The sequence below is a fragment of the Brevibacterium casei CIP 102111 genome (assembly GCF_900169275.1).
Lineage (GTDB): Bacteria > Actinomycetota > Actinomycetes > Actinomycetales > Brevibacteriaceae > Brevibacterium > Brevibacterium casei.
The window spans coordinates 1-57,671 of record NZ_FXZC01000008.1 but is presented as its reverse complement, the minus strand read 5'-3'; the positions used below and the strand labels follow the sequence as shown (position 1 = coordinate 57,671).

Here is a 57,671-nt window from a genome sequence, read left to right as displayed (position 1 = left end):
GAGGCTGAACATCGCACTCGCCTGCACGGCGGCACCGGGGACGTTCTCCTCGATGCGTCCGGCACGGACGAGGATGACGGGGTCGGCACCGCCGAAGTAGAGCGAACCGAGCTCGGCGATGCCGAGGCTGAGATCGGCAGGGGTCGACTCGGAGGCGGTCTCGACGACGGCGTTCTCCCCATCGGAGGTGATGCGGAACTTGCCGCCGGTGAGCTCCTGCGGGTCGTCGATCTCGAGCACGAGGGTGCCCGCGACGTACCAGGGGCGGGCCTCGAGGGCGGCCTTGACGTCGAGGATCCGGATCCAGATGTTGTCCTCGGTCGACGTCGTCCGCACCCGGCGGGAGTCGGTGAGCAGCCACGGCAGCGGTGAGTCCTCGGCCGATTCGCCGAAGGTCACCCGGCTCGAGAGATCGATCGCGGCGAGGAACGACCACAGCGAGGCGTAGGCGGCATCGGTGGCGGCGACGAAGTCGATGAGCTCGATCGTCGGCGGCTTGACCGACCAGCCCGCGAATTTGTAGGACACGTAGCCGTCTGGCTGCCCGTCCTCACCGAAGTGGAGCGCAGCACGGACCCCGCGGTCGGCCTCCCCCGTCTCGGTGTTGAGATCCCCCGTGGCCCGCTCGATGTAGGTCTGCTGCCTCTCCATCGCACCCGGTGAGGTGCGCATGAACTCGCCGTAGATCTTCGGGGCGAGTTCGCGCAGGACGCTCGGCAGGCACATCTCGACCCGCCGGTCGGGTTCGCGGATCATCTGGAAGCCCGGCGAGGTGTCGACCTCGATCGCGTGCGACCACGTCGCCACCCCGAAGCCGTAGCGGGAGTAGATGCCGCCCTCGGTCGCGGTGAGTGCGGCGAACGGGTAGCCGGCGGCCTTCGCCTCGGCGAGGTCGGTCGTCATCATCGACCGGAGCAGTCCGCGCCGCCGATGCGTCGGGCGCACGGTCACCCACGTGATGAGGTGGGCGGGCACGAGCCGGCCGCCGCCGACGTTGACGAGCTTCTCGAACCACGCGAAGGTCGCCACGGGGATGCCGGAGTCGAGCGCGTACTCGTATTCGCTCTCGGCATAGACGGCGGTGAGCCGACGGTCGTCGTCGATCGCGCGCTGGACGCGCTTCTTCAGCGCCTCATCGGTCGACCGGGAGTCGTGGAAGCCGACGCTCGTCGAGGCGAAGTAGCCCTTCGTCCTCTCATCCGGCTCTCCCGTCGACTCGTCGAAGGCGGGGGTGAAGCTCTCGAAGCGGTAGTTCGTCACAATGTCGCCTTCCTCGAGGATGGGCCGGGTGGTCCTCCCTGCGACTCTAACACCGGCTCTGTGACCTGGCCCTCGGCAGCGCGCGGCCACGCCCCGACTCACCTGCCGTCACCCGCGGTCACCGGCGGCGGCTGTCACGGAACTTCACGACTTTGCACAGGCGACGATCAGGCGCATAATTGTTGAGCAGTTCGGCGATCCCGGACGCGATTGGCCCAGCCGACCACGAATCGAAGGACCCCGATGCCCACTCCGACGCGCAGCCGCCGTCGCTCAGACACCGTCTGGTCGCGTCTGCGCCGGTCACGCCCCGCGATGATCGGCCTCGGACTCGTCGTCCTCTTCGTCCTCCTCGCCGTCCTTGCCCCGGTCTTCTCGTGGCTGACCGGCAACAGCCCGTACGCGTACAACCCCGATCTCCTCGGTCCGGACACGGCACCGGCGGGGCCGTTGGGCGGGATGAGTGCGGGGCACTGGTTCGGGGTCGAACCGCGCACGGGCCGGGACCTCTTCGCGATCGTCACCTACGGCGCCCAGGTCTCCCTCCTCATCGGGCTCGCCGCGACGGTCGTGTCCGTGGCCGTCGGGGTCGCGATCGGGCTCATCGCCGGCTTCTTCGGCGGAATCGCCGACCGTCTCCTCTCGCGCCTGACCGACATCGTCTTCGGCTTCCCGTTCCTCATCTTCGCGATCGCGCTCTCCGCCACCGTGCCCGCGAGCTTCCCGCGCCCGCTCCTCCTCATCCTCGTCATCGGCCTCTTCGGATGGCCGCAGGTCGCCCGCGTCGTCCGCAGCGAGACCCTGTCCCTGCGCGAACGCGGCTTCGTCCGTGCCGCCGCCGCACAGGGCACGGGATCGGCCCGCATCATCGTCCGCGAGATCGTGCCGAACATCGCGGCCACCGTCATCGTCTTCACGACCGTCTCGATACCCGGCAAGATCGGCGCCGAGGCGGCCCTGTCCTTCCTCGGGGTCGGCGTCAACCCGCCCACCCCGTCGTGGGGGCGCTCGATCTCCGATGCCATCTCGTGGGTCCAGGTCGACCCGATGTACCTCATCTTCCCCGGCATGGCGCTCTTCCTCGTCACGCTCGGCTTCAACATGTTCGGCGACGGTCTCCGCGACGCCCTCGACCCCGCCGAGGAGCGGGGCGGGGAGACGGCGAAGGCCGACCCGATGAGCGCAGGAGGTCAGCCGTGAGGCTCCGATTCATCGTCTCCCGGATCCTCGGCGCACTCGTCGTCCTCCTCCTCATCGCGGCCGCGTGCTTCGCGATCTTCTACCTCATGCCCACCAACCCGGCCCAGCTCTCGTGCGGCAAGCCCTGCTCCCCCGAGCGCCTCGCCGAGGTGGAGCGCTACCTCGGCGTCGACCAGGCGTGGTGGAAGCAGCTCGTCGACTTCCTCGCCGGCATCATCGGCGGACGCACCTTCGGCGAAGGCACGACGGCCATCCACTGCAATGCCCCGTGCTTCGGGTATTCGTTCCGCCTGCGCGACTCGGTCACCGCCCTCATCCTCGATCGTCTGCCGGTGACGCTCTCGCTCACCCTCGGCGCCGCGGTGCTCTGGGCGATCGGCGGCATCGCCGCGGGGCTGCTCGCCGCACTCAAGCGGGGCACGTTCACCGACTCCGCGGTGATGGGGGCGGCGATCACGGGGATCTCGGCACCCACGTATCTGCTCGGCCTCCTCGGCGTGCTCCTCTTCGGCTTCGTCCTCAACGTCCTGCCCATCGGCGGGTATGTCCCGCTGACGGAGAACCCCGCGCTGTGGGCGTTCCATCTCATCCTGCCCTGGGTCGTGCTCGCGATCGCCAATGGCGCGATCTACGCGAGGCTCACGCGCGGGCAGATGCTCGACGTGCTCAGCCAGGACTACATCCGCACAGCGCGGGCGAAGGGGCTGAGCGAGACCGTCGTCGTCGGCAAGCACGGCCTGCGCAACCTCGTCGTGCCCCTGACGACGCTGTTCGCCATCGACATCGGCGGCCTGCTCGGCGGGGCGGTGATCACGGAGAAGGTCTTCGCGCTCGGCGGGGTCGGCACCCTGCTCCTCGAATCGGTCGCCAGCCTCGACATCCAGGTCATCGTCGGCGTCACCCTCTTCGCCGCCGCCGTCGTCATCATCGCCAACCTCATCGCCGACCTCAGCTACTCCGTCCTCGACCCGCGGATCGGAGCCGCCCGATGACCCTGCCCTCCCGGCTCCCGCCGCACCGACTGACACAGCACCGGCGCCGATGTCGGCGGCAGCGATGTCGGCGCCTGCGGGCCCCGTACGCCCAGACCCCAGGCACCCAGACCAAAGCCGCTCAGACACTCGACTCCACTCCACCCACTCCACGCAAAGGACCATCATGAAGCGCATCGGCCTCGCCGCCGCCACCCTCGCCCTCGGCCTCGTGCTCACCGGCTGCAACGCCAACCCCGGCCTCAACGACGACTCGCGGGGCGACACCCTCGGTGAGACGCAGAGGGGCGGGACGCTCAACATCTTCACCGACGCTCCCGACATCGACTTCGACCCCGGCAAGAGCCAGGGACTCGCGATCACCTCGCTCTCGCTCGTCCACCGTCGGCTGACGACGTGGGACATCCAGCCCGACAAGCCCGGCAAGGTCGTCCCGGACCTCGCCACCGACACCGGCACGGTCAGCGACGACGGGAAGACGTGGACGTTCACCCTCAAGGACGGACTCAAGTACGAGAACGGCCAGCCGATCACGACGCAGGACATCAAGTACGGCATCGAACGCTCCTTCTCCACCGAGCTCTCCGGCGGCCTGAGCTACCACAAGGGTCTGCTCGAGGGCGGCGCCGAATACCAGGGCCCGTTCAAGGGCGAGGACCTCGCCTCGATCGAGACCCCGGATGAGAAGACCATCGTCTTCCGCCTCAACTCCTCCTTCGGCGACTTCCCCTGGATCGTCTCGATGCCGGCCTTCTCCCCCGTGCCCGAGGGCGAGGACGACCCGAGCCGGTACGGCATCGACCCCATCGCCTCGGGTCCCTACAAGGTCGAGTCGAACCAGTCCGGTGCCGAAGCGGTGCTCACCCGCAACGACCAGTGGCAGCAGGACACCGACCCGGTGCGCACGGCCGGACCCGACTCGGTCGTCTTCAAGCTCGGCCAGGACGCCTCGGTGACCTCCCAGGCGCTCATCTCCGACTCCGGGGATGCGAAGAACGGGTTCTCCGCGAGCTTCGTGCCCGCCTCCCAGCTCGCGCAGGTCCAGAACGATCCGAACGCGAAGTCCCGGCTTGTCACCTCCGGACCCGGCGCACTCGCCTACCTCGCAATGAACACCGAGCGCCCCGGCCTCGACGACGTCAAGGTCCGCCAGGCGATCAACTACGCCGTGGACAAGAACACGTTCCGCATCGCCGGCGGCGGGGAGATCTCCGGTGACTATGCGACGACGCTCATCACGCCGGGCATTCCCGGACGCGAGGAGTACGACCTCTACCCGGCCGAGCCCGGCGGCGACGTCGAGAAGGCGAAGTCCCTGCTCGCCGAGGCCGGCGCCGACCTCGGCACGCTCACCCTGCTCACGCAGAACTCCGCGACCTTCGTCGCGCAGGCCGAGGCGATCCAGCAGGCTCTCAGCAGAGCGGGCATCACCGTCGAGATCAAGTCCGTCGACGCGAACACGTACTCCGCCGATGCCACGGCCAACGACGCCGACTACGACCTCGTGCTCGGGTCGTGGCAGCCGGACTTCCCCTCCGCCAACGGCAACATCCAGCCGCTCTTCGACTCCTCGCAGATCGGCAACGGCAACTACAACCTCTCCCGCTACTCGAACAAGGAAGTCGACGCGCTCATCAGGAAGGCGACCGAGACCGTCGATCCGACCGAGGCGCAGAAGGTGTGGGCCGAAGCCGACCGCCGGATCATGGAGGACGCGCCCGTCGTGCCGCTGACGTACAACAAGAACTCCTTCCTCCACGGGTCGAACGTCGAGAACTTCGTCATCGGGGAGTTCCCGGCCTACCCCGTGTACTTCAAGGCCTCCCTCAAGGGCTGAGATGACGAGTCCGCATCCCGCGCTGCGCTACCGGGACTACTCGGTCTCCTTCGGCTCCCGCCAGGTCACCCGGGACGTGTCCTTCGACCTCGTCCCGGGCTCGATCCTCGCCCTCGTCGGCGAATCCGGGTCGGGCAAGTCCGTCACCGCACTCGCTCCCCTCGGCCTCGTGCCGGGGGCGAGCGAGTCCGGGTCGGTGCTCCTGTGCGCCGAGGAGGGCACCCCCGCCCCGGCGGGACCGGCCCCCGACTCGGCGGAATCGGCCCCCGCCCCGGCGGCTGATGGGGTCGACCTCGTCGGCCTCGACCAGGAACGGCTGCGGGCGATCCGCGGGGAGCGGGTCGGGGTCGTCTTCCAGGAGCCGATGAGCGCGTTCAACCCGATGTTCCGGGTCGGCCATCAGATCGCCGAGGCGGTCCGTGCCCATACCCGCCGTCCCGGGCCGGACCTCGGAGAGCGGGTGGTCCGGCAGCTGCGCACCGTCGGCCTGCGCGACCCCGAGCAGGTCGCCCGGGCCTTCCCGCACGAGCTCTCCGGCGGCCAGCTGCAGCGGGCGATGATCGCGCTCGCGACGATCAACTCACCGCAGGTCCTCATCGCCGACGAGCCGACCACGGCCCTCGACGTCACCGTGCAGACGGGCATCCTCGACCTCCTCCTCGCCCAGGCGCAGGCCGGCCAGGCCGTCCTCCTCATCACCCACGACATGGGCGTCGTCGCCGACATCGCCGACCGGGTGGCCGTGATGAAGGACGGCCGCATCGTCGAGACGGGTCCGGTCGCCCAGATCTTCTCCGACCCGACCTCGGCCTACACCCGGGAGCTGCTCGCCGCCGTGCCGCGGCTCTCCGCGGTCGTCGCGCGGAGGGACGACTCCCCCGCCGAGGCGGCTGCCGGGTCCCGGACGGATGCCGGGTCCCGCGCGGACGTCGGGCCCCGCGCGGGCGTCGAGTCCCGCGCAGCCGCCGGGTCCGCGACCGGCCCAGTGCCCGCAGCCGAGCTGCAGCACGCCACCGTCGTCCACCGCTCCTCGGGCCGCCGGGTCGTCGCCCTCGACGACGTCAGCCTCGTCGTTCCCGCAGGGCAGATCACCGGGCTCGTCGGCGAGTCGGGCTCGGGCAAGTCGACGATCGCCAACGTCCTCACCGGCGGGCAGGCGCTGACCTCAGGTGAGGCGTTCGTCGACGGCGAACTCGTGACCACCCGCCCGAACCGACGACAACGGCGGCACCGGGCAGAGGTCGGCGTCGTCTTCCAGGACCCGCGCGGCTCGCTCAATCCGCGCCGGTCGGTCGGCTCGCAGATCGCCGAGCCGCTGCGCGTCCACACCGACCTGCGAACCCGGCAGATCGAGGCACGGGTGAGCGAGCTGCTCACCGACGTCCAGCTGCCGGCCGACTTCGCCGAGCGCTACCCGCACGAGCTCTCCGGCGGCCAGCGGCAGCGTGTCGCGATCGCCCGCGCGCTCGCGCTGCGCCCGAAACTGCTCATCGCCGACGAACCGACCTCGGCCCTCGACGTCTCCGTCCAGCGCGGAGTGCTCCGGCTCCTCGCCGACCTCCACGAGGTCCGCGAGTTCGCGTGCCTGTTCATCAGCCACGACCTCGCCGTCGTCGAACAGCTCGCCTCGAGCGTCATCGTCCTCCGCGACGGGCGCATCGTCGAGGAGGGATCGAGCAGGCAGGTGCTCACCGACCCGCAGCAGCCCTACACCCGGGAGCTCATCGAGTCCGCACCGGTGCCCGATCCCGCGGTCCAGGCCGCCAGACGCGCGGCGCGGCTCGCGGCGTAGGCGATCCGGTTCGCGGCACAGGCGAGCCCGCGTTGCTCGGGCTTCCCGTGGAGCGCGCGCACCGGGCCCACGGCCGACGAGACGACGAAGGCGCCGAGGGAGGCGATTCCCTCGGCGCCTTCGATCTCCCGGTCCACCCGGGCAGACGATCAGCGAGCGGCAGTGCCCTCGGTGTAGTCGTCGTCGGTGTCCTTGAGCCACGCGAACATCTTCCGCAGCTCGCGACCGGTGGCCTCGATCGGGTGCTTCTCCTCCTTGGCGCGCAGCTCCTTGAACTCCGTGCCGCCGTTCTTCTGGTCGTTCATGAAGCGCTCGGCGAAGGTGCCGTTCTGGATGTCGACGAGGACGCTCTCCATGTTCTCCTTGACCTCGGGCGTGATGACCCGGGGACCGGAGACGTAGTCGCCGTACTCGGCGGTGTCGGAGATCGACCAGCGCTGCTTGGCGATGCCGCCCTCGACCATGAGGTCGACGATGAGCTTGAGCTCGTGGAGGACCTCGAAGTAGGCGATCTCCGGCTGGTAGCCGGCCTCGGTGAGGACCTCGAAGCCGTACTGGACGAGGTGGGAGACGCCGCCGCAGAGCACGGTCTGCTCGCCGAAGAGGTCGGTCTCGGTCTCCTCGGTGAAGGTCGTCTTGATGCCGCCGGCACGGAGGCCGCCGATCGCCTTCGCGTAGGAGAGCGCGAGCTCCCATGCGTGGCCGGTCGCGTCGACCTCGACAGCGACGAGGACGGGCACGCCGCGGCCGTCGACGTACTCACGGCGGACGACGTGGCCGGGGCCCTTCGGGGCGATCATGACGACGTCGACGCCCTCGGGGGCCTTGATGTAGCCGTAGCGGATGTTGAAGCCGTGGATGAAGACGAGGGCCTTGCCCGGGGTGAGCTGGTCCTTGACCTCGTTCTCGAAGATCTCAGCCTGCACCTGGTCGGGAGCGGCGATGGTGATGACATCGGCCCAGGCGGCCACCTCGGCGGGGGTGCCGACCTCAAGCCCTTCGGCGGCGGCCTTGTCCCGGCTCGACGAACCCTCCTTGAGTCCGATGCGCACTTCTGCTCCGGAGTCGCGCAGGCTCAGTGCGTGAGCGTGGCCCTGACTGCCGTAGCCGATGACGGCGACCTTCTTGCCCTGGATCAGCGACAGGTCGGCATCGTCGTCATAAAAGCGTTCTGCCATGGTTCTAGCTCCTTCGAGGTTTCGGGGTGATGGCCCCATTGTTTCACAGTTCGGTACGAATGTTCACTTGTTGAGACGACTGTCGTTCCACTCCGTGGAACGCGGTGTCGGTGCCGGTCGGTCACCGGCTCAGCCGCGCAGGGCCCGGTCGGTCGCCGGCTCAGCCGCGCAGGGCCCGGTCGGTGATCGACTTCGGTCCGCGCCCGATCGCGACGGTGCCGGACTGGACGATCTCCTTGATCCCGAAGGGCTCGAGGACGTCGCGCAGGGCCTCGACCTTGCCGAGCTCACCGGTCGCCTCGACGCACACGGAGTCCGTGGAGACGTCGACGATCGAGCCGCGGAACATCTCGACGGCGGCGGCGACCTGGGGTCGCGTGGCAGCGTTGGCCTTGACCTTGTAGATGACGTGGGCCCGGCGCACCGAGGAATCGGGTTCGAGCTCGACGATCTTGATGACGTTGACGAGCTTGTTCAGCTGCTTCGTCACCTGCTCGAGCGGGACGTCGCCGACGTCGACGACGACCGTGATCCGAGAGAGCTCGTCGTGTTCGGTGACGCCGACGGCGAGGCTGTGGATGTTGAACCCGCGGCGAGCGATGAGTCCGGTGAAGCGTGTGAGCACACCGGGCTTGTTCTCGACGAGGACGGAGAGCGTGTGCCTGCTCGTCATTCCAGGCCTCCTTCGATCTGAGCCACGGAGCGCAGCGTGTCGTTGTCCTCGGAATCGCCCTCTTCGATGACGGACTCGATCGGTCCGTCGCCGTCGCCGTCGAAGTCGGGGCGGATGCCGCGGGCGTACTCGATCTCGTCGTTCGAGACCCCGGCGGCGACCATCGGCCACACCATCGCATCGGGTGGGACCGTGAAGTCGAGGACCACGGGCCGGTCGTTGATCGCCAGCGCCTGCTCGATCGCCGAATCGACGTCGTCATTGCTGTCCACGCGCAGCGCGAAGCAGCCGTACGCCTCGGCGAGACCCACGAAGTCAGGGATCCGCATCGTCTCGTGCCCGGTGTTGAGGTCGGTGTTCGAGTAGCGGCCGTCGTAGAAGAGGGTCTGCCACTGGCGCACCATGCCCAGCGACGAGTTGTTGATGATGGCGACCTTGATCGGGATGCCGTCGAGCGCGCACGTCGCGAGCTCCTGATTGGTCATCTGGAAGCAGCCGTCGCCGTCGATGGCCCAGACCACGCGGTCGGGTTCGGCGACCTTCGCGCCCATCGCCGCGGGCACCGAGTAGCCCATCGTGCCGAGCCCGCCCGAGTTCAGCCACGAGCGGGGCCGTTCGAACTCGACGAACTGCGCCGCCCACATCTGGTGCTGGCCGACGCCTGCGGCATAGATCGCCTCGGGTCCGGTGAGCGCGGAGATCCGGGAGATGACGTACTGCGGGTCGCAGAGCTCGCCGTGCTTGGAGTAGCCGCGCGGGTAGGTCCGCTTGAGTCGGGTGAGGAAGCGCCACCACGGCTCCCGCTGGCGCTCGAGCGCCTCCGGGTGCTTGTTCCGCAGCTCGGTGAGGATCTCCGCGAGGACCTCACGGGCGTCGCCGACGATGGCGACCTCGGCCGCGCGGTTCTTCCCGATCTCCGCCGGGTCGATGTCGGCGTGGATGACCTGGGCGTTCGGGGCGAACGAATCGAGGTTGCCCGTCACCCGGTCATCGAAGCGGGCACCGATGGCGATGAGGAGGTCAGCCTTCTGGAACGACGTCACGGCCGGCACGCTGCCGTGCATGCCGGGCATCCCGAGGTGGAGCGGATGGGAGTCGGGGAACGCGCCGCGGGCCATGAGGGTGGTGACCACGGGGATGTTCGTCGCCTCGGCGAGCCGCAGGAGCTCCTTCTCCGCCTCCGAGCGGATGACGCCGCCGCCGATGTAGAAGACGGGACGGTGCGCCTCGGCGATGAGGCGGGCGGCCTCCCGGATCTGCTTCGCGTGCGGCTTGAGGATGGGGCGGTAGCCCGGCAGCTGGGCCTCCTCGGGCCAGACGAACGGGGCCGTGCCCGTCTGCGCATCCTTCGTGATGTCGACGAGGACCGGTCCGGGGCGCCCGGTCGTGGCGATGTGATGGGCGTTGACGATCGCTGATGGAATGTCCTCGGGCCGGGTGACGAGGAAGCTGTGCTTGGTCACCGGCATCGTCATCCCGACGATGTCGGCCTCCTGGAAGGCGTCGGTGCCGAGCAGCTTCGAACTCTGCTGACCGGTGATCGCGAGCACGGGCACCGAGTCCATGTGGGCGTCGGCGAGCGCGGTGATGAGGTTCGTCGCCCCAGGGCCCGAGGTCGCGATGCACACGCCCAGCTTGCCCGAGGCCGCCGCGTAGCCCTCGGCGGCATGGCCGGCGCCCTGCTCGTGGCGGACGAGGATGTGGCGGATCTTCTCGGTCTCGAAGAGCGGATCGTAGGTGGGGAGGATGGTGCCGCCGGGAAGTCCGAAGACGGTGTCGATGCCGAGGCGCTCGAGGCTGCGGACGATCGCCTGCGCGCCGGTGAGGACCTCGGGCGTCGAACTCCTCCGCACGCTGGACGGTGTCGGCTTCGCCGGCGCTGCGCTCTGCGCAGTCCCGGCGGCCGACTTCTGGGCCGGGGGCGTGGCTGCCATCTCTTCGTTCCCTTTCCTTGGTTGACCCGCTCGCATCCGTCCCCGCACTAAAAAAGCCCCTCCGGTGTCGGTAGGGGCGCGCGGAACGTGTCGTGGTGACAGGCTACGGATGATCCGCGCGCTGGCTAATGACGACAACGAGAAGGTGAGTCATGCCTCAATGGTTCACTGCCCCCTCGCGGGTGTCAAACCGCAGAAATGATCGTCTCGTATATCGGGATTCCTGCGGAGCGAGCGATGAGACCGGGAGCCGACGGCCGCCTCGGCGGGGAAATCCATCAGCTTCCGCGGTCGAACAAAACCCCACTTCAGGGGGCCCAGATTCCGCATCGCGAGACCATAGACGCGGGGAGTCCCCGGGACTAGGCTTGATGTTCGTGCGCCCCCTTCTACGCTTCTGGCCCGATCTGCGAACCCGGATCGGCATCTACGCGGTTGTTCTCGTCCTCACCCTCGTCGCGAACGGCATCCAGCTCATCGTCCCCGTCATCACCGGGTACATCATCGACGGTCCGATCGCCGAAGGCGACCTGCCGGGTCTCTGGCTGCCCGTGCTCGGGGTCCTTGCCATCGGGATCGCCGAGGCGGTGCTCATCTGGGCCCGCCGGATGATCGTCGCCCCCGTGGTCTCGGCCTGGGAGATCATCTGGAGGGCCCGGCTCTTCGACCGCCTCCAGTACACCTCGGTGGCCGTCCACGACTCGTGGGAGTCGGGACAGCTGCTCTCGCGGGCGACGACCGACCTCTCCCAGCTGCGGCGCTTCTTCGCCTTCGGCCTGCCGTTCCTGCTCGCGACCCCGATCGTCCTCGTCGTCGGCACGATCATGCTCACAGCGCTCCAGCCGATCTTCGGCCTCATCATGATCGCCATGGCCGTGCCGACGATCGTGTGCGCGGCGATCTTCGAACGCAAGTACCGTGAGGCCTCACGCCGATCGCAGGACACGGTCGGTGAGATCACGACCGACGTCGAGGAGTCGATCCAGGGCATCCGGATCCTCAAGTCCTTCGGCCGCTCCCCGTGGGCCGCCGAGCGCTTCTCCGTGCTCTCGCGCCGGTTCCAGAGCCTCGAGGTGCGCAAGGCGAAGCTCGACTCGTGGTTCTGGGCCCTCCTCATCCTCCTTCCCACGCTCGCCCAGGCCGCGATCGTCGGGGTGGGCACGTGGGGCGTCGTGCAGGGATGGACGACGATCGGCACGGTCGTGGCCGGAGTGACGATCTCGATGGTGCTGCGGATGCCCATCGAGATGCTCGGGTTCCTCCTCGCCGACGCCCTCATGTCGATCACGGCCGCCGGTCGCTACTGGGAGGTCGTCGACATCCGCCACGACATCACCGATGCCGACGGCGGGATCGCCGACGACCCGGACGTCGGGCGCTTCCGCGGGGAGCTCGACTTCGACGACGTCGACTTCCACTTCGCCGACACCGACAGGCTCACCCTGCGCGGACTCGACCTGCGCATCGCGCCGGGACAGACGCTCGCGCTGGTGGGCACCACCGGGTCGGGCAAGACGACGCTCGCCTCCCTCGTGCCGCGACTCCAGGACGTCACCGGGGGCGCGGTGCGCATCGACGGCATCGACATCCGGAACCTGCCGGTCAACGAGCTGCGCCACCTCGTCTCGGTCTCCTTCGAGGATCCGATCCTCTTCTCCGCGAGCGTCCGGGACAACGTCGTCATGGGCTCCCCCGGTGCCGATGACGACGCCGTGTGGCAGGCGCTGGAGATCACGGCGGCCGCCGACTTCGTCTCCCGCCTGCCCGAGGGCCTCGACACACAGGTCGGCGAGCAGGGTCTGTCGCTGTCCGGCGGGCAGCGGCAGCGGCTCGCGCTCGCTCGGGCCGTCATCGGCAGGCCGCGGATCCTCGTCCTCGACGATCCGCTCTCGGCCGTCGACGTCGACACCGAGGACCGGGTGCAGCTCGCCCTGCGCGAGATCCTGCCCGATTCGACGACGCTCATCATCGCCCACCGACCCTCGACAGCTGCCCTCGCCGACGTCGTCGCCGTCCTCGACGAGGGCCGCATCGTGGCCCGCGGCACCCACGAGGAGCTCCTCGAGACCTCCCCGCTCTACCGGGAGCTCATGGGGGCGGGGATGCAGGCGAGCGCCTCGGCGAGGGGAACCGGGGCGACCGCCTCGGCGGGGAACTGCCCGACCCCGGACGGCACTCCTGCCGGGACCAGCGGAACGATCACGGAAGGACGGGACGCATGAGTGCGCCGAAGCCGGCTCAGGACGACGAGGTCGAGTCGCTGCCGCCGGACATCGCGAGGAAGGCGCGGGCCCTGCTCTACTCGCTCGTCCGCCCGCACCTGCCGATGGCGGTGTTCCTCCTCGTCATCGTCGTGGCCACAGCGATCACGCTCGTCATCGGTCCCCTCTTCATCGCCGATGCCCTCGACACCGGCATCCCGCGGGCCGTCGACGGCGACCCCGGGCCGCTGACGAGGGCGATCACGCTGTTCGTTGCGGCGGCGGTGGGCTCGGCGGTGCTCTCGTTCACGGCGACGAGGCTCGTGGGCATCACAGCCCAGAAGATCGTCTTCACCCTGCGCGAGCGCGTGTTCACCCATGTCCAGCGCCTCGATCTCGGCTACCACGAGCGCTCGACCTCGGGGCGGCTCGTGTCCCGGCAGACCTCGGACATGGAGTCGGTGCAGCAGTTCCTCTCGTACTCGCTCTTCGAGACGGCGCTCGCGGTGCTCCAGATGGGGTTCATCGCCGTCACCCTCGTCGTCCTCGACGTGCCGCTGGCGATCGTCGTCTTCGCCGGGTTCGTGCCGCTGTTCTTCATCACGAAGTCCGCGCATTCGACGCAGCGCGCCGCCTACCGGCGCACACGGACGTCGATCGCGAAGGTCATCGTCCACTTCGTCGAGACGATGGGCGGCAGCCGCGCCGTCCAGGCCTATCGCCGGCAGCCGGATCGGCGGGGGACGCTGAGCGATCAGGACTCCGCCTATCGGGACGCCAACACCGATGCGCTGCGCGGGGTCGCGTGGTTCGCCGGGTGGACCCGCCTCATCGGCAACGTCACGCAGACGGTCATCATCGTCGTCGGCGCGTGGCTCGTCATCGAGGGGTGGACGCAGATCGGCGTGCTCGCCGCGTTCATCCTCTACCTGCGCCGGTTCTACGGCCCCCTCGACGAACTCGTCCAGTTCTTCAACCTCTACCAGTCGGCCTCGGCCGCGCTCGAGAAGATCGCCGCCGTCCTCGACACCGAGCCCGGAGTGCCCGCCCCGAAGACGCCCGTGCACCTGCCGGCGCGCGCGGGGACGACCGCCTCGGCGGGGGCCGGTGCGGGGGCGACTGCCTCGGCGGGGACTGCGGCAGCGACGACGGGACGGTCGATCGAGATCACCGACGTCCGCTTCGCCTACGCCGACGGACCCGACGTCCTCCCCCGCTTCGATCTCACGATCCCGGCGGGGCAGATCGTCGCGCTCGTCGGAGCGACGGGGGCGGGCAAGTCGACGCTCGTCAAGCTCGTCACCCGGTTCTACGATCCTTCCGAGGGCACGGTCAGCCTCGACGAGGTGGACCTGCGCGACCTCGACGATGCGGAGCTGCGCTCGAGCGTCGTCATGGTCACGCAGGAGTCGTTCCTCTTCGCGGGCACGATCGCCGACAACATCCGCATCGGCAATCCCGAGGCCACGGACGCCGAGGTCGTCGCCGCAGCCACCGCGGTCGGCCTCGACGCCTACATCCGCCGACTGCCCGACGGGTATGACACGGATGTCAAGAAGCGCGGCGGCCGGCTGAGCTCGGGGCAGCGGCAGCTCGTGTCGTTCGCCCGGGTGTTCCTCGCCGACCCGGATGTCGTCGTCCTCGACGAGGCGACCGCGCACCTCGACATCCCCTCCGAGCGGCTCGTGCAGAAGGCGCTCGCGACGGTCCTCGAGGGCAGGACCGCGATCATCATCGCCCACCGGCTCTCGACGGTCGAGATCGCCGACCGGGTGCTCGTCATGGACGCCGGGCGCATCGTCGAGGACGGCACGCCTGACGAGCTCATCGCCGGCACCGGTCGCTTCGCCGCGCTCCACCGCGCGTGGCGCGACACGCTCGTGTAGCGGGCGGCGGCGGCTCGGTGCCGCGCGGTGCGGCGCGGTGCGGCGCGGTGCGGCGCGGTGCGGCGCGGTGCGGCGACCTCGACTTCCGGCTTCGACGCGGTGATCCGACATATACGCGGTTAGCAGACCGCGTATATGTCGGATCACCGCGTCGATAGGAACGGGCACGGAGCGCGACCGCGTATGTGTCGGTTCACCGCGTCGAAGCAGCCGGTGTGCGCGCGGCGACGATCCGGGCGAGCTCGGTGAACGCCTGCCGCCTCCACAGGTCCTTCCAGAACACTCGGATGACGTGATAGCCCAGAGCTCGCAGCTGCCTCTCACGTTCGCGCTCCCAATCGAAGGCGTCCCGGGCGTCCTGCCCGTCGAGTGTGTACTTGATCCGCCCATCGAACTCGACGATCGTCTTCGACTTCGCGTGCAGGAAGTCGACGCGGGCGATGAAGAAGCCGCGATCGTCGACGATCTCGACCTGCGGTTCGAAGCCGTCCACGCCGATCTCATGGAACCGCACCGCGACGATCGACTCCCCGGGCGACTCACGGCGCGGGTCGGCGAGTCCGAGGGCGGTTCTCACTCGGGCGGCATCACGCACTTCGGGGCACTCGGTCAGATCCGTGAGCAGTCGGTCGCCCGCGACCAGACACTTCCGCAGAGCATCGTCGAGCATCGGCACGCTGAGGTCGAGAGGGTAATCACGGGCTACGTCGATGAGCGTGCGCTCTTTCGACGTCACCACGGTATCGCCGAGGCGAGCGATGTGCTCCGCCGGAACGGTTCGTCTGCGGATGATCAGGTGGGCGTGCCGAGTGTTCGTATTCGTCCTGATGACTTCGACCACAGGCTTCTCCATGCTCACGATGACGAATTCCCAAAGCAGGGCCGCGGAGAGGTGGGAGAAGATTTCGGCAGAGCTGATGCCGGAATCCGCGCAGCGTCGATTGATGAGGTCAGCCCGCGTTCTGATGAGGATCTTCGTCCGTTCGAGGCGGTCACGGACATCCCCTATCTTTCCGAGCACTTCGGCATCGCCTTGGCGAACTGCCTCCCAGATCCGAGCATGTCTGGGGTTGTCGCACTGATCTTTGACGGCGAACCTTCCTCGGGCGACGCGCTCGAGACAGCAGTCGACAGCAAGTCGGACGTCGCGATCCGAACAGCCGAGGTTCCTCAGCTCTCGGGTCGTGAACATCTGGTACATGACATCATAGTGCTCTATAGCCAAACAAACGTCAATAGACGCACACATTTCGCATCAAACCAATTCGAGCGAGAGTGCTGTGTTCGACATCGACGGCGCACCAGCGACGCGGTGATCCGACATATACGCGGTCTGCTAACCGCGTATATGTCGGATCACCGCGTCGGAGTACCGTCGAAGCACCTTGGTCGCGCCGGAGTACCGTCGGATCGCCTAAGTATCGCGCCGCTAGTCGCCCTCGAGCCTGGCTCACGACGAACCCTGCGTTCACGACGAACCCTGCGTTCACGACGAGCCGGTAAACGCTCACTCCTCGATGAGCGGGACGAACCGGTAGCGACCGTGGCGAGTGATCGACACGTCCTCGGCCGCCTTGCCGGTGCGCTCGACGCGGAGCATCTCGCCGGAGACGGGGATGACCATCACTCCCCCGACCCTCAGCTGCTCGACAAGACTGCTAGGCAGCTCAGCAGCTTCGGCAGAGACGAGGATCCGGTCGAAGGGCGCACGCTCGGGCAGGCCGAGGGTCCCGGCGACCGCCTCGGCGAACTCGATCGACTCGATCCCCAGCCCATCACAGGCGATGATCGCGCTGTCAAGGAGCTCCCGATGCCGCTCAACCCCGATGACGCGGCCGCGCCCACCGACGAGCATGCCGAGGAGTGCGGTCGTCCACCCCGAGCCTGACCCGAGATCGAGCACCGATTGACCGGGTTCGACGCCGAGGAGGCTGAGCATGTCGGCGACCGTGCTCGGCTGCGAGTTCGTTTGACCGCACCCGATCTCGAGCGGAATGTTGGACCCCGCCCACCCCTGCTGATGCTCGGGAAGGAAGCGTTGCCGGGGCACCCGAGCGAACGCCTCGGCGAGGGTGACTTCGTCATCGGACGTGCTCATCTTCTCCCCTCGCCGGTCTGCGCCCTGACGTCTTGGCGTCGACGATACGCTCTCGAGCACCAGCCGAAAAGGCTCCACCCCACCCGAGTACAGTTGACCCGTGACGAATGCAGAGCTCGACCGCGCGCAGACCCTCATCACCTCGATCCCCGACTACCCGGAACCCGGGGTGAACTTCCGCGACATCTCGCCCCTGCTCGCCGACGGTCCCGCGTTCACCGCCGTCACCGAGGCGCTCATCGCCCCATTCCTCGGCCGCTTCGACTTCGTCGGCGGACTCGAGGCCCGCGGCTTCCTCTTCGCCGGTGCCATCGCCGCGATGACCGGAGCCGGAATCCTCCCGATCCGCAAGGCCGGGAAACTGCCCCGGCCGGCCGCCGCCGTGTCCTACTCGCTCGAGTACGGCACCGCGACGATCGAAGCCCCCGCCGTCCTCTCCCCCGGCGACCGGGTCCTCCTCGTCGACGACATCCTCGCGACCGGGGGCACGCTCACCGCCGCGCAGGCACTCGTGCGCGAACTCGGCGCCGAGGTGGTCGGATCCGCCGTCGTCCTCGAACTCACCGACCTCGGCGGGCGCGCCCACACCGGCGACGTCCACACGGTCTTCGCCGATTGAGCGCGACCGCCGACTGAGCGCGACCGCCGACTGAGCGCGACCGCCGACTGAACGCGACCGGCGCGGCCCGGCCGTCACAGACGTACCGACCGACCGCCTCGGCGAGGTCCACAGACGCACCGACCGACCGCCTCGGCGAGGCCCTGATTCCCGTTCAACGGAAACTTTCGGACAACCGGGAATGATCCACGGACCTTGTGCCGTTGTACGCTCGGATCAGGTGCCGGAGACCGGCAGCTGAACCCGTCGAGGCGCCCCACCGGGCGCCGATCAGACTCCCATCCGTGACGAAAGGCGACATGATGTCGGTTCCCACTCTCACTCTCAACGACGGCAAGACCATCCCCCAGCTCGGCTTCGGCGTCTTCAAGGTCGACCCGGCCGAGACCGAGCGCATCGTCACCGACGCGCTCGAGGTCGGCTACCGTCACATCGACACCGCTGCCGTCTACGGCAACGAAGAGGGCGTCGGTCGCGCCCTGAAGAACTCCGGCATCGCCCGCGACGAGCTCTTCATCACGACCAAGCTGTGGAACGACCGCCAGGGTGCGGCCGAGTCGCGCCGCGCGCTCGAGGAGAGCCTCGGCAAGCTCGGCCTCGACTACGTCGACCTCTACCTCATCCACTGGCCGGCACCGGCCCAGAACAAGGCCGTCGAGACCTGGGAGGCCTTCCCCTCCTACCGCGACGAGGGCCTGACCCGGTCGATCGGCGTCTCGAACTTCGACTACCGGTACCTGCCGGCGATCCTTGAGACCGGCATCATCCCGGCCGTCGACCAGATCGAGCTCCACCCGCAGTTCCAGGAGATCGAGACCCGTCCCCTCCTCGCCGAGAACGACATCAAGATCGAGGCGTGGGGACCGCTCGGCCAGGGCAGCGTCGACTACGCGTCGACCGTCATCGGCGAGATCGCGGCCGCCCACGGCAAGTCGTGGGCCCAGGTCATCATCCGCTGGCACCTGCAGCGCGGCCACATCCTCTTCCCCAAGTCGAACAGCCGCGAGCGCATGGCCCAGAACTTCGACGTCTTCGACTTCGAACTCACCGACGTTCAGATGGCCTCGATCGATGCCCTCGAGAACGGCGGTCGGGTCTCGGCCGATCCCGCCGAGGTGAACTGACCCTCGCCGAGGTGATGCGGACTCCCGTGGTCCGCTGAGGAACAACCCGCAGGACGCGGGCGGAATCATTCCGCCCGCGTCCTGCGTCTTCTCACCCGAACTCCGGAGCGCTCCCGATGATGCGTTTGAGACCGGCCCCGTGGGAGAACGTGGAACCACGGGGCCGGAGATCAGGTGAGCGAACCTCTGGCCGCTCCGGTTGTATGGACAGTCATATCAGTCGCCTCAGTCCTTGAAGCCGATGGTCGTCCAATCAGGCGTCTCAAGCTGGCGGGGTCCGAGGCTGACGATGTCGTCCTTGACTCCCCACACGTACGGAGTCGGGTAGATCGGAATCACCGGCTTGAGCTTGAAGATCGCCGCATCGCCTTCGTTGGCCAGCTTACGGGCCTCTTCCTCATCGAGCGTCGCTGTCGCAGCCTTGAACTTCTCACCGATCTCGTCGCTCGAGATCTTCGAGTAGTTCTGCTCCGAGTCGGCGGGGTAGAACAGGTTCGAACCCGACGAGATCGGGAACGCCGTGCCTTCCCAGGTGAACGTCGCCATATCGAAATTGCCGTTGAGGATGTTGTCGGCGAAGTACGCGGCGACCGGGACGGTCTCCAGCTCGATCTTGAAGCCGACCTCGTTTAGATCTTTCATGATCTGCTCAGCCCGCTGCGCATTCGATGCGGTGTCTGCAGGGACGACGATCTTGAATTGGAGCTTCTCGCCGTCCTTCTCCCTGACTCCGCCGTCGCCGGGTGTCCATCCGGCGTCGTCAAGGATCTTCTTCGCCGCTTCGGGATCGAAATCCAGACTGCCGCCGGTGTTGTCCTGGTAGCCCTTCTGACCGGGCATGAAGGTGTAGTTGTTAACCAAGGTCACCGGAGCCTCGACCGGGCCGATGGCCGCCTGGGCGATCGCTTCGCGATTGACTGCCCTGCCGATGGCGTCACGGACTTCCTGGTTCTTCAATGCGCCCTTCTCGGCGTTCATCGTCAGGTGAGTCCATTGCATTCCCTGCGACTTGTAGATGGCGCCGTCTTCACGGTTGTTCGCCGTCTGATACGCGTCGCCGTCGGTGCCGACATCGACGACGTCGATCTCCTTGTTCGCGTAAGCCTGAGCCTGCTGCGCCTGCGACACGACCTTGAAGACGACCTTCTCGAGCTTCGGGGTCTGGCCCCACCACTTGTCGTTGCGCACCATGGTGATGACACCGGACTTGTTGTCGACGCTCTCGGCCTTGAACGGACCGTTGGAGGGCAGCACCTTCTTGGTGTACTCCTTGTTGAAGACCTCGGGGTCCTCACTGATCTCATTCGGCAGCGGAGCCGCAATGTAGTTCGGCCAATCGATGTTGGGCGTCTTGAAAGTCACTTTCACTTCGTACTTGTCCGCCCCGGGTTCGATCGACTCGATGTCTTCGTAGCCCTTCGTCGATGCGACCTGGTACTCGTCGGACTTTCCGTCGCGGGTCTTCCAGAAGGCTTTGTAGTCCTCGACGTCGATCGGGGTGCCGTCTTCCCACACGGCGTCTTTGTTGAGCTTGACGTCGATGACCAGTGGGTCCTCGCTGGCGACTTCAACGCTCTCTGCGTAGTTCTTGTCGACCTCCCACGTGCCGTCCGCTTTGATGGAGATCGGTCCGCCGAGCGAGGTTCCGTACAGATTATTGTTGTCGACGTGCGCGCCGTCGGCGTGATAGTAGTTCAGACTCGCCGGAATCTCCGTCATCGGGTAGGTCAGTGTACCGCCGTCGGCGACCTCGTCGTAGCTCGCCTTCTGGTAATCGGTGGTCGGCAGTGCCGAGATCTCCTTGTCCGCCTTGTCGCTGTCCACTCCGCCCGAGCCGTTGTTCTGCTGCTGGCAGCCGGAGAGAGCCAGCCCCAGAGCGGCGGTCGCGGCGACGACCACTGTCGCCCTTCTCATCCTGATCATCATTGTTCTTGCCTTTCCTTGAGCGGGTTGTGCTGGTTCAGTGGGGGTGATCGAGCTCGCCGATCAGCTCCGAATGGTGGCAGGCCACCAGGCTCTCGCCCGAGGGACTCGGCTGCGGATCGATCTGCGCGCACATCTGCTGCCGTTCGGGGTCGAGCAGGAGGTAGAGCGGGCAGCGAGTGCGGAAGTTGCAGCCGCTGATGTCGTCGGTCGGGCTGGGCAGGTCCCCGGAGAGAAGTACACGTTCGCGGGAGCGTTCGACGAGCGGATCGGGCACCGGGATCGCCGACATGAGTGCCCGGGTATAGGGGTGCTTCGGACTCGCATAGAGTTCGTCCGAACCCCCATATTCCACGATGCGTCCCAGGTACATCACCGCTACGAAATCAGAGATCTGCCGGACGACGGCGAGGTCGTGGGCGACGAACAGATAGGACAGTCCGAGTGAGTCGCGGAGGTCTTCGAGAAGGTTGATGACCCCGGCCTGAACTGAGACGTCGAGAGCCGATACCGGTTCGTCGAGGACGAGGAGGCTTGGATTCGTCACCAAGGCTCGGGCAATTCCGATCCTCTGACGTTGGCCGCCGGAGAACTCATGAGGATACCGATCGGCCATCGAGGGGTCGAGTCCGACCAGGTCAAGCATCTCCTCAACTCTGCGGTGCCGCTCGGCCGACCGGACTCCATGCACCGTGAGGGGTTCACCGATGACATCGGCGATGGGCAGTCTCGGATCGATCGCAGCCATCGGGTCCTGGAAGACGACCTGCACGTCCTTGCGCAGCGCCAGACGTTCCCGCTTCGACAGAGTCGACACGTCGACTCCGTTGATGACGATCGAACCCTTCTGCGGTGCGACCATCTCGAGGATCTCCCCGATCGTCGTCGACTTGCCGCAGCCAGATTCACCGACAAGGCCGAGTGTCTGTCCTGCCTTGATCTCGAAATCGATGCCGTCGACGGCCTTGACTGTACCGATCTGTCGTTTGAAGACGGCTCCCTTGAGCAGGGGATAGTGCTTCTGCAGATCCGTGACCTCGAGGATCTGCGCCGCCCCGAGGTCCCTGGCTTTCCTCTGCACCGGATCAGGGCGCGGGAAGATCTCCGCTGCGGTCAGCGTTCCCGACGCAATCTCGTCGGCGCGGTGGCATGCTGCGGATGTTCCGGCGATGCCATGGCCTTTCAGTTCCGGCTCGACTTCGCGGCAGATGTCGAGCGCGATGGGGCAACGCGGTGCGAAAGGACACCCGGTAGGAAGGTTCGACAGTGACGGGGGCCTGCCCTCGAGAGGCACCAACCGTTGAGTGCCCGCAGTCGCCAGATTGGGCACGGACCGCAGCAGACCGGATGTATACGGCATCTGCGGGCGGGAGAACACGCTCTCGACTGGCCCTGTCTCGACCAGTCGTCCCGCATACATGACGGCGATCCGGTCAGCGTTGCCGGCTACGACGCCGAGGTCGTGCGTGATGAGTACGACGGCGGCCCCGGTGATCTCCCGCGCCTTCTGCAGCACCTCGAGGATCTGTGCTTGGATGGTGACGTCGAGTGCGGTGGTCGGCTCGTCGGCGATGATGAGATCAGGATCGTTGGCGATCGCGATCGCGATCATGGCCCGTTGGCGCATTCCGCCGGAGAACTCATGAGGATAGGCGTTGACCCGGCGTTCAGGCACAGGAATGCCGACGATGCGCAGCAACTCGATCGCGCGGTCATGCGCGGCGTCCTTGCTCAATGACGCATCGTGAAGGAGCAGTCCCTCGGCGATCTGCTCTCCGATGGTGTAGACAGGAGTGAGTGCTGAGAGCGGATCCTGAAAGACCATCGCGATCTCGGAACCGCGCAGCCGAGACATCTGTTCATCGGGCATGCCCAAGAGTTCTCTGCCCCGGTAACTGATCGAGCCTTCCACCACCGCGTTCGACGGAAGGAGTCCCATCACGGCCATCGACGACACCGATTTCCCCGAACCCGATTCGCCGACGATGCCGAGGAACTCTCCCGGTCGGACGGAATAGTTGACCCCGCGCACTGCCTTCACATCGCCGTTCGAGTTGGGGAACGTGACCGTCAGATCTCTGACCTCGAGAATCGGTGAATCGGAGGTCGGCAGTGTGGGGACGGAGTTGAGGATGTCAGTCACGATTGGCTCCTGATGTCGGATCGATCGCGTCGCGCAGAGCGTCAGCCATCAGGCTGATGGCGAACAGCATGAGGACAAGGACGCCGGCAGGGAAGACGAAGAGCCACGGTCTGGTGACGGCGGCGCCGGATCCCTCGGCAAGAAGCGTGCCGATCGAGACGTCCGGCTTCTGAATACCCAGGTTGAAATAGCTCAGCGACGTCTCGGCGAGGATGGCCGAGACCACTCCGAGAGTGGCGTCGACTATGAGGATCGAAGCGACGTTGGGGATGATGTGGCGGCTGAGGATGCGCGGGGTCGAGACTCCCATGTACCGGGCTGCCTTGACGAAGTCACGGTCCTTGATCGCCTTGGTCTGGTTGCGGACGACCTGCGCCATGATCATCCACCCGAACAGAGCGAGGAAGACGACGATCGCCACCCACGACAGCTGCCGCAGCAGCGGCGAGAGCAGGACGAGGATGAAGAACGCAGGGAGGACGAGCAGCAGGTTGATGAACCAGACGATGACGACCTCGACGCGCCCACCGAAATAGCCGGCGGTGGAACCGATGATCGCCGCGAGGATGCTTGCGGCGGGCCCGGCGATGATGCCGATGAGCAGTGATTTCTGGAGCCCAGCCACAGTCTGCGCGTAGATGTCCTGACCGATCGCATTCGTGCCGAACCAATGCTGAGCGCTGGGAGGCTGGTTGAGCGCGAAGATGTCCTGGTCGGTCGGCGAGTAGATGTTGATGGTGTTGCCGAACACGGCGAAAAGGACGAAGAAGGCGAGCATGATCCCGCCTACCCAGAAGCGAGGGGTGGCTTTGAGCCGTCGCCAGATCAGCTTCGCCCGGGACGTAGGACGAGACCGCTGGGCGACGACCTCGGTGTCCGGAGTGGTTGAGATCGGAATATCAGTAGCCATGTCAGATCCTCACTCGCGGATCGAGTGCAGCGTAGAGCACCTCGGACAGCGTCGACGAGATGAGTGTCAGGACCGCGATGAACAGGACAGACCCGGCCGCTGCGTTGATATCGGATTGGAGAATGGAGTTGATGGTGAATTCGCCCATCCCCTTCCAGGAGAAGACGACTTCGAGCATCGCGGAACCGGCGACCAGAGTGCCGAATGCGTACGCGAAGTAGGTCGACATCGGGATGAGAGCGACCCTCACTCCGTGTCGGATGAGCGCGGATCTCCGTGTCCGCCCTTTGGATCGGGCTGTGCGTATGAAATCGGAGCTGAGCACATCGAGCATGACCGACCGCTGATAGCGCGAGTACGTGGCAGCGCTCATGAGGATCAGGGCGATCGTCGGCAGCAACATATGGGAGAACTGATCTGCCAGCCACGGAAAGAATCCAGGGTCGATATCGACCGTGTATTCACCGGTGAAGCGTATGAGGTTGTCGCCGACCGCATTGTTGAAATTGGTAGCGAGGATCATCAGCACGACACCGATGACGAACGTCGGCGTGGCGATTATCAGATAGGACGCATAAGTCACTAGCTGATCAGATCCCTTGTATTGCCTTACGGCTCCCCAAACACCGAGCACGACACCGAGAAGCGCACCGAGAAGCGTACCGATGAGCAGCAGTTTGAGACTCACTCCGGCGCGGGTCATGATCTCAGTGAGCACCGGACTACCGTTGACCGTGGTGCCGAAGTCTCCATGCAGGAAGATGTTCGTCAGCCACGCCCATGTGCGCTGGAGGATGGGGACGTCCGGATTGGTTCCATGACCGTTGAGGATCGACTGGATTGACGCCTCTGACAAGGGAGGATTCTATCCGCGGTACCGTGCCGCGGGGTCCATGAAAGCACTGGCCGCGATATAGGCCGTCACTGTGGCAATGAATGCCAGGATGAAGTAGTTGATGAACCGTCGAAGGATGTATTTCCCCATGGCGAGGCCTAGAGGGCAGTGGTCGACGCGGTCCTCTCATGGCAGATGCGATGGCGCATCGGGCAGGGAAGCAGAGTGTAGATCTCCCGACGAATCTCAAACGCACTGTCAATCATCAACGATCAGACTTCCTTCGCTCGCACGGCCAATCGAACAGTTCAGCTGAGCACAACCTGACTGGTTACTCACCGGAAACTGAAGATACAGCTCACTGTAGCCAACTGTGATCACTAACACAAAGAAGGCAATCGACTAGAGACGAAGTGGCATTGACGATCCGCGAGTTTACGGGCGACACGCCGATGACAGGACTGCTTGGCCGCCGCGGCTTCGCATTCTCAGCGAAACGGTGGCCGCGGGTGGGCCCGGGAGGTCAAGCCCTACGTGAACACCCTGATCGGCTCCCCCGCGGTCCATGCCGCGATGTCCTCGACGGCCTGCGGGTAGAAGACCCGATAGGTCTCCTCGGTGACGTAGCCGAGGTGCGGGGTGAGCACGGTGCGCGAGGCACGACGCATAGGATGATCGCCCGGCAGGGGTTCGGTGTCGAAGACGTCGAGGCCGGCACCGCGGATCCGCCCGTCCGCGAGGACGTCGAGCAGCGCCTCGGTGTCGACGAGACCGGCACGGGAGGTGTTGACGAGGATCGCGTTCGGCTTCATCAGCGCAAGCTCCGACGCCCCGATGAGACCGCGGCTGCGCTCTCCCAGCTTGTAGTGGATCGTCACGACATCGGAGGTGGTGAGCAGTTCGTCCTTGTCCACCGCCCGCACCCCGACCTCCGCCGCCCGCTCCGCGGTGAGGTTCTGACTCCACGCGACGACGTCCATCCCGAAGGCTTTGCCGACCGCGGCGACCCGCGATCCCAGCCTGCCCAGACCGATGACGCCGAGGCGGGACCCGGCGAGGTCTCCCCCGATCGTCTCCTGCCAGCCCCCGGCGCGCACCCGCGCATCCTCCGCGGGGATCTGCCGGAGCACGGAGAGGATGAGTCCCCACGTCAGCTCCGGAGTCGCCGTCCGCGGGGCCTCGGTGCCGCACACCGTGACCCCGTGTGCCCTCGCCGCCTCGAGGTCGATCGAGGCGTTCGCCGCCCCCGTGGTGACGAGGAGCCGCAGATCGGGCAGCCGGCTCAGACGGTCGGCGTCGAAGACGGTGCGTTCGCGCATGGCGACGACCACCTCGGCGCCGGCGAGGAGGGACTCGAGATCCGCGGTATCGGTGACCCGCCGGGTGACGACGTCGATGTCGGCGTCGAGGACTGACCAGTCCGCGAACTCCCGGGAGACGTCCTGGTAGTCATCGAGGATGACGATGCGCATGGTGCGGCTCCCGTCGACGGTCAGCGGCAGACGGCCCCGGTCGAGGCCGACTGGACGAGCTTCGCGTACTTGCCGAGCACGCCGGTGAGTCGGTGGTTCTCCGGCAGCGTCCACGACTTGCGACGCTCGGCCAGCACCTCCTCGTCGACGTGGAGTTCGATCGACCGGGCGGCGATGTCGACGGTGATCTTATCCCCGTCCTCGACGAGGGCGATCGGTCCGCCGTCGACGGCCTCGGGCGCGACGTGGCCGATGCACAGCCCGGTCGACCCTCCGGAGAAGCGGCCGTCGGTGATGAGGAGGACGTCCTTTCCGATGCCCGCGCCCTTGATCGCACCGGTGATCGCGAGCATCTCGCGCATGCCCGGCCCGCCCTTGGGGCCTTCGTAGCGGATGACGACGACGTCGCCCTTCTTCAGTTCGCCGTTCAGCACCGCGTCCATCGCCGGCTGCTCCTGGTCGAAGACCCGGGCCGTGCCTTCGAAGACGTCGGCGTCGAAGCCCGCGGATTTGACGACGGCGCCTTCGGGGGCGAGCGAGCCGCGGAGCACGGTGAGTCCGCCGGTTGCGTGGATCGGGTTGTTGAGCGCCCGGAGGATCTTGCCGTCGGGGTCGGGAGGGTTGATCTCGGCGAGGTTCTCGGCCACGGTCCGGCCCGTCACGGTGAGGCAGTCGCCGTTGAGGAGACCGGCGTCGAGGAGGGCCTTCATGATCACGGGCACGCCGCCGATCTTGAACACGTCGTTCATCACGTACTCGCCGAAGGGCTTGACGTTGCCGAGGTGGGGCACCTTGTCCCCGATCCGGTTGAAGTCGTCGAGTTCGAGGTCGACGCCGGCTTCGGCGGCGATCGCGAGGAGGTGGAGGACGGCGTTCGTCGACCCGCCGAAGGCCATGACGACGGCGATCGCGTTGTGCAGCGACTCCTTCGTGATGATGTCCTTCGCAGTGATGCCCTTGCGCAGGAGGTTGACGACGGCCTCACCGGACTGGCGGGCGTAGATCGTGCGGTTGCGGTGGATCGCCGGCGGGGCGGCGGAGCCGGGCAGGGACATGCCCATCGCCTCGGCGGCCGAGGCCATCGTGTTCGCCGTGTACATTCCGCCGCACGCGCCTTCACCGGGACACACGGCACGTTCGATGGCGTCGACGTCCTGGCGTGACATCGTTCCCGCCCGGCAGGCGCCGACGGCTTCGAACGCGTCGATGAGGGTGACTTCCTTCTCCGTGCCGTCGGAGAGCTTCGCTGTGCCCGGCATGATCGAGCCGTTGTAGAGGAAGACGCTCGAGAGTCCGAGGCGGGCGGCTGCCATGAGCATGCCGGGGATCGACTTGTCGCAGCCGGCCATGAGCACGGAGCCGTCGAGGCGTTCGGCGCTCATCACGGTCTCGACGGAGTCGGTGATGACCTCGCGGGAGACGAGCGAGTAGTGCATGCCCTCATGCCCCATGGAGATGCCGTCGGAGACGGAGATCGTGCCGAACTCGAGCGGGTACCCACCCGCCGCGTGCACGCCTTCCTTCGCGGCACCGGCGAGGCGCTGGAGCGAGAGGTTGCACGGCGTGATCTCGTTCCACGACGAGGCGACGGCGATCTGCGGCTTCGCCCAGTCGTCATCGCCCATGCCGACGGCCCGGAGCATGCCGCGCGAGGCGGTGCTCTCGAGTCCGTCCGTGACATCGCGGGAACGGGGTTTGATGTCCGGTGCTGAGGTGTCCGTATCGATGCTCATGGGGGCACTCTACGCCCCTGTCCGGCATCCGTCGGCCCCGTTCTCGCATCGTGGAACCAGGGTTTCGGGGTGCCGGTTTCGACCCGGCCGGTCGAGCCGGCACCCCTTCTCACGTGGGCTTTCAGGCGGGAATGCCTCGGCTGACCTCAGTCCTCGGCGACGACGTTGAGGAGCTTCTCCCCGTCGTTGATCCGGCGCACCTGTTCGGCGAGGATCTTGACGACCCGCGGTTCGAACGCCGAGGTGTCGCCGCCGACGTGCGGAGTGATGAGTGTGTTCGGGGTTCCCCACAGCGGGTGGTTCTCCGGCAGCGGCTCGGGGTCCATGACGTCGAGGGCCGCATGGAGGCGTCCGGTCGACAGCTCCGCGACGAGGGCATCGGTGTCGACGACCTTGCCGCGGGCGACGTTGACGATGAGCGCGTTGTCCGGCAGCTGCCGGAGGAATTCGGCGTCGACGAGGTGGTGGGTCGAGTCCGTGAGCGGGGTGATGAGGACGACGACGTCGGTGTGGGGAAGGAGGTCGGGCAGTTCGTCGACGCCGTCGACCCTGCCGCGGTCGTCCTCCCTGGCGGTCGTGCCCACCCGGGTGAGCTCGACCTCGAAGGGGGCGAACCGGTCCGCGATCGCCCGTCCGATCTCCCCGACGCCGACGACCATGACCCGCCGGTCCTGCAGGGACCGGTAGCGCCTGTGGTCCCAGGTCCGCGAGACCTGGTTGCGCACCGCGTCGTCGATTCCGCGCAGACTCGCCAGCGTGAGCGCCAGCGCGAGCTCCGCGGTGCCTCCGGTGTGCACGCCCGAGGCGGTGGCGACCTCGATGCCCTTCTCGGGCAGGTGCGCGACCGGGTCGTATCCCGTCGTCTGGGTGATGACGAGCCGGAGATTGGGCAGTTCCGGCAGAAGCTCGATCGTGCCGGCCGAATCCATGTAGGGCAGGACGACGACGTCGACGTCATCCTTGCTCAGCTTCGCCGACTTCTCCTTGTCCGAGTAGACGACTAAGTCGACGTTCGCGCGCTGGTGCGCGGGGATCCTGGCGATGACGCGATTGCGGAGGTCGGAGTCGGGGAAGGCGATGGTCGTGATCGTCATAGCCCCAATTGTGGCACGAGTCTCATCCGCTCACGGAAGGGCTTTCGCGATGCGGGCGAACACGGTGTCGATGACCTCGAGTTCCGCATCGTCGACGTGGGAGAGGAACACCTCGTCGATCGCCCTGCTGTGCAGCCTGGCGGCGTCGAGGAACCGGCGACCCCCCGCCTCGGTGAGGCGGATGTTGTGCGATCGCCGGTCCGCGGCGCACGCGAGCTTCTCGACGAGCCCGGCGTCCTCGAGCACCTTGATCCGGTAGTTGAGCCGTGACGGCGAGAACACGAGGCGCTTCGCCAGCGTCCCCATCGTCAGCGTCCGCTCGGGCGCCTCCCAGAGGAGCAGAAGGGTGTTGTAGTCGCTCACGCTCATCCCCGCCTGCTCCTTGAGGCGGTCGTCGAGGACCTGCCGGATGCGCTGTGAGGTCTCGAAGTACGTCCGCCATGCCTCCTGGGCGCGTTCCTCCCGGCCGCGCCCGAACCGGATGACCGGGGCTGCCGTGGTCTCGGACATCGTCAGCCCTCGAGCAGCTGCGCGAACGGGGTAATGCGCTCGGGGTCGAACTCGTCACTGACGCTGCGCTTCTCACTGCGCCCGATCGTCACCCGGTGCGGCGCGAGGCTGTCGGGCCCCTCATTGCCGGGTGAGTCGTCGGTCGCTGCCGCCTCGGTGCCCGTGAGTCCGCGCACCGCCGCGGTGAGCTCGATGAGCTCCTCCGCGGACTGGCGCACGCGGGAGGTCAGCGCACGCCCGCCCTCCGCGCTGCCCCAGTCGTCGGTCGCGGCGAACACCGTCGTGGGCACGACGATGCCCTTGAGGTAGCTGAGCATCGGGCGCATCGCGGTGTCCCCGGCCAGCGAATGGCGGGCCGTGCCGCCGGTCGTGGCGATGAGCACCGGGGTGCCCGCGAGGACCTGTTCGTCGATGAGCTGCCAGAAGAGCGTGTGCAGTCCCACCGGTGCCACCTTGTACACGGGGGTGACGGTGATGATCGCATCCGCCTCGGCGACCTTCCGGTACGCCTCCTCAAGCTCCTCGGACCGGAACCCGGTGAGCGCCATGTCCGTGAGCGAGGTCGAGAGCCGACGGACGTTGATGCTCTCCGTCGTCGGCTCGATTCCGGCAGACTCCGCCGCCGAGGCGGCCGCGGCCATGATCCTGTCCGCGAGCTTCTGCGTCGTCGAGTTCTCACTCAGCGAGGTGGTGACTGCGAGGATCTTCATTCGCTCTGCGCTCCTGATTCTGCTGCTTCGCGCTCTTCGGCTTCCTTGGCCTTCTTCGCTTCGGCCGCGCGGGCCTCACGGTCCTCGTACGCCTTCGAGCCGGGTCCGCCGCCGGGGATGGGGTCGCGTCCCTCGCGGTGGCGGATGACGAGCGATTCGTGGCTCGGGGCATCGGGCACGTCGGCCGGACGGCCCTTGGCGAACTCCTCGCGGAGGACCGGCACGACCTCCTCGCCGAGGATGTCGAGCTGTTCGAGCACCGTCTTCTGCGGGAGACCGGCGTGGTCGATGAGGAACATCTGGCGCTGGTAGTCGCCGGCCCAGTCGCGGAAGCTCAGGGTCCGTTCGATGACCTCCTGCGGCGATCCCACGGTCAGCGGGGTCTGCGTCGAGAAGTCCTCGAGGCTGGGACCGTGGCCGTAGACCGGGGCGTTGTCGAAGTAGGGACGGAACTCCTTGACCGCATCCTGCGAGTTCTTCCGCATGAACACCTGACCGCCGAGGCCGACGATCGCCTGCTCCGCCGTGCCGTGGCCGTAGTACTCGTAGCGCTGGCGGTAGAGCTGGACCATGCGCGCGGTGTGCGAGGTGGGCCAGAAGATGTTGTTGTGGAAGAAGCCGTCACCGTAGTAGGCGGCCTGCTCGGCGATCTCGGGGCTGCGGATCGACCCGTGCCAGACGAACGGCGGGACGTCGTCGAGCGGCCACGGGGTGACCGTGAAGCCGTTGAGCGGCGTGCGGAACTTGCCCTCCCAGTCGAGGTTCTTCTCCCGCCACAGACGGTAGAGGAGGTTGTAGTTCTCGACCGCGAGCGGGATGCCCGCGCGGATGTCCTTGCCGAACCACGGGTAGACCGGTCCGGTGTTGCCGCGCCCCATGATGAGGTCGAGGCGACCGTCGGCCAGATGCTGGGCGTACGAGTAGTCCTCGGCGATGCGCACCGGGTCGGTCGTCGTGATGAGGGTCGTCGCCGTCGACAGCTTGAGCTTCTCGGTCTGTGCGGCGATGTTCGCCAGCAGCACCGGCGGGTTGGCCGGTGCAACGAACGGCGGGTTGTGGTGCTGGCCGGTGGCGAACACGTCGAGGCCGACCTCTTCGGCCTTCTTCGCGAGCTCGACCGTGTTCTTGATCCGCTGGTGCTCCGACACCGTGGTGCCGTTCGTCGGGTCCGTGGTGACGTCGCCGATGGTGAAGATTCCGAATTCCATGACTGCTCCTCGTCTCTGTGGTCGGCCCGAAGCCAGCCTACAGCCGTTAAAACTTCAGTTTTGAAGTAACTTGTTGAAATCTTAACAGTCAGGTCCGCAGATGTATTCCCCGATTCGGAATTCCTTCGCCGAGGCGGTCCCGCGCCCTAGGGCCACCCGTGCGGCCGGGGCGTCCACCCACGATCCCGAGGAGGATCCAGTCCGATATTGGGCCCAGTTTCGGACCCGATCCTCCTCGGGGACGAGGCTGCGGACCGCGCAGCAGCCACCTCGGCGAGGGTCCACGTCAGTCGGACCATGTCTCTGCGGTCCGAGCGCGCCGCGCTCAGGGAACGTTCGCCACCCCATGCATGTCGAGGTCAGGCGCGACCGCCTCGGCGGACGACATGGGCGGACAGGGTCCGCGCGAACGCTGCCATGTCGGTGCGCTTGGTCACCCTGAGCACCACCCAGCCTTCCGCCTCGAGCAGCTCACGGCGGCGGATGTCGGCGGCGAACTGCTCGGGCGAGGAGCGATGCTGGTCGCCTTCGTACTCGATCGCGATCCGCAGTTCGGGGTATCCGAGGTCGGGGTGGAGGAGGCAGCGCCCGGCTTCGCTCGGCACCGCAGGGTGGACGACGGGCTCGCGAAAGCCGTGGTCGACCAGCCACAATCGCAGCCACGTCTCGCGGGAGGAGTCCACGGTCGGTCGGATGAGGGCGAGCGCTCGCTCGACCTTCCTGCGGCCGCTGATCCTCGGTCGGTCGAGGACACACTGCCGCAGTTCGTCGAGGGAGATGTACGGTCCGCCGGCCTGCCGTCCGATCGCGGCATCCCCGAGAGCGACGAGCTCGGCCAGCGTGAGCTCCGATGCGAGCTGGACGACGAGAAGCGGAATCGCCACGAGATCGACGTCGAGCAGTCCGACCGTCTGACGCTCATGGAACTTCGACCGGTGGAGAACCACCTCGGGCCGATCGATGCGCAGGTCCTTCGAACCGCTGGCCACGTGAAGTGGACCAGCGTCGAAGCGGGCCGGAAGCGGAAGCCCGTAGAGCCGGGCGGCGGTGGCATGACTGCCGGCGACGTCCGGGTGGAGGAGCCTCAGCCCTTTGAGCTTGGTCCATTCAGCAATCCAGCGGTCATCAGCCCACCGCGGCACCGGCAGCTCGGTCTCAGCGTCGACGTCGATCCAGACCCCGCGGAAGAGCTGGACGAACCGCTTCTCCGTCAGCAGTGCGTAACGGGTGACGTCGGGGCGGTCGGCGGACGTCATTGTGAAGGGGATCGACGCCGGTCGGAAGGTCACGGGTTCGTTCATCGAGTTCCACATACGGCCCAGGCTCAGCCCGAACACCCCGAGCACGGTAGACCTGCGATCGGCCCTGTGGAGAGTCGGGTCTGGTCCACAGGCAGAATGCACCCGAGTCGGTGTCGCCGTGCACAGGGTGGCACGCACGAGTGGCGTGGCCGCCGAGGTGCATCCAGTCCGATTCTCGAGCCGGATTCGCACTGGATCCACCTCGAGGACTCGGCGGACGAGGCAGCGCAGCGGCGGGACAGCGATAGTGCCACGGTCGGAGGGCAGGAGCACGAGGAGCGCTTCCCTCGAGTGCCCGTCCACACCCACGTGACCGCGAGTCGGCTGACAGCCCATGCAGGCGCGGGGCTCACGGCGAGGGGTTCGTGCGCACGATTCCGAGGCGCGCAGGTTTGACCGCACAGGGCTCAAGACCCCACGGGGTGCCGCGGCGGGCGGCCCCGAGGAGGATCCGATGCGAATTAGAGCCGAAGTTCGCACCGGATCCTCCTCGGAGAGGCGGTGGGTCGGCGAGCGGGGTGGGTCTGCGAGCGGGGTGGGCGCAAGCCCGGGAGCGAAGTGGGCGCCGGGTCGGGGCGCAGACTTGGTGCCGGCGTCAGCGCGGGAGACGGTGCCCGGGCGCCGGCGCCCGCTCAGATCCAGATGGCGGGGTCGAAGAGCTCGAAGTCCGCCTCATCGGCGGTGCGCTGGTCGGCGTCGGTGCGTCCCGCCTCGGCGTCGGGCTTCGCGGGCGTGGGCACGGAGGTCGGCACCGCACCGGTGCGCTTGGGGCGGACGGTGGCGGGGATGCCGACGGCGCTCGAGTCCGGCGCGACGTCCTTGACGACGACGGCGTTCGCCCCGACCGAGGAGTTGTCGCCGACGACGACGGGCCCGAGGATCTTCGCGCCGGAGCCGACGAGGACGTGGTTGCCGAGCGTGGGATGCCGCTTCGTCTTCTCCATCGACGTGCCGCCGAGCGTGACCTGGTGGTAGAGCATGACGTCGTCGCCGATCTCCGCGGTCTCCCCGATGACGACGCCGTTGGCGTGGTCGATGAAGAAGCGCCTGCCGATCGTCGCGCCGGGATGGATCTCGACGCCGGTGAGCGCCCGCACCGCCTGCGAGAGGAGGCGTGCCGGGACCTTGAGCTCATCGTGCTGCCACATCCGATGGAGGCCGCGGTGCGCCCAGATCGCGTGGAGTCCCGGATAGGAGAGGATCGAGACGAGGTCGTTCGACGCCGCCGGATCCCGGCGCTGCACCGTGTCGAGGTCCTCGCGCAGCGCCTCCCGGACGCCCTTGCGGCTGAGCCCGTATGCCGCCGCTCCCGCAGTCGCCGCCGCGATCGCCCACAGTGCCTTCATCAAGCCGCTCCCCTTCACGAGTCTTCCCGTCGTCGATGTCGACCCTACCGACGACCGAGGGGACGCCGCATGCCGACGTCCCCTCGTCTGTCTTTCGGCCCCGACGATTCCTCGCCGAGGTGGTTGCCGCCTCAGTCGTCGAGGTATTCCGAGAACAGCGGCGTCGAGAGATAGCGCTCGCCGAAGTCCGGGAGGATGACGACGACGCGCTTGCCGGCGTTCTCCGGACGCGAGGCGACCTCCTCGGCGGCGACGAGGGCGGCTCCCGAGGAGATGCCGACGAGCAACCCCTCCTCGTGCGCGACCGTCCGCGCCCGATCGAACGAGGCATCGGCGTCGACATCGAAAACCTCGTCGTAGATCTCGGTGTCGAGGATCGCCGGCACGAAGTTCGCACCGATGCCCTGGATCGTGTGCGGTCCGGCCTTGCCTTCGGTGAGCAGCGGCGAGGCGGCGGGTTCGACGGCGACGATCGTCACCTCGGGGTTCGCCTCCTTGAGCGCCGCACCGGCACCGGAGATCGTTCCACCCGTGCCGATGCCGGAGACGAAGATGTCGACCTTGCCGTCGGTGTCGGCGAGGATCTCAGGGCCGGTCGTCGCCTTGTGGATCGCGGCGTTGGCCTCGTTCTCGAACTGACGCACGAGGACGGCACCGTCGGCGGCGATCTCCTCGGCCTTCTCGACCGCGCCCTTCATACCCAGGGACTTGTCGGTGAGGACGAGCTCGGCACCGAAGGCGCGCAGCAGCGCACGGCGCTCCTTCGACATCGACTCGGGCATTGTGAGGACGACCTTGTACCCGCGCGAAGCGCCGACCATGGCCAGCGCGATGCCGGTGTTGCCCGAGGTCGCCTCGACGATGGTGCCGCCCGGCTGGAGCTGACCGGAGGCCTCGGCGGCATCGATCATCGCCACGCCGATGCGATCCTTGACCGAGTTCGCGGGGTTGTACGATTCGAGCTTCCCGATGATCTCCGCACCGGTGCGCTCGCTCGCCTTGTTGAGGCGGATCAGCGGTGTGCGGCCGACCAGTTCGGAGACGTTGCTGTAGATGGTCAAGTCGAGTCCTTCCAGGTGTGCGTGCCTTCTGGCTCGCCGGTCCGCGGCATCGGCCCCGGGTGCGGCTGTCATCTCGTGGAACGAGACGTCCAGTGCCCATCTTAACCACGCAGGCGACGGCCACGCCTCCTCAGAGGTTGCTCAACAATCTGTGTTCGCTGGAGGCGAAAAAGTTCGACGCATGACGACACATTCGCAGAATTGCCTGTCAGTGCGGTGAGATGGTGCAGTGTGGAATCGATTGAGGCCTCCAGTCGGTCGCGAACCGCTGAGCAATCGACGTCCCCGGATGGGTCGCTTGGAGGTCCGCCGAGGCGGACGCAGAGGTGCCCCGAGCACGCAGTGTGAGACAGGGCTGGGCACCCTGCGCACCCGCGTTCGTGCTCGCAGCGGGACGGCCCTGCGCCGGGCTGGATACGATGGAGTCCATGACCGTTCATCCCATCGTCATCTACGGCGAACCCGTCCTCCATCGTCCCGCCGAGACCGTCACGGAGTTCGACGACGCCCTGCGAACCCTTGTCGCCGATATGCACGAGACCCTCGACGCGAGCAACGGCGTCGGACTCGCCGCACCCCAGATCGGCGTGGGCAAGCGGATCTTCGTCTATCACGCCGACGACGACACCGGGGTGCGCCGTCGCGGCGTCTTCGTCAACCCCGTGCTCGTGTCCTCCCGGATCCCCGACACCCGCCCCGACCCGGCGGAGGAGACAGAGGGCTGCCTCTCGGTGCCGAGCCTCGACTTCCCGCTCAAGCGGGCCGAGCGGGTGACGATCAACGGCGTCGACGAGACCGGGGCGCCGGTCTCCCTGAGCGCAGAGGGCTGGTTCGCCCGGATCATGCAGCACGAGTACGACCACCTGCAGGGCACGCTCTACGTCGACCGCCTCGATAAGCGCTGGGCGAAGAAGTGGAAGAAGGAGCAGGCCGCCGCAGGCTTCGACGAACCCGGCCGGTCGTGGATGCCCGGGGTCGACCCGGATCCCTTCGGCCACTGAGGCACGGCCTACTGACTGCTGCTCGTCTCCCCCGCGTCGAGGGACTTCTGCGCCGCGGCGAGCCTCTCGTCGAAGTCGTCGAAGGTGTCGGCGGTCTGCTCGAGTTCGACGAGCAGACCCGAGATGACCTCCGACTGGGAGTCGGCGTCGATGCGCAGCTCCCGGAACTGCCAGTCGGCGTTGTCGTCGGCGGCGGTGCGGGAGAGGACGTCGAGGACCCGGTCCCCGAGCTCACGGGAGCGCTCCGAGTTGTGGAGGAGGATGAGCTGCTGGTCGAGCTCGAGGAGCCGGAGGTAGTACTCGTGCATCGAGACGACACGGTTGGCCATCGAGGTGAATGCGACGGCGAGCTTCGCCAGGTAGGCGTCGACGGTCTTCGCCGTGCCGGAGTCCTTGATGCTCTCGATCTCCTCGCGCAGCCGCACGAGTTCGGACAGCCGCACCCCGATTGAGGCGACCGCATGGTCGAGGTCGACACGGGAGACATGGTCGGTGAGTATCGGGTGCGTCCACGCCCGGGTGCGCACGATCTTCCGCGCGATCGTCACGGCGAGGTGGAAGAGGCGTTGCTCGTCGGTGTCGCGTCCCTCCTTGCGTCCGGGCAGGTACCCGAGGCTCGCGGGTGTCAGCCATTCGGCGCTCGCCGCCTTCTGTCGGTTGCGGCGGTTGAGGCGTTTGGGGTCACGGAGGTACTTCGGGGCCGTCACCGCGGCGAAGACGCCGGTGCCCACGGCGGTCGCCCCGCCGAGGACGCCGAAGGTCAGGGCCGCGTCGAGGAATCCGGTGAGGAGCGCGACGCCGCCGGGTGCCGCGAAGCCCGCGGTCACTGCGGTGCCGGCCGCGGTTCCGCCCTTGAACGTCGCCGAGGTTCGGAAGAAGTTCCGTCGCATCCCCGGGGTGACCATGATCGCGCTCGGCGATCCCGCGGTGTACCGGTATCCCCTCGCCTTCCAGGCCTCGAGGATCTCGTCGTTGACGCTCTCGGGCACGAGCACCCGATAGATCGGCACGGTCCGACCGCATTCGCTCTTCCACAACGACTTCCACGCATGTGCCACCGTGTCCACCTCCACGCACGCTGCGGTGCTGCCGGGCGATCGTCGTCGCGGCACCACCGGGGAGGATGCGAAAAGCCACACCCTCCGACTTCCCTGCCGGACTCCCGAGGCCAGTGACGGGCCCGGAGTCCTTTGGGGAGAGTCTAGAGGGTGTGGCTGGATCAACCCTGAGTTCGGCTCAGCCGCCCCCGCGGCTCAGCCGTTGATCTTCGCGAGGATGAGCTCCTTGGCCTTGCCCGCGTCGGCCTGTCCGCGGGTGGCCTTCATGATCGGACCCATGAGCGCGCCGATGGCCTGCATCTTCCCGCCCCGGATCTTCTCGACGACATCCGGATTGGCCGCGATCGCCTCGTCGACGGCGGCCTCGAGGGCCCCGGTGTCCTCGACGATCTCGAGTCCGCGGGCACTCATCACCTCGGCGGGTTCTCCCTCACCGTCGGCGACGCCTGCGAGGACCTCCTTGGCGAGGCGGTCGTTGAGCTTGCCGTCGGCGAGCAGCGCGACCAGCGCAGCGACCTGGGCGGGGGTGACGAGCTCGGTCGGGTGGATCTCGCGCTGGTTGGCGAGGCGAGCGACCTCCCCGGTCCACCATTTGCGGGCCGCGGGCGCCGGAGCGCCGGCAACGACGGTGTCCTCGATGGCCTCGAGGAGGCCGGCGTTGACGATGTCGCGCATCTCGAGGTCGCTGAAGCCCCATTCGCCGGTGAGCCGGCGGCGCTTCTGCGCGGGCAGCTCGGGCAGGGACTCCTTGATCTCGGCCACCCAGGTCCGCGAGGGGACGATGGGCACGAGGTCGGGTTCGGGGAAGTACCGGTAGTCGTCGGCGTCGGACTTCACGCGGCCCGAGGTCGTCTCCCCGGTGTCCTCGTGGAAGTGCCGGGTCTCCTGGACGACGCTCTCACCGGCTTCGAGGACGGTGGCCTGGCGGGCGATCTCGAAGCGCACGGCGCGTTCGATCGAGCGGAACGAGTTGACGTTCTTCGTCTCCGTGCGCGTGCCCAGCGGAGCGTCGGGGCTCTCCCGGAGGGAGACGTTGACGTCGGCGCGGACGTTGCCCTGCTCCATCTTCGCCTCGGAGACGCCGATGGCACGGAAGATGTCGCGCAGGGTGCGGACGTAGGCGGCGGCCACCTCGGCGGCGCGCTCCCCGGTGCCGGTGATCGGGTGGGTGACGATCTCGACGAGGGGGACGCCCGCACGGTTGTAGTCGACGAGGGAGTGGTCGGCGCCGTGGATGCGGCCGGTGGCACCGCCGACGTGGGTGTTCTTGCCCGCATCCTCCTCCATGTGCGCCCGCTCGATGGGGATCGTGAACGGGGTGCCGTCCTCGAGTTCGATCTCCACCGAACCCTCGGCGGCGATCGGCTCGTCGTACTGGCTGGTCTGGAAGTCCTTGGGCACGTCGGGGTAGAAGTAGTTCTTCCGCGCGAACCGGCAGGATTCGGCGATCTCGCAGCCGAGCGCGAGACCGATCCGGATCGCGTATTCCACGCCCTTGGCGTTGACGACGGGCAGGGAGCCGGGCAGTCCGAGCGAGGTCGGGGTGATGTTCGAGTTCGGGCCCCCGCCGAAGGTGTTGGGGGCGGCGTCGAACATCTTCGTCGCAGTGCCGAGCTCGACGTGGACCTCGATGCCGATGACCGGATCGTACTTCTTGATCGCGTCGTCGTATTTCACTTGGTCAGTCCTTCCGCGAGGGTGTCGAGCACGCGAGGTCCGGCGGCCTCGAGGGCGGCCTCCAACGGGCCGGCCACGGAGTACATCATGGCGTCCTGACGGGCCGGAGCGAGGATCTGGAAGCCCACGGGCAGGCCGTCGGCGAGGCCGGCGGGCAGGGAGAGTCCCGGGATGCCTGCGAGGTTCGCCGGCAGGGTGGCGACGTCGCCGAGGTAGAGCGCCATCGGATCGGACGCGGACTCCGCCCCGAACCTCAGGGCCGTCGTCGGGGCCGTCGGGGAGACGAGGACGTCGACGGCGTCGAAGGCCTTCGCGAAGTCCCGCTGCACGAGGGTGCGGATCTTCTGCGCCGACCCGTAGTACGCGTCGTAGTACCCGGCCGAGAGCGCGTAGGTGCCGAGGATGATGCGGCGTTTGACCTCAGCGCCGAAGCCGGCGGCCCGGGTCGCTGCCATGACGGTCTCGGCGGTCACCGGGCCCGTCTCGGGTTCGACGCGCAGACCGTAGCGCATGCCGTCGTAGCGGGCGAGGTTCGAGGACACCTCGGAGGGCATGATGAGGTAGTACGCGTCGAGGGCGTAGGAGATCGACGGGCAGTCGACCTCGACGATCTCGGCCCCAGCGGCAGCGGCGACGTCGAGGGCCGCGGTGAATGCCGCACTCACGCCGGCATCGTAGCCGTCACCGGTGAGCTGCTTGATGACGCCGAGGCGCTTGCCCTTGAGGGTGCCGTTCTCGGCGAGCGCGACGAAGTCGGAGACCGGGTCGGGCAGCGAGGTGGAGTCGAGCGGGTCGTGTCCGGCGAGCAGCTTGTGCAGCGCTGCGGCGTCGGCGACGCTGCGGCCCATCGGTCCGACCTGGTCGAGGCTCGAGGCCATCGCGATGATGCCGAAGCGCGAGATCGACCCGTAGGTGGGCTTGACGCCGACGGTGCCGGTGAACGCGGCGGGCTGGCGGACGGAGCCGCCGGTGTCGGTGCCGACCGACAGGGGTGCCTGGAAGCCGGCGAGCGCGGCGGCGGCACCGCCGGAGGAACCGCCGGGCACATGCTCGAGGTTCCACGGGTTGCGGGTGGTCCCGAACGCCGAGTGCTCGGTCGTCGATCCCATCGCGAACTCGTCGAGGTTGGTCTTGCCGAGGACGGGCAGACCCGCGTCCTTGACCTTGTTGTGGACGGTCGACTCGTAGGGCGGGACCCAGTTCTCGAGGATCTTCGAGGCAGCGGTCGTGCGCACACCCTCGGTGACGACGAGGTCCTTGAGCGCGACCGGCACGCCGGCGAGCGCGTGGAGCTCCTCGCCGCGGGCACGCTTCTCGTCGACGTCCTTGGCCGTGGCCAGCGCGAGCTCGTCGGTGACGGTGATGAACGAGCCGAAGTCGTCCTCGGTCGCTGCGATCCGGTCGAGGTGGGCCTGGGTGACCTCGACAGAGGAGAACTCGCCGGATGCCAGACCTGCGGCGAGTTCGAGGGCGCTCTTGGTAATGAGTTCGCTCATCTCACTCCTCCCCGAGGATCTGGGGGACGAGGAACTTGTCATCGGCGGAGGCCGGGGCGGCGGCGAGCGCCTGCTCGCTGCTCAGCGTCGGCCCCACCTCGTCGGAGCGCATGACGTTGGTCAGGGCGATCGGATGACTCGTGGCCGGAACGTCCTCTCCTGCCGCCTCGTTGACCCGGGCGACGTTGCTCAGGATCGTCGTGAGGTCGCCGGAGAGTGCTGCCAGTTCGTCTTCGCTCATGGCGATCCGAGCCAGTGACGCCAAGTGCGCGACCTGCTCGGGGGTGATTGCGGAGGACTCCGTCATTCCCTGCCTTTCATCGTCGTGATCACTGCCGACAAGTCTAGTCTGTCCCCTGTCGTCGACGGCACAGGCCGATGGTGACCTCCCCCTCGCCGAGGCGGTCCGACCCCGGGTGGCCGCCCGACTCGGCCCGGGCGCTCGGTCGGTGCCGCTCCCTCCGCTCGCGAAGGGCGGGGGTGTCGTCGTCACCGTCACCTCGGGCAGCTCGGGCCCACGGTAGGGTTCGACGCGCACGAGGGTCGACAGTGCTGCGGGACCCTGAGCGAGCCGGGAGGTGCCGTGGTCGCGGGTGAGCACGTTCGGGTTGCCATGGACCTCGAGGGAGTCCTCGATGCCCGGGTCGGCGGCCTGATACCAGGCTCCCGCGGAGAGCTGGATGACCCCGGGGCTGATGTCCTCGCTCAGGCGCACGCCGGCCAGGCAGGCGCCGCGGTCGTTGACCACACGGACGATGTCGCCGTCGGCGATGCCGCGGGCGGCGGCGTCGGCGGGATTGAGTCGGCAGGGTTCGCGGCCGCCGATCTTCGCTGCCCTGCTGCCGGCGGCCATGTCGAGCTGGCTGTGCAGACGGTGGGCGGGCTGGTTGGACACGAGGTGGAGAGAGCCTGCCGGGGCGTCGGCGGCGCCGAGCCATTCGGTCGGTTCGAGCCAGGCGGGGTGCCCCGGACAGTCGTCGTAGCCGAAGCCGTCGATCGTCGCCGAGAAGAGTTCGATGAGCCCGGACGGGGTCTCGAGCGGGTGCGCGACGGGGTCGGCGCGGAAGGCCTCGAGGAGCACGGTGCTGCCCTGCGGGATGTCGACGCCGCCTTCCTCCCAGAAGTCGGCGAACTCGGGCAGGTCGATGCCGTGCTCGGCTGCAGCGGATCGCGTGGAGGTGTACAGGTGGGCGATCCACTCCATCTCGTCTCGGCCGGCGGTGAAGTCCTCGGCGACGCCGAGGCGGCCTGCGAGGGCACGGAAGATGTCCCAGTCGGCGCGGGCCTCGTGGCGCGGCGTGATCGCCCGGTGCATCGCAATGATCCGTCGGTCCCCGGAGGCCGCGCCGAGGTCGTTGCGCTCGAGCGTCGTCGTCGCGGGCAGAACGAGGTCGGCGTGCCGGGCCGTCGCCGTCCAGAACGGCTCGTGGACGATGACCGTCTCCGGCCTGGCCCAGCCGCGTCGGAGCCGGTTGAGGTCCTGATGGTGGTGGAACGGGTTGCCGCCCGCCCAGTAGACGAGGCGGGTGTCCGGGTAGCGGCGGACCTCGCCGTTGAACTCGTACTTCTCCCCCGGGGCCAGCAGCATGTCGGCGATCCGAGCTGCGGGGATCGGGGCGCTCACGGCGTTGACCCCCACCGGCAGGCGCGGGGCGGGGAACGGGTACTGCCAGTTGCCCATCGTCCCGGTCGCCCCGTACCCGAAGCCGAAGCCGCCGCCGGGCAGTCCGATCTGCCCGAGCATCGCCGCGAGCGCCGGGGCCGCCCAGAACGGCTGCTCTCCGTGGTCGGCGCGCTGGAGCGACCAGGCCACGGAGATCATCGTCCGGTTCCCGGCCATGCTCCGGGCGAGCTCGCGGATCGTCTCCGCGGGGATGCGGGTGATCTCCGCCGCCCAGTCGGCGTCCTTGGCGGTCCCGTCCTCGCTGCCGTCGAGGTAGTCCCGGAACCGCTCCCAGCCCACGCAGCGGGTGGTGAGGAACTCCTCGTCGTGGAGGCTCTCGGTGAGCAGGGTGTGCCCGAGTCCGAGCATGAGCGCGGTGTCCGTGTTCGGTCGGATCGGCAGCCACTGCGGGTCGATGACGTCGGGAGCGTCGTCCCTGATCGGGGAGACGGAGACGAACGCGCAGCCGTTGTCCCGCGTCGCCCGCAGTCGGCCCGGGATCGTGTGGTCGGAGATCCCGCCGGATTCGAGCTGCGTGTTCTTCAGGGCGATTCCGCCGAACATCACCCACAGCTGCGTGTGCTCGGAGACGACGTCCCAGCTGCTCAGGCGGCCGTTGGCGAACTGGGCGGGCCCGAGCACATGGGGCAGGATCATCGCCGCGGCCCCGAAGCTGTAGTTGCCCACCTGCGAGGTGTGGCCGCCGAACGAGTTGTGGAAACGGTGGAGCTGGGTCCGTGCGTGGTGGAAGCGACCGGCGCTCGACCAGCCGTAGGAGCCACCGAAGATCGCGGCGTTCCCGTACTCGGTCCGCACCCGATCGAGTTCGGAGGCTGCGAAGTCGAGGGCTTCGTCCCAGTCGATCTCGACGAAGGGATCGGCTCCGCGGCGCTCACCGTGCCGGTGTGTGCGCAGGTCCTCCTCGCCGAGGCGGTCGCTCGGTCCCGCGGACCGCCGTTCGGCTCGGACGGCCTCGAGCCACGACCTCCTCGCCGCGGGACGGCGGACGCGCAGCCCAGAGTCGACGGACTCGCCGAGGTCGGCGATCATCGGGCTCGGGTGCGGGTCGCGCGGTTCGGGAACGAGGTCGACAAGGGTGTCGTCGGTGACGACGGCGGTGAAGGCTCCCCAGTGAGAACTGTGCGCGACCGAGCTCATGGTCCCCTTCGTATCACACGGTCGTGCGCTCGGGCCAGGTCCTCTCACCGCGGATGTAGGAGGACATGTCCCCGAGCACGCGGTCGGCGTCGGCCTGGGTGATCTCGCCGGCATCGACCCCGGTCTGGAGGTCCGCGGCGAGGTCGGTGATCCGCGCTTCGGGCGATTCCGCTCCGGAGCCCGCTGCCGTGCGGAACGTGACGTCGCTGCGGACCGGTGCCGTCGAATCGAGGCTGCGCGGACTGAGCGGGACGACGTCGGAGCCGTCGACACCGACGGGCGGGCTCGTCCCCTCCGGGGTGCCGCCGGACCACGGTTCGCCCGCCTCGGCGGCGGTCTTCTGTGCGGCCCCGGCGGTGAGCTGCTTCCCGTGATGATCGGGGCTGAGCACGAGGTCGGCGAGACCGGCTCCGATCGGTGCGGCGGTGAGGACGGCGGCGAGGACGACCGCGGTACCGGCGATCACACGGGGAATGGCCTTCATGACCGTCACTCTTCCAGACGAAGCTGTCCGACGACTTGGCCCCGCCTGTGACGTTCCTCCGTCGCAGCCTCCGCCGCCAGTCGGGATCGAGCCTCGCTGTCGGTCAGAATCCCGTCACTCGAGGTTCCCGGTCGTGAGCAGGGTGCGGAACCCGTCCTCGTCGAGGACGGGCACCCCGAGGGACTCGGCCTTCTCGAGCTTCGATCCGGCGTTCTCGCCGGCGACGACGTAGTCGGTCTTCTTCGACACCGAGCTCGCGGCCTTCCCGCCGGCGGCGACGATCGCCTCTTTGATGCCGTCGCGGGTGAAGGTTGAGAGGGACCCGGTGGCGACGATCGTCAGACCGGCGAGGGTCTGCGGGGCCTCCTCCCCCGGGGCGTCCTCCATGCGCACCCCGGCAGCCCGCCACCGGTCGACGATCTCCCGGTGCCAGTCGACGGCGAACCAGTCGCGGATCGAAGTCGCGATCGTCTCCCCGATGCCGTCGACTGCGGAGAGCTCCTCGAGACTCGCCTTCTCGATCGCGTCGAGCGAGTGGAAGTGGGCGGCGAGCGTCCGGGCGGCTGTGGGTCCGACGTGGCGGATGGAGAGTGCGACGAGGACCCGCCACAGGTCCTGATCCTTGGCCTTGTCGAGTTCGTCGAAGAGCTTCTGCGTGTTCTGGGTGGGAGCGCTCGGTTTCTTCGCAGTCCCCCGGGTGAAGAAGTAGGGGACGAGCTCGCGCTCGCCCGTCTCGACGCCTTTGACCCGCTTGTTCCGCCAGATCTTCACCTCCGCAAGGTCTTCGGGGGTGAGATCGAAGAGGAACGCCTCCGAGGTCAGCGGCGGGGTCTCCGGTTCGGCGGGGGCGGTGAGCGCGAGCGCCGCCTCCTCCCCGAGGGCTTCGATGTCGAAGGCCGCCCGGGAGGCGAGGTAGAACACGCGGTTGGCCAGCTGCGCCGGGCACGAGCGGGCGTTGGGGCAGCGGAGGTCCTTGTCGCCCTCCTTCTGCTCCCCGAGCAGCGTGCCGCACGAGGGGCAGTGGGTGGGCATGACGAATTCGCGTTCGGAGCCGTCGCGGGCGGCGACGACGGGGCCGAGCACCTCGGGGATGACGTCGCCGGCCTTGCGCAGGGTGACGGTGTCACCGATGAGCACGCCCTTGCGCTTGACCTCGTAGCCGTTGTGCAGGGTCGCGCGTTCGACGGTGGAGCCGGCGACGGTGACGGGCTCCATCACGGCGAACGGCGTCACCCGGCCGGTGCGTCCGACCTGGACCTGGATGTCGAGGAGCTTCGTCGTCACCTCTTCGGGCGGGTACTTGAACGCCGTCGCCCACCGGGGCGCGCGCGAGGTGTAGCCGAGCGCCTCCTGGACGGCGAAGTCGTCGATCTTGACGACGATGCCGTCGATCTCGTGGGTGACGTCGTGGCGGTGCTCGCCGTAGTAGGAGATGAACTCCTCGATCTCCTTCAGCGTCCCGAGGACCTTGTAGTACTCGCTGATCGGCAGACCCCACTGCCGGAACTGCTCGTAGACCTCGGACTGGCGGGCGGGTTCGGGGTGGGAGTCGTCGGCCGGGGTCCACGCGGCGATGCCGTGGACGAGCATGTGCAGGGGCCTCGTCGCGGTGACCGCAGGGTCTTTCTGCCGCAGGGAGCCGGCGGCGGAGTTGCGCGGATTGGCGAACGGGGGCTTGCCCTCGGCGACGAGCTGGGCGTTGAGTTCGGCGAACTTCTCGACGGGGAAGAAGACCTCGCCGCGGATCTCGACCTCGGCGGGTGGGAACTCCGTGTCGAGGCGCTGGGGGATGTCGGCGATCGTGCGGACGTTGGCGGTGATGTCCTCGCCGATGCGGCCGTCGCCGCGGGTCGCGGCGCGCACGAGTTCGCCGTTGCGGTAGAGGAGGTTGACGGCGAGCCCGTCGATCTTGAGCTCGCAGAGGAACTTCGACTTCACGGACACGGCGTCGCGGACCCGGTCGTACCAGGCGCGCAGCTCCTCGAAGTCGAAGACGTTGTCGAGACTGTACATCCGCCCGATGTGCTCGACGGGAGCGAACGTCGAGGTGTCGACGCTGCCGCCGACGGTCTGCGTCGGTGAGGAGTCGGTGACGAGCTCGGGGTACTTCTCCTCGAGCGCCTCGAGCCGCCGGGAGAGCTCATCGTATTCGGCGTCGGAGACGAGCGGTGAGTCGTCCTTGTAGTAGGCGGCGCGGTGCTCTTCGATCTGCTCGGCGAGCTCCGCGTGCGCTTTGGCCCTCGCCGCGGCGTCCTGCAGGTCCGTTGAGTCCATCCGTTCCTCTCCTGTCTCCGGAGACCGGTGCTCCGGGGTTCCTGACCCAGTCTCGCTCACTCCGCGTCCTCGAGGGCTCGGCGCAGCCCGGCGGCGATGCGCATCGCGCCCTCGTCGGCCGCCGCAGGCACGACGGCGGGGTCGAGCAGGGGCGGGTGCCCCAAGGGCAGCTCATCCCCGGCGAGGACACCGAAGCCTGAGAGGCTTCGCGCACTCATGCCGACCCGCATCCACGGCTGGCTGATCCGTTCGTACCAGGCCCGCACCTCCTCGGGCCTGGCCCCGGCCGTCGCGGGCAGGCGCAGCCAGGTGCCCACCCCCGCCTCGGCGAGGACGGCCAGCTGCTCCCAACCCTCTGCCCTGAGCGTACCCAAGGGCACGGACACGGCGGTCGCGCCGATGCCGGTGACCACCTCGGCGGCGGGGATGGCCTTGCCCCGCAGATGCAGCGGGGCGACGTCGGGGAGGCTGAGGAGGACCGGGGGCAGGTGGGCGAGCGTCGAGCGCAGGGCCGCGTAGACCTGGGTCTCGCTGATCGCGGGCAGGCTCGCGAAGCCCGAGACCGTCGGCCACGAGCCGGTGAGCACGGGGTCGAGCCGGGTCTCGGCGAAGCGGATGACGACGTCGGGTCCGAGACGGCGGATGCGCTCGGCGAGGTCGGAGATGCCGAAGGCGTAGGCCTGGACGACATCGCGACGGGCGCCGGAGTCGCCGAGGACGCGTGCGCCCGAGGGCAGACTGAGCGCGGTGACGAGCGTCCACGGTCCCGGCAGGGAGATCTGGACGGAGCCCTCGAAGCCCTGTCCGTACTCGGCGACGGCGTCGAGGGACTCGCCGAGGTCGGAGGCCTCGAGGCGCTCATCGCGGCCCGCGGCCGAGGTCAGGCGCCACCCGTACGAGGTGCGGTCGACGTGGAGGTCACGGAGCAGCCCGACCGCGCGCCCGACGGCGTCGGCGCCCCATCGGTCCCCCGCACGGTGGGCGATGAGGGGGACGGGAGGCAGTCCCGCGGCGAGGAGGTCGAACCCCGCCGAGGCGGCCCGCCGGGTCTCTTCCCCCGGCCGCTGCACCGCGTGTCCGGGCACCCAGATCCCCGTCGTCGTCGCCGACGGCGGCAGCGCACGGTCGTCAGCGGTGCCGGCGGGTGCGGGGGATTCCGAAGACGTCGACATAGAATCCGAACTCGCTTTCCAGGGAATCGATGATGGTCTCGGTGCGGACGAAGCCGTGGGATTCGCCCTTGTACAGACGGTAAATGTACTCCACTCCGGAGAGCCGGAGCATGTCGACGAACTGCTGCGCCTGGTTGGGTGGGACGATCGGGTCCCGATCGCCCTGCATGACGGCCACGGGCACGGAGATCTCGGTGGTCCGGTGGATGGGAGAGCGGGCGACGAGCTCCTCCGCCGCATCCGGCCACGGACCGACGAGGCCGTCGACGTAGTGCTTCTCGAAATCGTGGGTGTCGACGAGGAAGCGCATGAGGTCGGTGACCCCGAAGTACGAGGTCCCGCACGCGAAGACGTCGGAGGAGGCGAGCGCCGAGAGCGCCGTCCACCCGCCTGCCGAGCCGCCGGAGATCGCGATCCGCTTCGGGTCGGCGAGGCCCTCGGCGACGAGTGCGCGCACCGCGATGACGATGTCGTCGACGTCGACGATCCCCCACCGTCCGCGCAGGCGCTCCCGCCACGCCCGGCCGAACCCGGTCGACCCGCCGTAGTTGACCTCCATGACCCCGATGCCCCGGGAGGCGAAGTAGCTCATCCGCGCCGACATGTCCGCCGTCGCCTGACCGGTCGGTCCGCCGTGGGCGACGACGACGTAGGGTGGGCGCTCGCGGTCGAGGGCGACGAAGCGCGGATTGTGGGGCGGATGGATGACGACGGGCACTCCGCCGAGCCTGCGCGTGTGCGGGCGCGAGTAGTACTCGTCATGGGCGTCGAGGCGTTCGACGGCGATCTCGCGCAGCGCTCCGCTCACCCGGTCGACGGCGATCAGGGCGCCCGATGACTCGGGCGATTTGAGGGTGAGGAGGACGTGAGTGCGGCCGATGTCGTGGAGTTCGATGCTCCCGGCCGCGGCGATCGCCGTCAGCGGCGCCCCGGCATCGGCCGGCGCTTCCCCCTCCCCCGCCGCATCGGCAGCCGGCGTCCGCACCCGCACGAGCGCGGCCCGATCCGACTGCGAGTGCGCCCAGATCTCGTCGCCGTCGCCGAGGTGCCATTGCGCGCCGAGCTGCCACAGTGGTCCGCCGATCTCGGCTCCCGTGTCGAGGACGGGGACGAGGTCGGATGCGGCGAATTCCCTTTCCTGCCGGTGGCCGTCGGCGGGGGCGAGCGCCTCGGCGAGGTCGAGGGAATACAGGGACCAGTGCCCAGCGTGGTCGGAGCTCAGCCGCAGGGTCGTCGCCGAGGTGAACTCCGGCTGGAGGAGGGAGGCATCGGTGCCGTGGAGGACGGCGCACACGTGTCCCGGGTTCGCCCCGTGGAGATCGATGACCCACAGACTCGTGGCGTCCCACGGCATGTTCGGGTGCTCCCAGCCGATGAAGCTGAGCAGCCGACCGTCGGGTGAGAGCCTCGGCCAGGCCATGAAATGGGCCTGCCGGGAGAGCACACGCGTCGTCCCGTGCCGGGTGATGAGGACGATCGCGCGCTCGCGGGCCGTCGACCGGCAGTCCTCGCGCACGCACAGCAGTCCCCACGGTGTCATGTGGAGGTCCCCGTAGCGGACCAGGCCCGAGGTGTCCCGGGTGAGCGGGTGCGGGGCACGGCCGGGAACGATCTGCCAGACCCGCTGGTCAGCAGCATTGACGAAGCAGATGACCTCGCTGTCGGGGTCAAGGGCCCACGCCCCTCCCCCGTACTCGTGGACGGCGGAGCGGATGTTGAAGGGATCCGGGAGGATCCGTTCGCCGGGCCCGGGATGGGACAGTGAGGTGCGCACGAGACCGGTGCGGGAGTTCTCCTCGGGGATCTTCGTCGAGTAGTAGACGTGATCGCCGCGGAACTTCGCCTCGAAGATCGGTGCGGCCCCGGCGGCGACCTCGGCTGCGCTCAGCGGCGACGACCACGTGCCGTACGGCGCGGTGACGACGTCCTGAGGCGATTCCTTCATGCTCCCAGGCTACCGCCCGGCCCGGACACGTGACCCCTCATTCACACGCCGAGGCGGTCGGGAGCCGTGACGTCGATCGTCGCCTGGCCGAGCACTCGGGTTCCCCGGTAGATCACCATCGTCTGGCCCGGTGCGACTCCCGAGAGCTCCTCGCCGACATCGACGTGGAGGAGCTGACCGGCGGGCCGGGCAGCGGGCACGTCGGCTTCGTGGGCGGGCACCTCGGCGATGACCTCGCCCAGCCACGCCCGGGCGGGCACGGGATCGGCATGGGCGCGGATCTGGACCTCGCAGTCGATCGCCGACTCCGGCGTCGACCCGATGTCGGCGGGTGCCGGTCCGCACCACGAGGTGCGGATCCCGGTGAGGTGGCCCACGGCGAGGTCCTCACGGGAGCCGACGGTCACGGTGTTCGTCGCCGGGTCGAGACCGGTGACGAAGCGCGGCCGACCGTCGGCGGCGGGCTTGCCGATGCCGAGTCCCTTGCGCTGGCCGATCGTAAACGTCATCGCCCCGTCGTGTTCACCGAGCACCTCGCCGCCGGCGTCCTTGATCAGGCCCGGGCGCATGGGGATCTTGTCGGACAGCCAGGCCTTCGTGTCCCCGTCGGGGATGAAGCAGATGTCATAGGAGTCGGGTTTGTTCGCCACGGGGAAGCCGCGCTCGGCCGCCTCGGCGCGGACATCGGCCTTCGACGCACTCGCCCCGATCGGGAAGTAGCAGTGCTCGAGCTGGTCGCCGGTGAGGACGCCGAGGACATACGACTGGTCTTTGAGCAGATCCTCGCCCCGGTGGAGTTCGGGACGGCCCTCGGCGTCGCGGACCACCTCGGCGTAGTGGCCGGTCGCGATCCGGTCGAAGCCGAGCGCGAGGGCCCGGTCGAGGAGGGCGGCGAACTTGATCCGCTCGTTGCAGCGCATGCACGGGTTCGGGGTGCGGCCGGCGGCGTACTCGGCGATGAAGTCATCGACGATGTCCTCCTTGAACCGCTCGGAGAAGTCCCACACGTAGAAGGGGATGCCGAGCATGCCCGCCACCCGGTGGGCGTCGCGGGAGTCCTCGATTGTGCAGCAGCCCCTCGACCCGGTGCGCAGGGTGCCGGGCATCCGGGACAGCGCGAGGTGGACGCCGACGACCTCGTGGCCGGCATCGACGGCTCGGGCGGCGGCGACGGCGGAGTCGACTCCGCCGGACATGGCGACGAGCACCCTCATGCGCTCTCCTGCTTCCATCGTGGGGTGGCCGAGACCATTCCGGCCCGGCGAGCCTGCTCGACGACCTCGGGGAGGACGGCGAGCACGGCGTCGACGTCGTCCTCCGTCGATGCGTGGCCGAGGCTGAAGCGCTGCGCCGACCGGGCGACATCTTCGTCCATTCCGCACGCCATGAGCACGTGGGAGGGACGGGAGACGCCGGCCGAGCAGGCCGAACCGGTCGACGTCGCGATCCCACGGGCGTCGAGGCCGAAGAGCAGCGAGTCGCCTTCGCAGCCGGCGAACGTGAAGTGGGCGTTGGCGGGCAGCCGCCCATCCCCGCGGGGACCGGAGAGGCGGGCGCCGTCGATCGTCTCCTCGACGCCTGAGATGAGGCGGTCGCGCAGCCGCGCGAATCCCGCCGCCCGGGCCCCGAGGTCGGCCGTGGCGAGGTCGACCGCGGCGGCGAAGGCGATCGCGCCGGCGACGTCGAGCGTGCCCGAACGCACGCCCCGCTCCTGTCCGCCGCCGTGGAGGACGGGGGTCGGAGCGGCAGTGCGGTCAAGGAGGAGCGCACCGATGCCGACGGGGCCGCCGATCTTGTGCGCGGTGATCGTCATCGCGCTCGCCCCGAGGCCTGCGAAGTCGAGCGGGATCTGCCCGAGCGCCTGGACGGCGTCGATGTGGAAGGGGATGCCGAGTTCGCGGGCGATTGCTCCGATCTCGGCGATCGGCTGGATCGTGCCGATCTCGTTGTTCGCGGCCATGACCGTGACCAGTGCCGTGCGCTCGGGGTCGCGGCGCAGCTCCGCCTCGGCGGCGGCGAGGTCGAGTCGGCCCTCGGCGTCGACGGGAAGGACGACGACCTCGGCGCCGAGGGACTCCAGCCACTCGACCGAGTCGAGGATCGCATGGTGCTCGATCGCCGAGGTGAGCACGCGCGGGCGCGTGGGCGAGGCGAACGAGCCGTCGTTGCGGGAGAGGTAGAGGCCCTTGACGGCGAGGTTGTCGGCCTCCGTGCCGCCGGAGGTGAAGACGACCTCGGAGGAGCTCGTGGCCCCGAGTGCCCGGGCGATGTCGTCGCGGGCGGTCTCGAGCCGCATCCGCGCTGCTTGGCCGACGGCGTGCAGCGCCGAGGGGTTGGCCCGGCGGCTCAACTCGGTCGCGTAGACGTCGAGCACAGCCTGGGGCATCGGCGAAGTCGCTGCGTGGTCAAGGTAGATCGGCACGCGCACCATTTTAGGTCCACGCCCGCTCCCCGGGCCAGGATCCGTGCCCGATCTCACCCGTGAGCGCGGGCTGAGAGGGTGGGTGCCTGCCCGGTGCGGTGACTAGACTTGATCGGGTGTTCACCGTTCTCACCCTCGTGCTCTACGCCGTCGCGGCCGTGCTCACCGTGTGGTCGATCGTCGAGACGATCCGCAACCGCCCGGCTGGGAAGCTCCTGCTCGGGGTTGCGGCCCTCCTCCTGCTCCTCCTCATCGTCGAACTCGTCGTCTCCATCGTCACCTTCGGCGGCACGCACGACGTCGATCCGCTCCTCTACTTCGGCTACGTCATCACGGCGATCCTCGTCATGGCCCTCGCCGGGTTCTGGGCGTTCGCCGAACTCTCCCGGTGGGGTCCCGGCGTGCTCGCCGCGGCAGGACTGACGGTGATCGTCATGATCGAGAGAATGGACCAGATTTGGCTGTGAACAGAGGCACCATCCGCCGCCCCTCCCCGCGTTCCCCGTACTCGGCGATGCACTCGGGTCCAGGGCGCGCGCTCACCGCGGTGTACGGGATCTTCGCGCTCTCGGCGACCGCGCGGGCCGGTTACCAGGTCATCCGCGAGTTCGACGTCGCCCCGGTCGCGTATTCGCTCTCGGTCTTCGCAGCGCTGGTCTACATCGTCGCGACCGTCTGCTTCGTCATCGGCAGCCGTGTCACCCACCGCATCGCGATCGCCGCATGCCTCATCGAGTTCGCCGGCGTCATCGTCGTCGGCATCCTCAGCTTCACCCACCCCGAGGACTTCGCCAAGCCCTCGGTGTGGTCGAGCTTCGGCATCGGCTACGGCTTCATCCCCCTCGTCCTCCCCGTGATCGGCCTGTGGTGGCTCATCCGGGTGGGCAGACGCGTGCGCGGCGCAGAGGCCCCCGCAGTCCGCTGAGCGCGAGGGCCGCGAGGTCACGCCGCCCTACGGCTGCGGAGCCCCGCGACCTCACTCGATCCGGGAGGAGAGGATGTCCCAGTCGGAGGCGACGGCGGTGAGCTCCTCACCGTTCTGCATGATGACGTAGGGCTGTGCGGTGTCGACCTTGACGGTGTTGCCGTCCTTGTCGTTCGTCTTCACCGCTTCGATCGTGTCACCGAGGTCGAGCGAGTAGTCCTCGGGAACCTTGATCGTCAGCGTGCAGCGGACCTCGCCCATGCCGAGCGCCCCCTGTTCAGTCGTCAGCGTCATCGAAGCGAAGTCGAACTCGGTGTAGGGCTTGCACTCGGCATTCACCTCGTCGAAGCCGGAGTCCTTGTCGCGCAGCCCGCCGAGGTAGTCCCGGAAGGACTTGAAGCCGCCCTGGTCGAGCCCCTTGACCTTGTCCGCCTTGCCGTCGGCGAGGTAGGACGCGACCTCATCGGCGGAGGTGGTCATCGACTCCGAGAACGCCTTCGGGGCGACCTCGACAGCGCCGTTCGCGTCGGCGAGGAGGGTCGGCGCCTGATCGGCGGGGATGAAGACGGCGGAGCGGACGATCGGCTGTGTCGACGCGGATTCGCGGGTGGCGAGCTGGACCTGGGTGAGCTTCTCGTCCCCATCGGTGGTGCCGAGGGCATAGAACCACATCGGGTACTGCTCGAAGCTCGGTCCCCCGGCGACGACCTCGGTGAAGTTCGGCGCCCGCAGCTTCTGCTTCGTCTTCTCCGCGATCTGGATCTGCGCGCGGGTGCGGTCGATGAGCGGGGCACCCTGGATCGACTCGAGGCCTTCCCCCTTGTCGGCGAGGATCTTGTCGAGGGACTCCGTGTAGGCGGTCATGAAGTCCCCGGCCTCGCCCGGGCGGACCGCGGTGCGCTCGTAGGGGGTGACGTTCGGGGTGTGAGGCTGGGCGACGGGGAGCGCCGCGCATCCGCTCAGGGCCAGTCCCGTGGTCAGGGTCAGGGCCGTGGCGGCGCGGGTGCGTGCACCACGCCGGGAGCGTCGCCGAAGCGGTTCTCCCTCGGTCGGGGGTGCGACGTCGGTCGCCGGCTGCGTCTCCGGTTCGGCGTCCGCTTTCGATTCCGGCTTCGAGCGGCCCTTGACCGCGGCCTTCGCCCTGTCCGTCATCGTCGTCTTCGTCCTGCCCCGGGTCCCGTCGCCCGCCTCGTCGCTGGGCGTGCCGGGGCCCTTCTTCTTCCGCGGCCGGATGCGCGCGTTCCACCAGCGGAGGAAGAAGTACGCGGAGAAGCCTGCGAAGATGATCGCGACGGCGAGTCCGATGAGGCTGAGGGCGAGCACGCCCTCGACGCGCATCTTCAGCTGCACGGTCGTGCCGTCGAGGTTCTCCCCCTCGGCCGCCGGGGCGATGACGAGCATCTGCGGGTCGGCGTCGAGGTCGAAGGTCTTCGCCACCGACTGGCCGGTCTCCCGGCTCGTCCACCAGTCGCGTCCGGCGATGTCGGCTGCCGGGGCGGGATCGCCGGGCAGCGACCGGTGGGTCGCCTGGTCCGGGAAGTCGACGTCGCTGATCTGGACCTGCGAGACACCGTCGAGGAAGCTGTCGGTGTCGACGCCGTTGGCGGTGCCGAGGAACAGTTCCTTGCCCTGCGAGTTGCGGGCCTCGATGGTGACGTCGGTGCCCGAGTACGGCACGACCGCCTGGTCGAGGACGACGGCGTACGACCCGTCGGAGACCTCGAAGGCCTCGGTCTCCGTGACCTCGTCGGTGCCGACGACGGACAGCGCGGAGCCGACCAGCACTGCGAGGATCGCCGCGGCGATCGCGAACAGGATGGCTGTGGTGAGACGGACTATCTGGATCAGAACAATGCCCTCATCAGTGATGTGCGTGCTTTGGCCACTGCCGGGTCGTCGGGTCCGACGATCTCGAAGAGGTCGAGGACCCGCAGGCGCAGGGCTTCCTTCTGGTCTCCCGTCGACGTGCGGATGAGGGAGATGAGCCGGGAGAACGCACCGGCGGGATCGCCGGTGACGACCTGGGCGTCGGCGGCGGCCATCGCGGCATCGACGTCCTTCGGGTCGGCGTCGGCGGCGGCGATGAGCTCGGCCGGGTCGGCGTCGATGAGGCGACGGCCCAACCCTGCGCGGGCGAGGCCGAACTTCGCCTCGTCATCGGCCGGTGATTCCGCGAGCGCGGCCTTGAACAGGGACTCGGCGGTGTCGAAGTCACCCTCGGCCAGGGCGGCTTCGGCCTCCGGATGCTTCGGACCCGCAGGCTCCGGCTCGGCACCGCCGACGACGGCGCGGCCGTTCACCCCGTTCTCAGCGGCGAGTTTGAGGAGCTCCTCGAGGTACGCGGCGATCTGCGGCTCGGGCAGCGGTCCCTGGAACAGGGGAACCGGCTGGCCCTTGATGACGGCGACGACCGTCGGTGCCGCCTGGACTCCGAAGGCCTGCTGGAGGCGCGGGTTGGCGTCGATGTCGACCTTCGCGAGCACGAGGCGACCGCCGTAGGAGGAGATGAGGCGTTCGAGAACCGCGGTGAGCTGGGTGCTTTCCGGGGCGGCCGGGGATCCGAGGTCGATGACGACGGGCACGCGATCGGACAGTGCCACGACATCGTTGAAGACGGCTTCGTCGACGTCGAGGACGAGCGAGGGCAGCGGCACGGCGTTCGGATCGCCGGCGCCGCCCTGCTCGTCGGCAGGCAGATTCCTGCTACGGACCGCGGAGAGGTCGAGCCCCTCCTGGGGGCCGGCGTCCTGTGTGGGATCGAGTGACACGGGATCTCCTTCTGGTGGCTGGTCAGCCGAGCTTGGCTCCGCTGAGGGTTTCGAGTCCGCCGATGAGTCGGACCTTGCCGTCCTTCGGCACGAGGAACGTGAGCACCTGATACGTCGAGGTCGACACCGGCTTCTGGGTGCTCGACTCTCCGGTGAGCTCCTTCTGCGGGGTGCTCAGCGTCAGCGTACCGGTCCGTCCTCCTTCGGACTGGGGTGTGATCGTCGACGTCGCCTCGATGACGCCGGTGACGACTGCGGCGTCGCCGGCAGTGCCCTGTGCGACGATCTGGTTGCCCGGATCGTAGGAGAACTTCACGCTCGCCTTGCCCGCCTCGGCGCTCTTGCGCTGCTCTTTCTGGTTGGCCCAGATCGACTTCGCGAAGTCGTCGGCTTCGAAGCTCTTCGCCTCCTTCGAGTCGGCACCCGATCCGAGCGCCTTCGCGTAGTCGGCGATGGTCTGCTTCGGGGTCTTCGCATACCCGTCCGCCTCGGCGTCGAGCAGCGGCGAGCCCTGCCGGGCGTCGGCGATCTCCGGCAGCTCGGTGCCGGGGACGAGACGCGTCTGCGACCACAGCTTGTAGTCCGAGCGCGGATCCTCCTGGGTGAGGACGAGGAGCTGAGTGGCATCGCCGGCCGAAGTGATGAGGCTGGTGACCCGCGGCCAGGTGTCGGTGGCGGCGGTGTAGTTGACGACGATGTCGTCGGCGGCCACGGCCGGGGGAAGGTCGTGGTCCTTGACTTTCTTCTTCACCGCGTAGGCGGCCCCGCGCTGGTCGAGGGCGGGGCCGGTCGCCCGCTCCTCGAGCGCCTTCGCATCGAGGTCCTTGTCGGCGGCGGCGACACCGTCGGCGACGGCACCGAGGATGCGCTCGGCCTGCGTGCTGCTCACCCCGGCCATCGGGGTCGTCGGCGCGGCCGAGGGTTCGGGCTTCGGCAGCTCTTCAGGTCCGCACGCGCTGAGCGCGAGCACGGGGACGATGGCGAAGGCGGTGCCGTATTCGGCGAGTTTGCGACGACGGTCCTGGCGGGCCTGACGCCGGTCGGCTTCGCGCTTGGCGGTGCGGCGCCCGAGGAAGAGGAGGACGAGCCCGATGAGGAAGATCACGCCGCCGCCGATCATCAGCGGGATCGCCCACGGAGTCGCCGCATTGCTCGGCCATGACAGGGTCACCGAGCTCACCTCGCCCGGCTGTCCGGAGCCGGCGATGAGGAACCCGGTGCGGTTCGCCTCGGCGTCCCAGTCGAGGCTCACGGTGCCGCTGCCGGTCGTCTCCGCCTCCCACAGGTCGGCCCCGGCGGGGTTGGGCACCTCTTCGGCGCCGTCCTTGGGTTCGACGGTGAGGCCGCCCTCGGAGGCGAGGCCGGTGATGCGCGCGGCGGCCGAGTCACCGATCCACGCGTCGATGCTCTCGATCGGGGCCTGGGCGATCGTCAAGTCGCCGGTGCCCTCAGCGGTGAGCGTCGCCGGGGTCTCGTAGAGATTGAGCATCCCCGGGTCGACGACGACGGCGGGTGCCGAGCCGTCGATCTGCGTCGTGGCGGTGATCGTGTCGTCCGGGGCCCACAGGGTCTTCTGCAGCAGACCGAGGCCGGCGACGACGACACCCACCACCATGAGAATCACAGCCAGTGTGTAACGCACGCGGGAACCTTCTCCTCAACTCGCGAATATCCTTGTCCGCCCGTGTGGGCAGACGACAGCACAAGTTTAGGCCACTGAGCTGGGACGGGCTCTGCGGATGCACTCAGCGTGTGTCGTCGCCCACACCACCGCAGGGCTCTCGGGTGAGGGCGACGTATAAGCTTGCAGGGTGAGCAACGACAGAATTGTGTGGATCGACTGCGAAATGACCGGCCTCGACGAGGCGCGCGACGAACTGATCGAGATCGCCGCGATCGTCACCGACTTCGAACTGAGGCCCCTGGACGAGGGCGTCGACATCGTCATCCGGCCCTCGGCGCAGGCGCTGGAGAACATGAATGACTTCGTCACCCAGATGCACACCTCCTCGGGCCTCATCACCGAACTCGATGCGGGAACGACCGTCGCCGACGCCCAGGCCCAGGTCCTCGACTATGTGAAGTCGCATGTCAAGGAGGCCGGGAAGGCGCCGTTGGGCGGGAACTCGGTGGGCACGGACAAGGTGTTCCTCAGCAAGCAGATGCCCGAGCTCGTCGACTACCTCCACTACCGGATCATCGACGTCTCCTCGGTCAAGGAGCTCGCCAAGCAGTGGTTCCCGCGCGCGTACTTCCAGGCGCCGGAGAAGCGCGGCGGACATCGTGCGCTCGGAGACATCCGCGATTCGATCGTCGAACTCGCCTACTACCGTCGCGCCGTCTTCTCCTCCGCTGGTCCGACCTCGGATGAGGCGAAGGCGATCGCCGCCGAGGTGGTCGCCGCCTTCTCCGCCGACGATGAGTCCGATGCCTCGACGGCACCCGGTTCGGCGGCGGGGGCCTAGTGTCCTGCGCCTTAAATTCGGTCTGTAAGTTGTAGGATTGGAGTATGGCGCGAACTGGACGACCCAAGGCCGAACTGATCCTGACGGATGAGGAGCGGGAGCAGCTTGAGCGCTGGACTCGGC

44 protein-coding genes (1 of these 44 running past the window's edge) are annotated in these 57,671 nt (G+C 68.2%); 12 read left to right on the top strand and 32 right to left on the bottom strand.

The window, feature by feature from the left end; all coding sequences use genetic code 11:
• Nucleotides 1–1,260, bottom strand: partial view of a GNAT family N-acetyltransferase gene (locus tag BC102111_RS15690; RefSeq protein ID WP_063249080.1) — the 5' portion only. It extends 33 nt beyond the left edge of the window; the window shows 1,260 of its 1,293 coding nt (coding positions 1–1,260); it begins with the start codon at nucleotides 1,258–1,260; its stop codon lies off the left edge, out of view.
• 243 nt (nucleotides 1,261–1,503) lie between these two features.
• On the opposite strand from BC102111_RS15690, the gene BC102111_RS15685 reads away from it, so the two are divergent.
• From BC102111_RS15685 to BC102111_RS15670, 4 genes are all read left to right on the top strand, one after another.
• Nucleotides 1,504–2,460 (top strand): ABC transporter permease, encoded by a 957-nt coding sequence (locus BC102111_RS15685; RefSeq protein WP_009378165.1) that lies wholly within the window; start codon nucleotides 1,504–1,506, stop codon nucleotides 2,458–2,460.
• Nucleotides 2,457–3,452, top strand: coding sequence for an ABC transporter permease (locus BC102111_RS15680; protein ID WP_101624804.1), 996 nt, complete (start codon nucleotides 2,457–2,459; stop codon nucleotides 3,450–3,452). Before BC102111_RS15685 ends, BC102111_RS15680 begins: the two co-directional genes overlap by 4 nt.
• 166 nt (nucleotides 3,453–3,618) lie before the next feature.
• A complete protein-coding gene (locus BC102111_RS15675) occupies nucleotides 3,619–5,289 on the top strand; it encodes an ABC transporter substrate-binding protein (protein WP_063249082.1) in 1,671 nt (556 codons plus the stop codon).
• Nucleotide 5,290: 1 nt separating this feature from the next.
• Entirely contained in the window at nucleotides 5,291–7,081 is a 1,791-nt protein-coding gene (locus tag BC102111_RS15670) for a dipeptide ABC transporter ATP-binding protein (RefSeq protein WP_063249083.1), read from the top strand.
• Nucleotides 7,082–7,230: 149 nt separating this feature from the next.
• Here the strand turns inward: BC102111_RS15670 and ilvC are convergent, their stop codons facing one another.
• The 3 genes from ilvC to BC102111_RS15650 all read right to left on the bottom strand — a co-directional run bounded on the left by ilvC (nucleotide 7,231) and on the right by BC102111_RS15650 (nucleotide 10,866).
• On the bottom strand, nucleotides 7,231–8,259 hold the full coding sequence (gene ilvC / locus BC102111_RS15660; RefSeq protein WP_063249084.1) for a ketol-acid reductoisomerase: 1,029 nt from the start codon (nucleotides 8,257–8,259) through the stop codon (nucleotides 7,231–7,233).
• A 160-nt stretch (nucleotides 8,260–8,419) separates the two neighbouring features.
• On the bottom strand, nucleotides 8,420–8,932 hold the full coding sequence (gene ilvN / locus BC102111_RS15655) for an acetolactate synthase small subunit (protein ID WP_009378155.1): 513 nt from the start codon (nucleotides 8,930–8,932) through the stop codon (nucleotides 8,420–8,422).
• Nucleotides 8,929–10,866, bottom strand: a complete 1,938-nt coding sequence (locus tag BC102111_RS15650; RefSeq protein WP_101624802.1) for an acetolactate synthase large subunit — start codon at nucleotides 10,864–10,866, stop codon at nucleotides 8,929–8,931. The genes ilvN and BC102111_RS15650 overlap by 4 nt, the downstream gene beginning before the upstream one ends.
• Nucleotides 10,867–11,237: 371 nt before the next feature.
• On the opposite strand from BC102111_RS15650, the gene BC102111_RS15645 reads away from it, so the two are divergent.
• Complete coding sequence (locus BC102111_RS15645) at nucleotides 11,238–13,088, top strand: ABC transporter ATP-binding protein (RefSeq protein ID WP_095375961.1); 1,851 nt, start codon at nucleotides 11,238–11,240, stop codon at nucleotides 13,086–13,088.
• Entirely contained in the window at nucleotides 13,085–14,953 is a 1,869-nt protein-coding gene (locus tag BC102111_RS15640) for an ABC transporter ATP-binding protein (protein WP_101624801.1), read from the top strand. The genes BC102111_RS15645 and BC102111_RS15640 overlap by 4 nt, the downstream gene beginning before the upstream one ends.
• A 193-nt stretch (nucleotides 14,954–15,146) precedes the next feature.
• Here the strand turns inward: BC102111_RS15640 and BC102111_RS15635 are convergent, their stop codons facing one another.
• Both BC102111_RS15635 and BC102111_RS15630 read right to left on the bottom strand, forming a co-directional pair.
• Nucleotides 15,147–15,974: a DUF559 domain-containing protein gene (locus BC102111_RS15635; RefSeq protein WP_180960664.1), complete on the bottom strand. Its 828-nt coding sequence runs from the start codon at nucleotides 15,972–15,974 to the stop codon at nucleotides 15,147–15,149.
• 486 nt (nucleotides 15,975–16,460) lie between these two features.
• Complete coding sequence (locus tag BC102111_RS15630; RefSeq protein WP_063249089.1) at nucleotides 16,461–17,051, bottom strand: protein-L-isoaspartate O-methyltransferase family protein; 591 nt, start codon at nucleotides 17,049–17,051, stop codon at nucleotides 16,461–16,463.
• A 100-nt stretch (nucleotides 17,052–17,151) separates the two neighbouring features.
• Here BC102111_RS15630 and BC102111_RS15625 point away from each other — a divergent pair, with 100 nt between their 5' ends.
• Nucleotides 17,152–17,670, top strand: a complete 519-nt coding sequence (locus BC102111_RS15625; protein WP_063249090.1) for an adenine phosphoribosyltransferase — start codon at nucleotides 17,152–17,154, stop codon at nucleotides 17,668–17,670.
• 302 nt (nucleotides 17,671–17,972) lie between these two features.
• Nucleotides 17,973–18,794, top strand: coding sequence for an aldo/keto reductase (locus BC102111_RS15620; protein WP_101624823.1), 822 nt, complete (start codon nucleotides 17,973–17,975; stop codon nucleotides 18,792–18,794).
• A 225-nt stretch (nucleotides 18,795–19,019) separates the two neighbouring features.
• Here BC102111_RS15620 and BC102111_RS15615 read toward each other — a convergent pair whose 3' ends face one another.
• From BC102111_RS15615 to cysK, 13 genes are all read right to left on the bottom strand, one after another.
• Entirely contained in the window at nucleotides 19,020–20,708 is a 1,689-nt protein-coding gene (locus BC102111_RS15615) for an ABC transporter family substrate-binding protein (protein WP_223289960.1), read from the bottom strand.
• A gap of 46 nt (nucleotides 20,709–20,754) precedes the next feature.
• The gene (locus BC102111_RS15610) at nucleotides 20,755–22,860 is read right to left on the bottom strand and encodes an ABC transporter ATP-binding protein (protein ID WP_009379335.1); all 2,106 of its coding nucleotides are present in this window, start codon (nucleotides 22,858–22,860) and stop codon (nucleotides 20,755–20,757) included.
• Nucleotides 22,853–23,770, bottom strand: a complete 918-nt coding sequence (locus BC102111_RS15605; RefSeq protein ID WP_063249092.1) for an ABC transporter permease — start codon at nucleotides 23,768–23,770, stop codon at nucleotides 22,853–22,855. Before BC102111_RS15605 ends, BC102111_RS15610 begins: the two co-directional genes overlap by 8 nt.
• 1 nt (nucleotide 23,771) lies before the next feature.
• Entirely contained in the window at nucleotides 23,772–24,626 is an 855-nt protein-coding gene (locus BC102111_RS15600; protein WP_306460268.1) for an ABC transporter permease, read from the bottom strand.
• Nucleotides 24,627–25,135: 509 nt separating this feature from the next.
• Nucleotides 25,136–26,077 carry a D-2-hydroxyacid dehydrogenase family protein gene (locus BC102111_RS15595; RefSeq protein WP_095375965.1) on the bottom strand — a complete coding sequence of 314 codons (942 nt, stop codon included), beginning with the start codon at nucleotides 26,075–26,077 and terminating at the stop codon, nucleotides 25,136–25,138.
• A 20-nt stretch (nucleotides 26,078–26,097) separates the two neighbouring features.
• Nucleotides 26,098–27,810, bottom strand: a complete 1,713-nt coding sequence (ilvD, locus tag BC102111_RS15590) for a dihydroxy-acid dehydratase (RefSeq protein ID WP_063249094.1) — start codon at nucleotides 27,808–27,810, stop codon at nucleotides 26,098–26,100.
• 146 nt (nucleotides 27,811–27,956) lie between these two features.
• Entirely contained in the window at nucleotides 27,957–28,904 is a 948-nt protein-coding gene (locus BC102111_RS15585; RefSeq protein ID WP_101624799.1) for a 2-hydroxyacid dehydrogenase, read from the bottom strand.
• A gap of 30 nt (nucleotides 28,905–28,934) precedes the next feature.
• Nucleotides 28,935–29,414, bottom strand: coding sequence for a MarR family winged helix-turn-helix transcriptional regulator (locus BC102111_RS15580; protein ID WP_063249095.1), 480 nt, complete (start codon nucleotides 29,412–29,414; stop codon nucleotides 28,935–28,937).
• Between the two features lie 2 nt (nucleotides 29,415–29,416).
• Complete coding sequence (locus BC102111_RS15575) at nucleotides 29,417–30,124, bottom strand: CE1759 family FMN reductase (RefSeq protein ID WP_101624798.1); 708 nt, start codon at nucleotides 30,122–30,124, stop codon at nucleotides 29,417–29,419.
• On the bottom strand, nucleotides 30,121–31,332 hold the full coding sequence (locus BC102111_RS15570; protein ID WP_101624797.1) for an LLM class flavin-dependent oxidoreductase: 1,212 nt from the start codon (nucleotides 31,330–31,332) through the stop codon (nucleotides 30,121–30,123). Before BC102111_RS15570 ends, BC102111_RS15575 begins: the two co-directional genes overlap by 4 nt.
• 359 nt (nucleotides 31,333–31,691) lie before the next feature.
• Nucleotides 31,692–32,633 carry an endonuclease domain-containing protein gene (locus BC102111_RS15565; protein WP_131248127.1) on the bottom strand — a complete coding sequence of 314 codons (942 nt, stop codon included), beginning with the start codon at nucleotides 32,631–32,633 and terminating at the stop codon, nucleotides 31,692–31,694.
• Between the two features lie 632 nt (nucleotides 32,634–33,265).
• Nucleotides 33,266–33,979, bottom strand: a complete 714-nt coding sequence (gene epsC, locus BC102111_RS15560; RefSeq protein ID WP_063249097.1) for a serine O-acetyltransferase EpsC — start codon at nucleotides 33,977–33,979, stop codon at nucleotides 33,266–33,268.
• 131 nt (nucleotides 33,980–34,110) lie between these two features.
• The gene (gene cysK / locus BC102111_RS15555) at nucleotides 34,111–35,040 is read right to left on the bottom strand and encodes a cysteine synthase A (protein ID WP_095375970.1); all 930 of its coding nucleotides are present in this window, start codon (nucleotides 35,038–35,040) and stop codon (nucleotides 34,111–34,113) included.
• 428 nt (nucleotides 35,041–35,468) lie between these two features.
• Between cysK and def the strand changes: the two genes are divergently transcribed.
• Nucleotides 35,469–36,041 carry a peptide deformylase gene (gene def / locus BC102111_RS15550; protein ID WP_063249098.1) on the top strand — a complete coding sequence of 191 codons (573 nt, stop codon included), beginning with the start codon at nucleotides 35,469–35,471 and terminating at the stop codon, nucleotides 36,039–36,041.
• Between the two features lie 8 nt (nucleotides 36,042–36,049).
• Here def and BC102111_RS15545 read toward each other — a convergent pair whose 3' ends face one another.
• The 10 genes from BC102111_RS15545 to BC102111_RS15500 form a co-directional block, all read right to left on the bottom strand.
• Complete coding sequence (locus BC102111_RS15545) at nucleotides 36,050–37,099, bottom strand: hypothetical protein (RefSeq protein ID WP_223289959.1); 1,050 nt, start codon at nucleotides 37,097–37,099, stop codon at nucleotides 36,050–36,052.
• Between the two features lie 195 nt (nucleotides 37,100–37,294).
• Nucleotides 37,295–38,776 (bottom strand): Asp-tRNA(Asn)/Glu-tRNA(Gln) amidotransferase subunit GatB, encoded by a 1,482-nt coding sequence (gene gatB, locus BC102111_RS15540; protein ID WP_095375971.1) that lies wholly within the window; start codon nucleotides 38,774–38,776, stop codon nucleotides 37,295–37,297.
• A complete protein-coding gene (gatA, locus tag BC102111_RS15535) occupies nucleotides 38,773–40,272 on the bottom strand; it encodes an Asp-tRNA(Asn)/Glu-tRNA(Gln) amidotransferase subunit GatA (protein WP_009379362.1) in 1,500 nt (499 codons plus the stop codon). The genes gatB and gatA overlap by 4 nt, the downstream gene beginning before the upstream one ends.
• 1 nt (nucleotide 40,273) lies before the next feature.
• Nucleotides 40,274–43,093 carry an Asp-tRNA(Asn)/Glu-tRNA(Gln) amidotransferase subunit GatC gene (gene gatC, locus BC102111_RS15530; protein WP_101624795.1) on the bottom strand — a complete coding sequence of 940 codons (2,820 nt, stop codon included), beginning with the start codon at nucleotides 43,091–43,093 and terminating at the stop codon, nucleotides 40,274–40,276.
• Between the two features lie 13 nt (nucleotides 43,094–43,106).
• Nucleotides 43,107–43,577, bottom strand: coding sequence for a hypothetical protein (locus BC102111_RS15525; RefSeq protein WP_009379366.1), 471 nt, complete (start codon nucleotides 43,575–43,577; stop codon nucleotides 43,107–43,109).
• A 114-nt stretch (nucleotides 43,578–43,691) separates the two neighbouring features.
• The gene (ligA, locus tag BC102111_RS15520; protein WP_009379368.1) at nucleotides 43,692–45,851 is read right to left on the bottom strand and encodes an NAD-dependent DNA ligase LigA; all 2,160 of its coding nucleotides are present in this window, start codon (nucleotides 45,849–45,851) and stop codon (nucleotides 43,692–43,694) included.
• 56 nt (nucleotides 45,852–45,907) lie between these two features.
• Nucleotides 45,908–47,023 carry a uroporphyrinogen decarboxylase/cobalamine-independent methonine synthase family protein gene (locus BC102111_RS15515; RefSeq protein WP_101624794.1) on the bottom strand — a complete coding sequence of 372 codons (1,116 nt, stop codon included), beginning with the start codon at nucleotides 47,021–47,023 and terminating at the stop codon, nucleotides 45,908–45,910.
• On the bottom strand, nucleotides 46,980–48,968 hold the full coding sequence (locus BC102111_RS15510; RefSeq protein WP_101624793.1) for a S9 family peptidase: 1,989 nt from the start codon (nucleotides 48,966–48,968) through the stop codon (nucleotides 46,980–46,982). Before BC102111_RS15510 ends, BC102111_RS15515 begins: the two co-directional genes overlap by 44 nt.
• A 41-nt stretch (nucleotides 48,969–49,009) precedes the next feature.
• Nucleotides 49,010–50,182: a tRNA 2-thiouridine(34) synthase MnmA gene (mnmA, locus tag BC102111_RS15505; protein ID WP_009379371.1), complete on the bottom strand. Its 1,173-nt coding sequence runs from the start codon at nucleotides 50,180–50,182 to the stop codon at nucleotides 49,010–49,012.
• On the bottom strand, nucleotides 50,179–51,390 hold the full coding sequence (locus BC102111_RS15500) for a cysteine desulfurase family protein (RefSeq protein WP_232252475.1): 1,212 nt from the start codon (nucleotides 51,388–51,390) through the stop codon (nucleotides 50,179–50,181). The genes mnmA and BC102111_RS15500 overlap by 4 nt, the downstream gene beginning before the upstream one ends.
• A gap of 116 nt (nucleotides 51,391–51,506) precedes the next feature.
• Here BC102111_RS15500 and BC102111_RS15495 point away from each other — a divergent pair, with 116 nt between their 5' ends.
• Nucleotides 51,507–51,857 carry a hypothetical protein gene (locus BC102111_RS15495; RefSeq protein ID WP_009379374.1) on the top strand — a complete coding sequence of 117 codons (351 nt, stop codon included), beginning with the start codon at nucleotides 51,507–51,509 and terminating at the stop codon, nucleotides 51,855–51,857.
• Nucleotides 51,854–52,315 carry a hypothetical protein gene (locus tag BC102111_RS15490; RefSeq protein WP_009379376.1) on the top strand — a complete coding sequence of 154 codons (462 nt, stop codon included), beginning with the start codon at nucleotides 51,854–51,856 and terminating at the stop codon, nucleotides 52,313–52,315. The genes BC102111_RS15495 and BC102111_RS15490 overlap by 4 nt, the downstream gene beginning before the upstream one ends.
• A 51-nt stretch (nucleotides 52,316–52,366) precedes the next feature.
• Here BC102111_RS15490 and BC102111_RS15485 read toward each other — a convergent pair whose 3' ends face one another.
• Genes BC102111_RS15485 through BC102111_RS15475 form a run of 3 tightly spaced genes read right to left on the bottom strand, consistent with a single transcriptional unit; the run spans nucleotide 52,367 to nucleotide 56,725 of the window.
• The gene (locus BC102111_RS15485) at nucleotides 52,367–54,100 is read right to left on the bottom strand and encodes a hypothetical protein (protein WP_101624791.1); all 1,734 of its coding nucleotides are present in this window, start codon (nucleotides 54,098–54,100) and stop codon (nucleotides 52,367–52,369) included.
• Nucleotides 54,101–54,159: 59 nt separating this feature from the next.
• Complete coding sequence (locus BC102111_RS15480) at nucleotides 54,160–55,083, bottom strand: tetratricopeptide repeat protein (protein ID WP_101624790.1); 924 nt, start codon at nucleotides 55,081–55,083, stop codon at nucleotides 54,160–54,162.
• A 22-nt stretch (nucleotides 55,084–55,105) separates the two neighbouring features.
• Nucleotides 55,106–56,725, bottom strand: coding sequence for a DUF8094 domain-containing protein (locus BC102111_RS15475; RefSeq protein WP_232252476.1), 1,620 nt, complete (start codon nucleotides 56,723–56,725; stop codon nucleotides 55,106–55,108).
• 169 nt (nucleotides 56,726–56,894) lie between these two features.
• On the opposite strand from BC102111_RS15475, the gene orn reads away from it, so the two are divergent.
• On the top strand, nucleotides 56,895–57,548 hold the full coding sequence (gene orn, locus BC102111_RS15470; RefSeq protein ID WP_257957747.1) for an oligoribonuclease: 654 nt from the start codon (nucleotides 56,895–56,897) through the stop codon (nucleotides 57,546–57,548).
• Nucleotides 57,549–57,671: the final 123 nt, after the last annotated feature.

Bases quoted from the DNA above. Each gene is read 5' to 3' on its own strand.
- BC102111_RS15685 (WP_009378165.1), top strand. From the start codon at position 1,504: ATGCCCACTCCGACGCGCAGCCGCCGTCGCTCAGACACCGTCTGGTCG.
- BC102111_RS15675 (WP_063249082.1), top strand. From the start codon at position 3,619: ATGAAGCGCATCGGCCTCGCCGCCGCCACCCTCGCCCTCGGCCTCGTG.
- BC102111_RS15670 (WP_063249083.1), top strand. From the start codon at position 5,291: ATGACGAGTCCGCATCCCGCGCTGCGCTACCGGGACTACTCGGTCTCC.
- ilvC (WP_063249084.1), bottom strand. From the start codon at position 8,259: ATGGCAGAACGCTTTTATGACGACGATGCCGACCTGTCGCTGATCCAG.
- ilvN (WP_009378155.1), bottom strand. From the start codon at position 8,932: ATGACGAGCAGGCACACGCTCTCCGTCCTCGTCGAGAACAAGCCCGGT.
- BC102111_RS15650 (WP_101624802.1), bottom strand. From the start codon at position 10,866: ATGGCAGCCACGCCCCCGGCCCAGAAGTCGGCCGCCGGGACTGCGCAG.
- BC102111_RS15645 (WP_095375961.1), top strand. From the start codon at position 11,238: ATGTTCGTGCGCCCCCTTCTACGCTTCTGGCCCGATCTGCGAACCCGG.
- BC102111_RS15640 (WP_101624801.1), top strand. From the start codon at position 13,085: ATGAGTGCGCCGAAGCCGGCTCAGGACGACGAGGTCGAGTCGCTGCCG.
- BC102111_RS15630 (WP_063249089.1), bottom strand. From the start codon at position 17,051: ATGAGCACGTCCGATGACGAAGTCACCCTCGCCGAGGCGTTCGCTCGG.
- BC102111_RS15620 (WP_101624823.1), top strand. From the start codon at position 17,973: ATGTCGGTTCCCACTCTCACTCTCAACGACGGCAAGACCATCCCCCAG.
- BC102111_RS15615 (WP_223289960.1), bottom strand. From the start codon at position 20,708: ATGAGAAGGGCGACAGTGGTCGTCGCCGCGACCGCCGCTCTGGGGCTG.
- BC102111_RS15605 (WP_063249092.1), bottom strand. From the start codon at position 23,770: ATGGCTACTGATATTCCGATCTCAACCACTCCGGACACCGAGGTCGTC.
- BC102111_RS15595 (WP_095375965.1), bottom strand. From the start codon at position 26,077: ATGCGCATCGTCATCCTCGATGACTACCAGGACGTCTCCCGGGAGTTC.
- ilvD (WP_063249094.1), bottom strand. From the start codon at position 27,810: ATGAGCATCGATACGGACACCTCAGCACCGGACATCAAACCCCGTTCC.
- BC102111_RS15585 (WP_101624799.1), bottom strand. From the start codon at position 28,904: ATGACGATCACGACCATCGCCTTCCCCGACTCCGACCTCCGCAATCGC.
- BC102111_RS15580 (WP_063249095.1), bottom strand. From the start codon at position 29,414: ATGTCCGAGACCACGGCAGCCCCGGTCATCCGGTTCGGGCGCGGCCGG.
- BC102111_RS15575 (WP_101624798.1), bottom strand. From the start codon at position 30,124: ATGAAGATCCTCGCAGTCACCACCTCGCTGAGTGAGAACTCGACGACG.
- BC102111_RS15570 (WP_101624797.1), bottom strand. From the start codon at position 31,332: ATGGAATTCGGAATCTTCACCATCGGCGACGTCACCACGGACCCGACG.
- BC102111_RS15565 (WP_131248127.1), bottom strand. From the start codon at position 32,633: ATGAACGAACCCGTGACCTTCCGACCGGCGTCGATCCCCTTCACAATG.
- epsC (WP_063249097.1), bottom strand. From the start codon at position 33,979: ATGAAGGCACTGTGGGCGATCGCGGCGGCGACTGCGGGAGCGGCGGCA.
- def (WP_063249098.1), top strand. From the start codon at position 35,469: ATGACCGTTCATCCCATCGTCATCTACGGCGAACCCGTCCTCCATCGT.
- gatA (WP_009379362.1), bottom strand. From the start codon at position 40,272: ATGAGCGAACTCATTACCAAGAGCGCCCTCGAACTCGCCGCAGGTCTG.
- gatC (WP_101624795.1), bottom strand. From the start codon at position 43,093: ATGAGCTCGGTCGCGCACAGTTCTCACTGGGGAGCCTTCACCGCCGTC.
- BC102111_RS15525 (WP_009379366.1), bottom strand. From the start codon at position 43,577: ATGAAGGCCATTCCCCGTGTGATCGCCGGTACCGCGGTCGTCCTCGCC.
- ligA (WP_009379368.1), bottom strand. From the start codon at position 45,851: ATGGACTCAACGGACCTGCAGGACGCCGCGGCGAGGGCCAAAGCGCAC.
- BC102111_RS15515 (WP_101624794.1), bottom strand. From the start codon at position 47,023: ATGTCGACGTCTTCGGAATCCCCCGCACCCGCCGGCACCGCTGACGAC.
- BC102111_RS15510 (WP_101624793.1), bottom strand. From the start codon at position 48,968: ATGAAGGAATCGCCTCAGGACGTCGTCACCGCGCCGTACGGCACGTGG.
- mnmA (WP_009379371.1), bottom strand. From the start codon at position 50,182: ATGAGGGTGCTCGTCGCCATGTCCGGCGGAGTCGACTCCGCCGTCGCC.